The organism is Photobacterium sanctipauli, assembly GCF_003026495.1.
Lineage (GTDB): Bacteria > Pseudomonadota > Gammaproteobacteria > Enterobacterales > Vibrionaceae > Photobacterium > Photobacterium sanctipauli.
The window spans coordinates 1-44,480 of the sequence record NZ_PYMA01000029.1 but is presented as its reverse complement, the minus strand read 5'-3'; the positions used below and the strand labels follow the sequence as shown (position 1 = coordinate 44,480).

Here is a 44,480-nt window from a genome sequence, read left to right as displayed (position 1 = left end):
CTTTGAGTACATTGAGGTTGATTATAATCAGACGAGAAGGCACAGTGCTCTTGGGTACCTAAGCCCAGTTAACTTTGAAAAGCAAAATGTCGCTTAATGAAGTGTCCAGTCTGGCTGGAGCAGATCACCATGGCTAGGGACCTGATCTCCTGGACAATTTAATGCATTCCAATCACCACGCAATGGTGGAGAGACGACTATTGGTTCCATCCTAATTCCTGTTCATCAGGTAGTAAGTTGCATATCTCTAGATACATTACAAATATGAAGAGAGCTAAGTCAAACTGGGCTCTACCGGCTAGAAGTATAAATTGGTGAAAACACGAAAAGGGACAAATATAAGTTAAACCACCTCAAAGCCCACCACACTTACACCTAATTTAGAGCTATCACTAAAATATCCCTTTCGCCACCTTTTGGATCAATTGGCGCAACCAACGGTGGCTACTTTCGGAGGTACGGCTGGGATGCCAGATGGTGCAAAGTTCGCGGTGGGTTTCACCGGCTGGAAGCTCAAGACGTTTCACACCGTACATTTGCCCAAACTCCGTTAGGGTCGATTTAGGTAAGATCCCTATCATGTCGGAGCTTGAGATGATCGGTAGCATTTCCACCGCCCCTGCAGCGCGAACCACGATATTACGTTTTTCTAGCTGAGGAATATCGTCAGAATTCAGCAAGCTACGGCGGCTATGCCACCGGGAGACAACCACATGGTCTTCGGCTAGGAATTCGTCCCATGAAATTTGGTCGCCTATTCGCGGGTGGGATTGACTACACACGACATTAAGCGGCTCTGAATAAATGACTTCCGTCTTCAATAATGTTCGCCCTCTTGGCGCCATATCAATGATCAAATCATATCGCTGTAACCTGAGATCGGCTTCCATATCTTCAGTAAACAGCGGATGGACTTCCAAAGCGACATTCGGTGCTTCCTTCCTGATCAGATTGATCAATGCCGGTATCAATAAATAGCTAGCTACTGATACACAGGCAATTGAGAATATCCGCTGCGATGTTTTCGGATCGAACTCCCTTGAAGCTGACAATGTCGAGCTGAAGTTCTTCAATGCCGCCGCCATTGCCGGGTAAATATCACATGCAAAAGTCGTTGGCTCTACCCCGCTTGTCGTGCGGTGAAACAAGGGATCATCATAGATGTCGCGCATACGTTTGAGTGCCTTGCTCACCGCAGGCTGGCTGATGTCCATGCGCGCTGCGGCTCGTGATAAGTTTTGCTCTTCAAAAACGGCGACAAATATGGGAATAAGGTTTAATTCGGTACTCTTCATTATTCGGCTAATGGGTTAACTCGCGTAAAATAAAAAAATAAATTAATCATTGTTATAATTTGAGTGTAGAGAAGCGTCGGCCTTTGGGCGAATATTTTCTAACTCTGGCAATGCCTTAGGGATCGCAAATTTAAAATTTCTCTGTTGCTGTTCCGGTTTTCTGATCTGACGCCAAGCAGAGAAAAACAACTTTTGCAGACCCCATTTTTGCCTTGTACTGCCCTTTTTCTGTTTTGGGCTATTCTGCAAAGCATGACTTACTTTCTTCCACGTTTTGTTCTGATAAATAGCATTTTGGCTATATTGATTAAGCTCGATTAATCGAGTGTCACGTCTTAATTTTCGATACACCAATCCAGTCGCTTTTGGCCAGTGCTGCTTAACTACAGATTCAGCAAATTGCCCCCAAAGTGGTGTTGGCCTGTTTGCGTAGTATCTCGCGACAAACCCTATCGAAAGCCCAAGCCCCGCTATAATGGTAATGCCGGCGAGAACCCTGGCTCGGTATTCAGCAACAAATGATCCAAAGGTATGTTTTACGTTAAACGTCTTGCCCGTTAAGGTCATCACTTCAAGTTGATTGGTTGATGTATTCCACCAATACAACTCAGCAGGTGACAACGTCACCTCACCACCAGCTTGAACAACATAGGTCACCACCTCTTCTCTGCTAGAGATATAGTGACCTCGTGTTTGGGTATCTTCCAATTTGCTGGGCTGAGAATAGCAATGGTACTTCGATGATATTGTTACCTCATTGGAGCCTGAGCTTCCTTTATTGCCTTCAACAGGTGTATCAAGCAAAGGGGGGATCAGTACCGACAACGTATCATTCGCGGTCACTTTCACTGTTCGGGTAATCGTGTCTCCGACTTTCAGTGTCGACAGCTCGCCTGATTGGCTACCGTTACCAGAAGCCACTTGCCACGCCTGATCGATATTCACTTTGCTTGCCGAGAGCCACTTCTTATCTGTTAGCGTTTGTAGCTGCGATGGCACTGTCACCCTAAACTCATTCGGTGTCGTACTTAGAGTGGTTCTAACAGTTTTGCCATCCCTACCGGAGACCGATGTATCCACCTGAATAGGCGCTATTTGGTATTGGCCTGCTGCTTGAGGATATAGGGTGATTTCCCAAAGTTGCACCGACCAAGTCTGGCCATTTTCACGCTTGGTATAATTCGTCGCCAATGGATTGCGCTGTTTTACAATCACATTGGGGATTTCAATATCACCAATACGTGTACCACCTGTAAACCACCTTGGTGTCGACACTTCGATGTTCAGTATGAGCTGCTCATTGACCGCATAGGTTTGTGCCAGCTCTTTATCCGGATTGTCGACTCTCTCACCAAGCCATGATTCTATTTTGACTAACTCTGCATGCTCTCCTTGCGCATGAACATCAAAACTCACAACCAGACTTGCGCTAAATAGAATGAACAAGATCAGCATTAAGCTGCGCAGTGAGGGGTTCATTGGTAAGCGGGCAATGGCACAATTATTCAAACTCATCATGCTACTCTCCCCTATTCTTGCTTGAATTATTATGGATATTCTGGAGTTGAAACTTAGCTTGTAGAAAATACTTCGGATCGGCCTCGACACGACGCAACCACTTATCCGCTAACTCTTCACTGCCTAATATCTCATTGGCATTCAAGGTTTTACGCACCATCATTGAGGCATCAACTTGCTCCTCGGCCCCCTCTGCTGTTCGAGGCTGATCATCGCCGAGTTCAAACGACTCTTCAGGGCCATCTGTTGTTCCTGACTGGCTTTCACTCACGCGGTTTATTTCATCAACGATGCCTTTAAGTACATCATAGTTATGCTTTGCTTCAGCACGAATCGCATCTGATTTTGCTTGTTCAGCCAACTGAAAATATAAATCCCTTGCCGCTAAATATTCACGCTGGCGAGCCAGGGCATTACCCGCGTAGAGCAACCCCTGCTCTGTTTCAGCCTGAACAAATGCAGAATAAGCCAGCTTATAATTCGCTGCGTAATAGTAAGCCATCCCTCTATATAGCGGGTTAGCATAGTGCTGTGCAGCTTTGTCATATTCCTTTTGATTAAAATAATACTGGCCTTGCTGATCAGGTGTTAACCATAAATCCATCCACATCTGCCCCACTCGCTCGGTCAAGGTGATTTCACGAACTTGTGCAGTTTCATTAGCCATCACATGAACTGTTTTTGCCTCAACGCCAGGAGCAAATATCAAAGGCAGGGATACAACACCCACAACGCACCATTGCACCAGCCACCCTTTTCTAAACCAGAGCAACATAATCAACAAAATGGGTATCAAGAGGTAATAGCCCATGTCTTTCCAAGGCATGGTCGACTCGTTATTGAACTGCATATGTCGCTCAACATAACGATTTAGCTGCTTTACATCGCTCTCATCGACTGTGGCGCTAACAAACTTTCCTTTCGTCTTACTTGCTAATGTTTTCAGCCCTCTAACATCGTAAGGATACTGGCTCACGACATCAGCATTCCCCACCCCCAATACCAACAATTGATGAGGACTAGCCGAAAAATAATGCTCAAACTCTTGGATTGCCTTTGGGGTCACCCCGTCCGTGACGAGTAGCACCGAGCTGGGCTTATCATCATCCAGTTGCTCTGAGATTAAAGGCAATATTGACTGAGCCGACTTACCAGCCACCGGCATAATGCTTGGCTCAACCGCAGCTAAAAAAGGATTAAAAACAGCCGTATCTTGGGTTGGCGGCATCGCAACATGGGCACTGCCACTGTAAACTGTTAAACCAGTTGAACCACCTTGACGTAAATCCAGCAGGTCTTGAATTTTCTGTTTAGCCCGCGCTAAACGACTCGGGGCTAAATCGGTATCTAGCATCGATTCACTCACATCCAACACCACCAGCATCGCCGCTTTATCTTCACCAAAAGGCGAAGACTCTCGCTGCCAACTCGGCCCTGCGCATGTAATGATCGCCAGGCTCATCACCATAGTTAGCACTTTCAAGGGTAACTGGTGCTTCCAGCCACTATCCCCCACGGTGAGTGCCTTTCTTAGATGATCAGGTAAAACACGCTGCCACTGGTTTTCATCATCTTGCCGCCAACGGGCACGTACGATTATGACTAGAGGAATAAATGCCAATAACCATAATGGACGCAAGAAGTGAAAACTGGTCCAAAGCTGCTGCCAAAATAGAGAATCAAACATGCTGCTCTCCTTGGCTGACCGTAGAACCATTTACCGAGCTAGCTTTCGCTGCCAACCTTGATGCTATGAGTTTTTGTACACTCACTACGGTAAACGCCAATAAATACAGTGCCACCACAATGGCGACCAAATAATGATGAATAGTTTGTTTTGGCCGATAGGTGGTACTTTCATACAACTGAGGTTCAAGTTGACCAATGTTGTCGTAGGCCAACTCAAGCTCAGTTTGGTTTAATGCTTGAAATGATTCCCCGCCAGTAATCGTTGCCACCCGCTCTATGGTCTTCATATCAAGCGCTTGCTCACCAACGGTTGTTGGATCGCCCATGGCAATCATGTGGATCCTGACGCCCTTGGCATTGGCGACTTTCGCGGCGTCAATAGGCTCCACAAAGCTGCCGGTATCATTGCCATCGGTTAACACAATCGCCACTTTCTCACGTGGGTGATCGATTGGACCACTGCCTTGCTTATGGCCTTGCTCAAACGGCTTTGCATCAAACACTTTGACAGCCAGGCCAATAGCATCACCGAGGTGGGTACTTTGTCCTGCCATGGCAACATCCGTTTGTTCAAGCAAGCCCAGCCAAACTTGTAAATCCGCAGTAAACGGTGTTTGGATAAACGCCGCATCGCCAAACAATATCAAGCCAAGTCGATCGCCTTTGCGTGTCTCAGCGAAGTTACTCAATACTTGTTGCGCAGCATCAAGCCGAGATACGCGCTGTTTTTTTCCATCATCATTGGTAAGAACAAAATCGGTCTCAGCCATTGACCCCGATAAATCCAATACCACCATCACATCACGCCCCATTTGTTCACGCACTTGAGGGTCACCCAGTACCAAGGGCTTCGCCAGCGCAATCACCAACAATGCCCAAGACAAAACCAAAATGATCCGCTGCCACCACCGTGGCGATAGTTGGCTTGCCCCCTCAGATGGTGTTTCTCCTAACACGTCTAGAATGGTGTTAAAAAACGGCACCTTAATAGCGACTTTCTTTGTTCTGTAAGCGGGAATAAGCCAATAAACGGCAACGGGCAAAGGTAATAAAAGCAAAGCCAAGGGGTGGGCAAACTCTAACGCCAGCCCTGAAATATTAATCACGCTGATCTCCAACACGGTGGTTAGCTAACCATTCCTTTGAGTGGGCAAACAGGGCGTCCAGTTCTGCACGGTTAATTTGCTGCTGAGAAGTGAGTAACGATGCTTGCCAGCAACGTCCAATTTCGCCGGAAAAATGGAAATGGCTGTGGGGGTATAACCGATCGAGTTCGGCTAGAAGTTGCTCTCCAAATAATGAGCCATGTCGAGGGTCGAGGTAGGTCAACACCGCTTTTATTACCGTCATCAGTTCACTTGCAGCATGTTGCGGCACTGCAAGATCAATGCATTCCAAAGCTTTGATCGCTTCTTGCCTATACCGGTTATGCCACCAATGCCTGCACCATCGATACAAACCCAATAAGCACAGTAAAACCAGCACGGCTGCGAGTATTTTCCAACCTAGGGTTTGCGGCCACCACGACACATTTTCAGGCACGGCAACATCGACGATATTGCGCAATATATAGGTGCTAGGCGGTGTATGTTCACTCATACCAAGCCTCCAACCATACCCTTGAATTTGGCTAGATGATCCCCGCCAGTCCCTAACTCGATCATGGGGAGATGCTGAATAGTCATCAGCTTGAGCAGCTGCTGCTTTTTTAACTGGTAATGGTGCGCTAACCCTGCACTGGCTTTATCCACTTGCGGCTTACGGTGAAGGTTTAGTTGGTAGTCCCCATCAGCAACGACCCAAGGGACAAACCCCTGGGTGCCATTCGTTGATTCTGTTAATAAGGATGTTTCTAACGGATCGGTGATCAGTACACCCAATACATTGTTATGCTTCTGAAGGTATTTCAGGTGATGGATGCCATCATCGGTTACCCCGCTCCAATCACTTAAAATAATGATGGTGGTATTGCGGCACTTAAGCTGATTGAGCAAAGCAATAAGCCGATCGAAACCTACCTCGCTACTATCACGACTTATTGCCGACAACCGTTGGTTTGCTTGCGCCAGCTGGCTGAGCTGGAGCAACGTATCACGCTGCGAACGTTTTGGTGTACTCCATACCAATTCATCGGTTGTACTTATGACAAAACCAACCCTGTCGCTGTCTTTGAGCACACGCCACGCCGTTAGCGCCGCCACTTCAGCGGCAACAACGGCTTTCATCACAGCAACGGAAGAAAAAAACATGCTGCTACGCTGATCAACACAAATCATCACGTTACGATCTTTTTCTTCGGTATAACTGCGAATGTGCGGTTTGCCCGTGCGTAGCGTGACTTTCCAATCGAGATTGCGAATATCATCACCGTGCTGATAGTGGCGCAACTCTTCAAAGTTCAACCCACGGCCACGGAACGCAGAATGGTGCCGACCCACTAACGCGCTTCCAGCACACAACCGGGGTAACAACTTGAAACCATCCGCATGTGCCTGCAGTTTTACCAAGTTTGCATAATCGCAATAAAGACGATGGTCGAGCCTATTAGGCTGCTTACCGTTAACTACCATGCGCCCTCCTAACCAATCACAACATGGTCGAGCAACTCGTTGATAACATCCTGACGAGAAATACCATCGGCCAATGCGTCATAGCTCAAGGTAAACCGATGGCCGAGGACATTTGAGAGCACAGATCTTACGTCATCGGGCTCAACAAAAGCTTTTCCGTGCAGCCATGCTTGCGCCCTTGCGCATTTATCTAACGCGATAGAGGCTCGCGGGCTAGCTCCCACATCAATCCAGCGGGCAAGTTGTGATTCTGGATAGCGCTCTGGATGTCGGGTCGCCATCACAAGGCCTACGATATAGCGCTCTACCAGTTCCGATACCTCGATGGCTGGTAGCTCTTGGCGCGCTTGTAAGATCATTGCCGGATCGACCGTGATTTGCTCTTCGTGCTGTTGGACTACGTCGCCGGAGCTATCGAGCTGAACATGATCCAATTCTTCACTACGAACCAAACGAATGATGTCCAGTTCGGCGTCATCGTCTGGGTAGTCAACGGTGACTTTCATAATAAAGCGATCCATTTGTGCTTCGGGTAATGGGTAGGTGCCCTCTTGTTCAACCGGATTTTGGGTTGCCAGCACCATGAAAACGTCATGCAGTTGGTGGGTTTTATCGCCAACCGTGATCGTACTTTCTGCCATCGCTTCTAGTAATGCGGCTTGCACTTTGGCGGGTGCTCGGTTGATTTCATCAGCTAGCACAATGCTATTGAAAATAGGGCCTGGCTGAAAATGCAGCGTTGGGGTGCCGTTATGGTCTTGGTATATCTCTGTCCCCGTTACATCGGAGGGCAACAAGTCAGGGGTAAATTGAATTCGACCAAAGCTAGTATTTAACGCCGTTGCCAATGCCTTTACCGAGCGGGTTTTGGCCGTACCGGGTAAGCCTTCTAGCAATACATGCCCATTGGTTAATAAACCGATCACTAATGATCGAACCACATGCTGTTGTCCGATTACAGATTGCTCGACTGATTGAATAATGGATGAAATAGCCTGCTGGGTTGAGCTCATATCGCCTCCGATAACAATAACCTTCAGAACCGATATTTTATTAAATCCCCTCATAACCTGAGGTTATAGTGACTATAAAGCGACACCGCCGCCGCGCCAGATTAAGTTATTCCCAATTCAATTTACTTCAACAAACTGGATTAACTTTATGGCGAACCAACTAAGCAAGGTCGCAGTGGGCGTTAGCCTATTAGCCACCACAGGTACAGCAGCGGCAGCCGATCAGCCAAACATCTTGGCCATTTTTGGTGATGATGTCGGTTACTGGAATATCAGTGCCTATAACCAAGGCATGATGGGTTACGAAACCCCGAATATCGACCGTATTGCGAATGAAGGTGCTCTATTTACCGATCACTATGGCCAACAATCGTGTACTGCGGGTCGTGCCGCATTTATTACCGGCCAAGAACCTTTCCGTACCGGTCTTCTTACCATCGGTATGCCAGGTTCAACCCACGGTATTCCTGACTGGGCACCGACGCTGGCTGATCTTCTGAAAGAGCAAGGCTATATGACAGCTCAGTTCGGTAAAAACCACCTAGGTGACCAAGACCAACACCTGCCTACCAATCATGGTTTTGATGAGTTTTTCGGTAACCTATACCACCTCAATGCCGAAGAAGAGCCAGAAACCTACTACTACCCGAAAGATCCTGAGTTTCGTAAGAACTATGGCCCGCGCGGTGTGATCAAATCCTATGCCGATGGCAAGATTGAAGATACCGGCCCAATGACCCGTAAGCGTATGGAACATGCTGACGAAGAGTTCTTAGAAACATCGTTGGCGTTCATGGAAAAAGCAGTAAAAGCCGACAAGCCTTTCTTTATTTGGCACAACACAACCCGTATGCACGTATGGACTCGTCTACAGGAAAAATACCAAGGTAAATCGGGCATCAGTATCTATGCTGACGGCATGCTAGAACACGATGATCAAGTGGGTGTGCTGCTCGACAAACTCGATGAGCTAGGCGTTGCTGATAACACCATTGTTATCTACTCCACCGACAACGGTGCTGAAACCGTGACTTGGCCTGATGGCGGTGCGACCCCATTCCATGGTGAAAAAGGCACAACATGGGAAGGCGGTATGCGTGTACCTCAGCTAGTACGCTGGCCGGGGGTCATTGAGCCAGGCTCAAAGATCAATGAAATGATGGCACACCAAGACTGGCTACCAACCCTTATGGCAGCCGCTGGCGTCGATAACGTTAAGGAAAAACTGGCTGAAGGCTACAATGCCAACGGCAAGGAATGGAAAGTTCATATCGACGGTTACGACTTCAAGCCTTACTTTGAAGGTAAAGAAGAGCAAGGCCCTCGTGAGTCACTCATGTACTTCTCGGCCAACGGTGAGCTAAACGCAGTGCGCTGGAACGACTGGAAGCTTAACTTCGCGGTAATGGAAGGCAATATTGCGGATGCGGTTCGCTTTGAACAAAACTGGCCGCAGATCATCCACCTTCGTGCCGACCCATTCGAGAAAGCACCGCATGAATCTGCGATGTACCTTCGCTGGATGGCCGACAACATGTGGTTGTTCGTTCCTATTCAAGATGTGATTGGCGGCTTCTTCCAAACACTACCAGATTACCCAATGCAATCAGGTACTGTTTTAAACCCGGCAAGAATTAGCTCTGACTCACTCAAACTGCAATCGAAGCTAAAGCAGATTGATGAATTGCAAAAGCAAGTTGAAAGCATGAAATAACACTTCGTGCCCGCAACACTAAACAAAGCCTAGCAATCGCTAGGCTTTGTTTTTGGGGCAGTCGTCTTTGGTCTACAAGGCTTTATTCTTCCCTTTTGAAGGGAGGCGGGAGAGATGATCCACCAATCTTCACCACATACGCTCACACCAATTTCCAGCACCTTGAAGCATCATCGCAACAACCCCATCTAACTTCCCCTTGTTTCAGCAACTTCGATCTCATGACCAAAGGTATCAAGGGGAAGAACAGGTTTACTACTAGCTGTAACTACACCACACAATAAATAGAAAGTGCTTTGCCTACCTATCTTTATTCTCAACTCCTTGTTTCAACTACTTCGATCTCATAACCAAAGGTGTCAAGGGGAAGAACTGGTTTACTACTATCTGTAACTACACCACACAATAAATAGACAGTACTTTGCCTACCTATCTTTATTCTCCACTCCTTGTTTAAGCAACTTCGATCTCATAACCAAAGGTATCAAGGGGAAGAACTGGTTTACTACTAGTTGTAACTACACCACACAATAAATAGACAGTGCTTTGCCTACCTATCTTTATCCTCAACTCCTTGTTTCAGCACCTTCAATCTCATAACCAAAGGTGTCAAGGGGAATAACGGGTATACCGCTGGTTGTAACAATCTGGTTCGGTACGAAAAAAAGCCCCTTGCGGGGCGAACAGAGGTACTACAAACGTTATTGTTTTATATCGAATATAGAGGTCAGTGACTTCATTCACTTAGTGCTGTTACAGCGACATCATCATATCGACTAGCTCATCTAGCTTTTGGCAAAAAAAACGCTTACCGCAATAGGTTCTGATCACGGCATTGAGGGATTCGGACGTGAGGTTAGTACTGTCCATAAATGACAACACGCGCTCTACGGCATGGAAGTTATAGACTTTCTCATTGAAGTAAATCGAACATGACATTAACTGCACACTATCACCTTTGAAGACAAAAAATGGATCCCAAGCTGACTCGACTAGCTAAGCCACTCGGGTGTTCATGTCTTCATTATGCTTATTGATAAGCCAAACACTTACCAAAACGTGCCAGCCAGAAAAGAAATACCCTATGACACTACAAGCATCATGGGGTACTGAGCGATCCGGTTTTTACTCGTGTTTAGTCCGAGCCTAACAGAATAAAGCAGCGGTTATGCTAGCGCCCTACGCTAGCAAGCTGAGGTTTTGGCGCGACTGGAATCAAACTTACTTTTCGAGCAAACTGGTTTCCTAGAATGCCACCAGCAATGATCGTGGCAAAGAAAATCCAGCCAGACAGCGAGAAATTCGCAATCGGGGTGTACAGCGCACCCACATTACAGCCGTTGGCAAAACGCGTACCTAATCCCATTAGCACCCCACCAAGCGCAAACAGCATGTATTGCTTGAACGAGTAGTTCGTTTTGCAAGGTGAACTAAATTTACCTATCCATAGCACCGCAACTAGGGTGCCCAACAGAATACCTGCATTTTGAACCGAGACACCATGCTCAAAAAATGGCGTTGTAAATACCTGCTCAGGACGGCCGGTGAAGGAGGTAATTGTTTCAAGCTCAATGCCAAAGGTCAGCAGTAATTTGCCAAACCAGAAGCCAAACGGTGACGATGCTCCCCATCCGTTCGCCGTTGTCGCCATCATGACACCGAAGGTAATAGCAATAACCAAAGCGGCGGTGTTCATGGTCCATAAACCACTTAGCCATGCAAATCGCGATGGGGCTTGGTTTGCCAATGCTTTTGCCTCACGGTTAGCTTCTGCATCTACCCCAAGGTAAGTGCCATCTTGCTTACGTTTTTGTTCATATTTTTTCGCTAGCTTGATCGTTAATACCGCAAAACCAATCGTAACCAGAATTGACATCAGATAGCCGTTTAATGGACCCCACGCAAATAAATCGGGTAGGAATACCCCTTGCCCTTCATAGCTAGCCGTTGAGAACAAGGTCTCGGTGACAAGGGGTGAGCTTGACTGGATAGGAAAGCCAATAAAGACACCAAACCCGAAAGCAACAAGCGTGGTTAATGCTCTAGGCACATCGCTCACCATTTCCACCATCACACCGGACGCACAGCAGCTTGATAGCGTCATACCGAACCCGAACATCAAACCGCCGACAATCAAACCTATGTTGATTGGGTTAACCCACAAGTTATAAGTGCCAGCCTCGGCGCCGTATAACAAGCCTGCATTAATCACAGCGGTGACGACAAACAAAATCATCAGTGTTTGCAAGAGTTGAGTAGAACCACGACGGTAGGCTCGGTTAATACTCCCAGCAAAACCAATCGCCCCCTTGGTTAAAGCAATACCTAACGCTAAACCTAAGATCAGCCTTAAATAGATACCTTCCCCAAGCAGTAATGCCCCTACCAATAAAATAGATACTAATAAAGCTGCGCCCATATACAGCTGACGTGTTGCGGTCATTGCTTCGTCCTTGAACTCTTTCTCTGGTTTATTTACAAAAGGATGTCGAAGCGACCATTCTAGAGCGCCATTCCGGCTAATGATAAAACTATTAATTCATATATCATGCACCGATTGATATAAGCAAAAGTATGCCACCAACAAATTAACAAAGTTAATGCCTTGGTACGATCTACTTTCATTACAATAAAAGATGCGTACAATGCGAACCCCATATCCAACAAAGCGTTACAATCGTTTTCAACGCCCACTCATTAAGTGTTTTTTATGTCCCTGCTTTCTCGTATTGCGCTACCTTCAGTGCTATCTGGTATAGTCTTTTCGGCGTCAATTCACGCACAATCCGCGAATATTTTGCTATATCACCACATTGCTGACGATACGCCTCACTCAACATCAACCACCACTGCGCAATTTGCTGAGCAATTGGATCACTTTGAGGAGCAAGGTTACAAAATCATTGGCCTTGAAGAGATGGTTCACCGTATTCAGACTGGTGAAGCGCTAAATGAAAAAAGCTTGGCACTCACTTTTGACGATGGTTTTGTGTCTGTGTGCGAAAATGCCTACCCAGAGCTGAAACGCCGAGGGCTTCCATTTACCGTTTTTGTCAGCACAGCCCCTGTTGATAAGGGCTACACCGGCTACTGTAACTGGCAGCAACTCAAAGAAATGTCGAAAAATGGGGCCACCATCGCCAACCACACAACCGATCATGGCTACCTTGTACGAAGCAGTTTGAACGATGCCCACTGGCTACAAAACGCCAAAGACAGCATCAATAAAGCCCAGCAGAGAATAAAAGAAGAAATTGGAACAGCACCCATGCTGTTTGCCTACCCTTATGGCGAATATAACAATGAGCTCAAACACTGGGTAAGCGAACAAGGCTACATTGCTTTCGGTCAGCAATCTGGCTCTATTGGTTTGAATAGCGATTGGCAAGCCCTGCCTCGCTATAACGCCGCAGGCAACTATGGCTCAGTCAACTCACTACGCCACAAGATCAACGCACACCCGCTTCCACTGAACTATAGCGAACTACCTGATCCGGTAACCCAGCAGCGCCAACCTACAATGACGGTTAATCTGCTGCCCTCCAAGGACGCTTACTACCCACACCTGCGCTGCTACATTAATGGGCAAGCACTTGAGCCCAACTGGTTATCCGATACCTCGTTTTCAGTTATCCCACAACAGCCACTGGGTAATGGCCGGCATCGCGTTAACTGCACCGCGCCACACCGAAACGGCTCGCCATTTTATTGGCTTTCACAGCAGTGGCTAGTTATGGCTGAGTAGCTACCCCTCGATAAGAAAAACGCCAGCAATCAGTCTGCTGGCTTTTTGCGTTTGAACTGATCCAAGATTTACAAAAATCAAAAGCAGTACAGCGATCATTTTACACCAAAAGAATTAACAAGCAGCAACGGCAATCGATCGTAAAAGAAACAATAACAACAAATTCGCAACACTAATTCCGTGTCACAGCGTTCAAAAATAGATAAGTTAATTTCACGCCATTTCACCCACAAACAAAGAAACCAATAAGAAACAAATAGATCAAATTTGCAACCAAAATAATAAAAAGATCACACAACTGAAACTTAATTCGATTTACCGTGTTAAAGACCGTAAAAAAATACTAAAAAACATGATCTCAAGCGCGAAAAACAGTGGGTTTCCCTTTGAAATATAAGCAATGTAGATCTACGATAATTGCCTACATGAAAAACAGCGATGCTTTTCTCCTCTTGGCTACCACAGAAACAGAGTCTATTGCATGAACAACAATAAACGTCCTCTCTATATTCCCTACGCTGGACCTGCGTTATTAGAAACTCCCCTACTAAACAAAGGTAGTGCATTCTCTGTCGAAGAACGCATGTTCTTCAACCTGGAAGGCTTACTTCCAGAAGCAATCGAGACGATTGAAGAACAAACAGAACGTGCTTATCAACAGTACCAAAAGTTTGATAACGATATGGATAAGCACATTTACCTGCGCAATATCCAAGATACCAACGAGACCCTTTTCTACCGTCTTGTTGAAAGCCACATCTCTGAAATGATGCCAATCATCTACACCCCAACTGTAGGTGCGGCGTGTGAAGATTTCTCTAACATCTACCGTCGTGGTCGTGGTCTATTTATCTCTTACCCGAACCGTGACCGTATCGAAGACATGCTAAACAACGCATCTCGCCACAACGTAAAAGTTATCGTTGTGACTGACGGCGAGCGTATTCTTGGTCTTGGCGACCAGGGTATCGGCGGCATGGGTATTCCAATTGGTAAGCTATCTCTATATACCGCTTGTGGTGGTATCAGCCCAGCTTACACTCTTCCTGTTGTTCTGGATGTAGGTACTAACAACCCGCAGCGACTGTCAGACCCAATGTACATGGGTTGGCGTCACCCTCGTATTTCTGGTCAGGAATACGAAAACTTTGTTGATGAATTTATCCAAGCAGTAAAAGAGCGTTGGCCTGATGCGCTAATTCAGTTCGAAGATTTCGCACAGAAAAACGCAATGCCACTGCTTGAGCGCTATAAAGATAAAGTATGTTGTTTTAACGATGACATCCAAGGCACCGCAGCTGTGACCGTAGGTTCCCTACTAGCAGCTTGTAAAGCAGCAGGCAGCAAGCTGTCTGAGCAGCGTATCACCTTCCTAGGCGCGGGCTCTGCTGGTTGTGGTATCGCTGAAGCGATCATCGCTCAGATGGTTTCTGAAGGGATCAGTGAAGATCAAGCACGTAGCCAGGTTTACATGGTTGACCGCTGGGGTCTGCTAGTTGACGACATGCCGAACCTCATCAACTTCCAGAAGAAGTTGGTTCAGACACGTAGCAAAATCAATGAGTGGGATACCGAAGACAACAATATCTCACTGCTTGACGTCATGCGTAATGCTAAACCAACCGTACTGATTGGTGTATCTGGCGTACCGGGCCTATTCAGTGAAGAAGTGATCCGTGAAATGCATGCAAATTGCGATCGCCCGATCATCTTCCCACTTTCAAACCCAACTAGCCGAGTTGAAGCAACGCCAGCTGATCTGATCCGCTGGACTGACGGTAACGCACTAGTGGCAACGGGTTCACCATTTGAGCCAGTGGTATACAACGGTAAAACTTACCCAATCGCACAGTGTAATAACAGCTACATCTTCCCTGGCATTGGCCTAGGCGTATTGGCTGTGGGTGCACGTCGTGTTACTGACGAAATGCTGATGGAAAGTAGCCGTGCCCTAGCTGAGTGTTCTCCGCTGGCAATTAACGGTCAAGGTGCACTTCTTCCACCATTGGAAGAAATCCAAAGCGTTTCACGTCACATTGCTTTCGCCGTAGCTAAAAAAGCGGTTGAGCAGAAGAAAGCACCGAAAAATACTGACGAGCGTATTAAAGAGAAGATCGACGATAACTTCTGGAAGTCAGAATACCGTCGCTACAAGCGTACTTCATTCTAAGTACAGCTTAGTTGCTATTAAGTACGACTCAGTTAATTTAATGAAAACCCGCCTCGTGCGGGTTTTCTTTTAGTAGAACTCTCCTATCGCCCTACTTTTATAGCCTACAACTCAGCATCCACTGCGACTTCGGCTACAAACCGACCAACAATACGAATACCGTTATGCCTATACCATTACGCGATAAAATTCAAACCTGTATGCTGGCAAATTTCCAAACTTAGCGATCAATCCAATAAAATCAACGCGCTGATTTCCTGTCATATTAACTACCACTATGATGGTAATTATTATACTAATAAGGAGTGGCGTATGCCGAGTCAACCCAAGTGCTGTAAATGCGGTCAAGATGAAGAATTTTTAGTTTCTGGTGATAACCGTTACCTGTGTATCTGCGGCCACCAATTTACGGTTTCAGCCCAAGGTTCATCCGAAAACAATCACGTTCAAGCCCCGAACAAAGAAGAAGATGGCCATTATGTCTATGATGCTGCCTCTCTAACCCTTCATTAATATTCACTTTTTATTCAAGCCCGATTCAGAGCCGCATACAAGTTTGCGGCTTTGCCGTTACATGCAAACACAAAACAAACAACAACTTCGACCAATACACGTTACCAATTAATTCAAATGTTAATGAAAACCAGCACAATTGAATGACTTTAAAGTTAAAAATGCCAGCGAATCTTGTTAATAAAGAGTAAAATTCGAATATATTATCAATTGAACACTGTATATTTAGAAAGTTAATTACACTAGTTATAAACAAACTAAAACACTGAAATAAAACAACTTATTTAATAACACATCATACTGCAACCTTCTTTTGCAGTAAAATCATTCATAAAACGTGATATAGATCTCACTGTTACTTCCAAATTATGTGCTAACTTACAGCCCCGTCTACAGATGAAACAACTGATTCAATGTTTCATAATTGTAACTTCCACTAGTTACAAATAAATGCTCAATGACGAGTAATAACAAATATAAATTCAGAATCATATTCATGAACTGACATATAAATGGACGTTCCAGTTAGCCCAGCGAGCGTCTTTGCTGGGCGTCATTTACAGGAAAATACTATGAGTGTTACTAACGAATCTTGGCTAACGTCGCTGAATGATGGTCTGATGACTGTGATCGGCGCTGTTAACGGTGTTCTATGGGGCCAACTCCTTGTTTACTTACTGGTTGCAGTAGGTGTCTACTTCACTTTACGTTTAGGCTTCATTCAAATTCGTCAATTCAAACACGCAGTTGCCGTACTAAAAAGCGGCAAAGATGTAGATAATGGCATTAGCTCTTATCAAGTGTTCTGCACCTCAATGGCTGCACGTGTAGGTACAGGTAACATGGCCGGTGTTGCAGTTGCGCTTACTGTTGGCGGTCCAGGTGCTATCTTCTGGATGTGGGTCATTGCCCTATTCGGTATGTCGACTGCATTTATCGAGTCAACACTAGCCCAAATTTACAAAACCAAAGATGTTGATGGTCAGTACCGCGGTGGTCCTGCTTATTACATGGAAAAAGGCCTAGGCATGCGCTGGATGGGCAGCCTGTTCTCTGTATTCCTAATCATCGCTTTCGGTCTTGTGTTCAACGCAGTTCAGGCAAACACCATTACTGATGCACTAAGCCACTCATTTGGTTTTAACCAAACCATCATGGGTGTGGTTATTGTTGCTTTCTCAGCGTTCTTCATCATGGGCGGCCTTCGTAAGATTGCTGCAGCATCAGCACGCATCGTACCGGTAATGGCTATCGGCTACCTTGCTATTGCGCTGGTCATCGTATTGATGAACATCACTGAGCTACCAGCAGTCATCTCACTGATCGTTAAGCACGCATTCGGCTGGCAAGAAGCCGCTGCGGGTGGTGTGGCTTACACCATTGCTCAAGCAATGCAAAGCGGTATCGCACGTGGTTTGTTCTCGAACGAAGCTGGTATGGGTTCTGCGGCAAACGTTGCTGCAAGTGCGACACCAAACCCGAACCACCCTGCTTCTCAAGGTTTTGTTCAGATGCTAGGCGTATTTGTTGATACCATCGTTATCTGTACAGCGTCTGCGGCAATGATCATGCTAACAGGCGTGATGGATCAGCCAGATGCGGCGTCAGGTATCGGCCTGCTTCAGCAAGCGCTAACAAGCGAGCTTGGTGGCTGGACGACTTACTTCATGGCGGCTGCAATCCTACTGTTCTGTTTCTCATCTATCATTGCGAACTACAGCTATGCAGAAACTAACATCATGTTCCTAAACGGCAACACCAAGAAAGGTCTGTTTGCATTCCGCCTATGTGTGCTTGCGATGGTGATGTTCGGCTCTGTGGCTTCTCTACCTGTGGTATGGAACCTAGCTGATGCGTCAATGGGTATGATGGCACTGATCAACATTGTTGCGCTTGTGCTGCTATCTAAACTGGCTATCAAAGTTATCAAAGACTACGAAGTTCAGCTTAAGCAAGGCAAGACACCTGAGTTCGACCGCTCTAAGTTCCCTGAGCTAGACGAGCTAGATGGTGCATGGCATCCAGAAGATGCGAAGCCAGCAGCTGCAACCAAATAATTAAGACCTAGATCAAGCTAAGATTTAGATAAAGCAAAGGCCGCAAACGTAAGTTTGCGGCCTTTTTCAATTTTGGCAGGGTAAATTTAACTGACGAGTCTTATTTCGCTCTTTCAGCCGTAATGCAGATAACATCCACGACGACATTACTTGCCGCTTCTAATGACGGGACAGGCAAGTACTCATAGATAGAGTGGAAATTATGGGCACCCGTAAAAATGTTCGGGCAAGGTAGTCCTTTTTGCGACAACACTGCCCCATCATAGCCACCACGCATCGGAATCGCTTTCATCTCGATACCATTACGCTTATACGCTTCCTTGGCAATATCAATCGGGAATGCCGCGTCGCCTTGTAGGCTATTGGCTACATTTTCGTAACGGTAGGAAAGATCGATATCAATTGAACCTTCCCCCCACAAGCCTTCACAGCTATCGGCCAGTTGTTGTAAGAATGCCATGCGTTTGGCATAGCCTTGCTGGCAAAAATCACGAATATCCATTTTAAGCACGGTCTTGGCACTGTTACCCGCCAGCTCTTTGACCCAGTAGTAACCTTCTGTACCGTCGGTATACTCCGGCGCCTCGCCGCCAGGCAGCATCGCTATGAACTTATGCGCCATAAGCAATGAGTTTTTCAGCTTACCTTTCGCAGACATCGGGTGTGCCGATTGGCCGTTGAAAGTGATCACGGCATTACCCGCATTCCAGTTTTCATGGACAAACTCACCAATGCCACAGCAATCGAGTGTATAGCCGAAGTCAGCACCGAACGCCTCAACATCAAATGCCTTCGCGCCGCGCAAGCCTTGCTCTTCGTCTGGCACAAAAGCCACTTTCACTTCACCATGCTCAATTTCAGGGTTCACTTGTAATACCTGCAATGCATTCAGGATGGCAGCAATCGCCGCCTTATCATCCGCTCCCAACAAGCTGGTACCGTCAGTCACGATAATATCCTGCCCTTGGTATGCTGCTACCTCTGGAAACTTGGCTTGCTTTAGTACGATATCAAGAGAAGGATTAAGAACAATGTCGCCCCCGTCATAACGCACAACTTGGGCTTTGGTATCGTTTGTTTGCTCTGCACTGGTATCGAGATGGGCAAAAAACGATACCGTTGGAATGATTTTATCGGTATTGGCAGGTAACGTTGCAGTCAAAATAGCCGTATCACGAAGATCGATGTCAACCAAGCCTAATGCTTGAAGTTCATTGGCCAACAATTGCGCCAGCTCCATCTGCCCCGGTGAGGAAGGCATAATACCTGCCGCACCCTTTTCCCTGTTTGTCGTGGTATTAATGCGAGTGTAATTCAGAAAACGATCAACAATGTTCATGATCTCTCCACAATCTATTCAAAATTCAAAGCAGCGAGCCCACCAAGGGGCTCGCTTATAATCACTATGACGCTATTGCTGTCCTAGGCTATACCAAAACCTGCGAACAGATCATGACGGTAAGCAAACCACCTATCATTGGAATAGCGGTACGCTTCGCCAATTCAATCGGTGATACGTTTGCCACAGCAGCACATGCAATCACAACACCCGCAACCGGCGAAGCCGAGCGCATCAAGCCCGAAGCCAGCTGCATAGGCAGTGCCACATGGGCCGTCGCTGTACCCACCTGCGCAGCCACATCTGGGGCTAGGTTTGAGAAACTAAAGAATGCAGCATTTCCTGAGCCAGATAGCATGGTGATCATGACAATGATTGAAACCAGAACAACAACCATTGCCGAGTAACCCAAGCCCATATTGGCTGCAGAGTTCAGTAGTAAATCGATAAAGCCAATCGCCTGTAGGCCAGTTACAAAGACTTGAGCTGCGATGATTAGCGTTACCACGCCAGCAAACACATTACCCATACCTTCAAGGTAAACTTTCAGTGAGGCTGCAACGCTTTTACCGTCTCGGGTATAGATAAAATCACACACCATAGAAACAAACAGCGCGATAAACATAGCTGTTACTACATCCATTTTTACTGTTGTGATGGCAAACTTACTGAAAGTAAGCAGTAGCATCAGCGGCAGCACCGGCAAAATCGCGAACCACTTAGGTGCCTTGCGCTGCTCTTTCATCTCTAGGTTGAATTCGTGCTCAACACCGTTTTCTTCGTCTTTGCGGTCAAAGTAGCGCTGGCAAACAAAGTGCAATGCCGCCACCACGATCATGGCAGCAATCGCCACCGGAAGCTGGTAGCTCGCAAAGTAAGTCGCCACATCGATATTCGATACCTCTGCGGCCTTGTTCGCTGCTGAAGACGCAGGGCCTAAATCCAGGCAACCTGTAGTGGCAACCACGGCAGCTGCTGCAGCCGGGTTACAACCCACGCCCACCAGCACAGGGTACATAGCCACCAAAAGCAGCAGTGCCAAGCCCGTCGCACTCGGAATAAAGATGTTGATCAGTTGCCCAATCACATACGCCAGCGCCAATACCAAATACGGGTTCTTTACCACCGACAATGGTTTTGTTGCCATCTGTACCATCGCATTGGCGGCACCAATATGGCCCATGTATTTAGAGAAGCCTCCTACTGCCATGATGATCAACCCCAGTTTTGCCAAGGTAGTAGAAGACAGCACTTTTATCACTTCAAAGAAGTCGACAATAATTGATCCAGTATGCGTGCCGCCTTTTGGTAAAAAGTCTGGGTTGCCATTAATAACCCCCAGCGCAATCATCAAAAGACCAGCAAGAAATAATACCGCCTGAGTATTATATTTTTTGACAATAAAATACCCGACACCAAATATTGATGGCACAGCCAAATAGGTGATCATAATAACCTCATCGTTACTGATAAATTTAAATTGAAATGAAATTTAAGACGCAACTGTCCAGCCAATGGCTTTCACCTTGGATTAAACAGTGCTTAACTTTATTTTTTAGCTTTTGAAAACCCTAAAATCGTCGAATAACCCTTCAATACGATCAAAACGATTATCTTTTTTCTGCTGTTGAGATAACCCTTTGATGAAAGCCTCAATTAATGAAAACCCGGCGGTTCGATTATTAAAGAACCCTTCCCCGGCACTTTCGACGGTAAATTGTACTTCGCAGTAAGGCACAAATGGATTTACGGCCTGATCGGTGATCAATATCGCCTTTCCGCCGCACTCATGAAACCAACGCACCAATTTAACGGTGATATTCGAATAACGGTGGTATGAGATAGCCAAGAGCACATCGTCACTTTGCACATCAACAAGCTGATGCGGTAGCGTTGAGATATCGGCGTTTAGTAGCACAACGTCACGGCGCAGGTAGCGAGCGAGCAGGTAGAAATAATTGGCCAGTGCCTCTGATGACGCGCTCCCCATCACGTACAACTTACCTTTTGACGAGCGCATCAACTTAACCGCTTTGTCAAAGTCTGCTTCTGACAATGCTTGGAATGACTTTTCCATGTTAACCATCACTTCTTGGTAATGGTTGGCTAATAAGCTTTTGCTGTCTTTTTCTGGCTTGGAGTTAGTATGGTGCTCATAACGCTCTATTGGTGTGGTCAGCGTTTGAGTTAAGTCGTTAGTCACTTCTTTTTTAAACTCAATAAAACCACTAAACCCAATACGCTGCAAAAAACGACCTAGCGTAGCCTTTCCCACGCCGATTTGTTTGCACAAATCATCTATTTTCGCGAATGGTAGAACGGTGTAATTCTCCATGAAATAATGCGCAATACGCTTCTCGGCATCGGTATGCGTTTCAAACATATTAACTGCACTAATAAAGTCTTGTTTATTCATGGGGATTTGTTTCCCGTCATTTCATCAATATGGGAAATTTTTCCATTTACCCTCAATTCAGGCAAGGGAATAGAAAATTCCCATTACCGTTTTGTGATCGCTCACCGATACAAACATGGGAAAAATAATTCATTAAACTCGGTGCTATTATTAATTCACAGTAAAATAACAAAGCAATAATTTACTGGTGCATATTTGAGCAATTTAACACGTATATATTAAATGGTATTTTTAATGCCATTTAATAATTCATCTTGTTCGTGAGTTTCACTCTTGCTCATGGTGTATTCACTTTCTGACAAGATTTATGCTTGGGACTTTTTTCCCACCACGGTGCCAATCGATAAAAATCTCTGGTTGAGGCCATGACCAATCACACCAACCACATGAAGATCCAGATAATTTATTTACACAACTTATAGCTTGGGTGTGATGCAAAGTTAACGATTTTTATTGAAAAATCGCCTCATGCCATCGTTTGCTCAACGATTAACCGTTCAAACATTATCGTGATCCCAATATCACTTTTTTGAAATTGCTCGATGCATTCATCTCGGATATAGTGCGCGCGGTAAATATTTGCAGCTTATTAGCCCCAACTCTAGCCAGGTATTCACTTGGGGCTAACTTAGATAAACGATAAAAGGTAGTTAAATGACGTTTTCAAAACCACTTGTTGCGCTGTCAGTGACTGTTGCACTAGCTGGATGCTCGCTATCACCTTCAGAGCCAGCTGATTCATTCTCGCTAACCGTTGCCCATATCAACGACACCCATTCAAACTTCGATCCGGTTAAATCGAGCTTTAAAGCAAACGATACCCTTGTTTACAACGAGTTCGGTGGCTACCCTCGTCTACAAACAATGGCTGAGGAATACAGAAAAGCCGCTGAAGATCAGAACAAGAGCTTCCTATTCCTGCACGGTGGTGACGCATGGCAAGGTAGCGCCTACTTCAAGCTAAACGAAGGCGCAATGAATGCCGAGCTATTGAGCCGCATGGGCCTAGATGCAATGGCACTGGGTAACCACGAGTTCGATCTGAACAATGCGAAGCTAAACGACTTCATCGAAAACCTTAACTTCCCAATGCTTGCGGCCAACATTGACGCGAGCAAAGACGCCGATCTTAAAGATCAAACAAACCTGAAGCCATACACGCTGTTCGCTTTCGACGGTAACGAGAAAACCGTTGTTGAAGACATCAACAACCTGCCAGCAGGCAAAGACATTGTAGCGGTATTCGGTATTGTGCTTGACGACATGCCAAACCTATCGCCAAACACAGGTGATGTTCAGTTCTTTGACATGGTTGAGTCTGCACAAGCAACGGTCGACATGTTCAAAGCGAAAGGCATCAACAACATTGTTGCCCTAACACACATCGGTAATGCGGTCGACGTTGAAGTGGCTTCTAATGTAGATGGCATCGACCTTATCGTGGGTGGTCACTCTCACACCCTGCTTGGCGACTTCACCAACATTGGCCATGCCAACGACGGTGTTTACGCGCAAATGGTCACAAACCCGAATGGCATGAACCAAACATGTGTGGTTCAAGCGGGTGAATATGCTCAAGCCATTGGTCAGCTTGAAATCACCTTTAATGCAAATGGTGATGTTAGCTCTTGTGCCGGCTTGAATACCCTACTGAGCAACGACGAATACTTCCACTCGCCACTGCGTGAAGCTGAAAGCAAATTCAACGCTGAAGAGAACGCTAAAGTCGTTAACTTTATCGAAGGTGAAGACAACATCACCATCACAGATGAAGAAGCTACGATGCGTCAGCTTATCGATACCAAATACAAGCCGGCTGTTGACGAAGCTTACGGTCAAGTGATCGCGCAAGTACCAGTAGAGATTAACCACGAGCGTCGTCCGGGCGACCGCGGTACCGACAAGCACGGCTCTGATGTTGCCCCTATCCTGGCTGCTGGCCAGTACTACTGGGCAAACTCACCAGAAGTTGTAGAAGTCACAGGTATGAAAGTCGACTTCTCGCTGATTGGTGCTGGCGGTATCCGTACCAACATTGAAGCCGGTGAATACCGTGAAGGTAACATCTCACTAGAACTACTGCCTTTCTCGAACTTCATGTCTGTAGTTCCTGTTAAAGGTAAAGTGATTAAAGAGCTTATCGAAGGTACAGTAGCAGCAACGCTACCTGAAGGCTCTCACGCTGGTAAGTTCCCTTACGGCGGCCACATCCGCTACCAGTACACTGAAACGACCCCTTACCAAACGGGTAAGCTAGATTTCGTTGAAGTCATGACTGGCACTGCAGAAAACCCAACTTGGACCGCGCTAGAAGACAACAAAACCTACAATGTTGCTGTTAACAACTACAACGCAACAGGTAACGATGGTTGGACACCGCTATTTACTGCACAGCAGAAAAGCTCTGACCGTGTCGACCTAGCTTATGTAGACGGCAAACTGACTGCATTTAATGTGAAGAACATTAAAGAAGTAAACGGTAAGTTCAAGGTTCAATATGAAGGTGCCGCGCCTAACTGTAAGGCTGAAAACACCCGTTGTAACACCGATGCACAAGCCGTGATCGACTACATCGCCCAAGAAATGCCAGTACTTAAACCGCTGAACTACGAAGTGGTGACTTTCAACCGCGCAAACTAATTCTGTTTGTTATTGAAAGATAAAGACAAAGAAGGGCCTATTGGCCCTTCTTTTTGCTTTTATTTATTGATTAATTTTCCAACTACTGCGCATATTGTTCATGATAAGCCTTTATGTGACTGCCCTACTCGATTACTATGCCCGTCGTTGAAACTATGTAGCACGACGTCAAAGGACACTTCTCCAATGCAACAACAAGTGAACATTATTCCGAACCCTCAAATCGCCATCATCTTTAAAGGCTGGGCAGAAGACTGGGCCAAAGAAAGCCAAGGTGATCAAAAAGACATGGCAACCAAGTTCCATACGGTTTATCGCATTGCTGCTGAAGCCTTCATTAAAGGCGGTGAAGTTGACCTGCAGTTTCTAAACGCGCTGTTTGAAGACTGCAAACAAAAGCTTGAAAATGCCCAAGCCATGAACGAGAAGATTAAGTTGGCGCTGAAAGACGATGACGAACGCGCACAGGCTATCATTGCAAAGGTAAACACCACAGCCCAAGATGCAGCTCATGTTGTTCGCTACCTTGGCCAGCTGCTGATGCCAGCTAAGTAAATTCCATAAAACTAAAGCAGGCCATGCCTGCTTTAGTTTTATTCACACCCAGCAGTCATTGACTGTATTTAGTCTTCCACCTTGACAGACTCCCCGATATCACAAATCGTCGCCAGTAACGCAATACCATATCGGTCAAGCAGCGCGTTGTATCGGCCATCTTGGCACATGCGATCTAATCGATAATTAAAGTAATCTCTTACTTCTTCATCTTTAAAGCTGGCCTTGAAGTGCGTAACCGGTGAGAACAAGGCGTGTAATATCACCTCGTCCATCGTTTTGCCCATCGCTCGGCTAAAGTGACTGAAAATACTGCGGTCAATGACAGCGATATCACCATTTTGCTGCCAGAACTGCTTTACCTGCTCCGCCTGATCCGCAAATTCAATGTAGTTTTCCCGCTGAGGCGAGTCAGGACCAAACAAAACACCAAACTCAGGCCCAAGCTCTAAGTAAGCGTTTTGCCACGTGAGCACTCGGTGATCTTTTAAATCGGGTACCGAGTCAATCTTAATACCATCCGCTTTCTTACTGATCGCATAATTGGCAAAGGTAATATAGTGGTTGGAATAAAATACATTGGTATCATCGAGCAATACACTCAGCGCAGCATCAGCCTTCCCTTGCTGTACTGCCGTTTGCAAATCAGCAATCGGCATCTGAACAAATTGTACCGAATGTTCATTCAGCGCTTCGTTGATAATGTCTATCTGTAATCCTTTGGTTGCTCCATCCATCACGTATGGCGGCATATCCGTCGAAATAGCAACGGTCAAGCTGGGCTTCTCTGCATAGGCATATGTACTTAAAACAACGAGAAATGTCGCTAATATACTCAACGCCGAACGGTAATATAAAGATAAGTAACGATAAGCAAATATTAGAATTTTCATACTTAGCCAACCTCTAGCACACTGCTTATTGGTATGAATAAGTGTACACCCAAATCATTTCTACGCTCTTCTCTCATCACAATCACCACAAAATTATATGCAAACTTTTTTATAAATCGTGACACATATCACCAGTTACATTTTGAAACATCAACATAAGTCACTTTATGCATATTAAAAATCAGATTAAATCACCACCTCGAATCACAACCAATAGAGGTTATAACTAAAATGACAACAAAGGTTAGTATCTTTGACCAACCAAAGCCGTTTAAGATGATATTTTTTATCGAATTATGGGAGCGTTTTGGCTATTACGGACTGCAAGGTATTCTGGCAGTCTACTTCGTAGAGCAATTGGGCTTTACGCAGCAGGACTCTTTCGTCACATTCGGCGCATTCGCAGCTTTGGTTTATGGCTTGGTGTCCGTGGGTGGCTATGTTGGCGACCATGTCTTAGGTACTAAACGAACAATGGTATTCGGTACCATCGTGCTGGCTGCGGGTTACTTCCTGATGGGCTTCTCGATCCTTGAGCCTTCGTTTATCTTCTACGCACTCGGCGCCATCGCGGTGGGTAACGGTCTTTTCAAGGCCAACCCTTCAAGCCTACTGGCGAAATGTTATGAAGAAGGTGATAACCGCCTTGATGGCGCATTCACCCTTTACTACATGTCCATCAACATTGGCTCACTGATCTCACTGTCGCTCAGCCCTGTGATTGCCGCTAACTTTGGCTATGCAACCGCTTTTGTTATTTGTGGCCTTGGCCTTATTGCTAGCCTGCTTAGCTACATTATGTTCCGCCGCACAGTTGAAGGGATTGGTTCAACGCCTGATGCCAAGCCTGTCGATATGACTCGCCTTGCTGCTGTTATTGCCGCGACGGTTGCCTCAATTGTGGTGTGTGCATGGCTACTGCAAAACATCTTCATGGCGAACCTGGTACTTGGCCTGATCGGCGTTGGGGTGGTGACTATCTTCATGAAAGAAACCTTTAAGGTTACTGGCGCTGCCCGTAAGAAAATGATGGTGGCATTTATACTGATGCTACAAGCCATTGTGTTCTATGTGCTTTATGCCCAGATGCCAACCTCACTTAACTTTTTCGCCATCTATAACGTACGCACCGAGTTCCTAGGCTTTGACATCAACCCAGTAAGCCTTCAGGCCCTAAACCCATTTTGGGTTGTGCTTTGCAGCCCTATTCTGGCCTACCTATACACCTACTACGGTAGCCGTGGTCGCGACTTGTCGATGCCGGGTAAATTTACCGTGGGCATGTTCATGTGTGCATTTGGCTTCTTGTCAGTAGCCGCAGCGGGCCTATGGTTTGCCGATCAATCCGGTATGGTCTCGGCTTGGTGGATGGTCTTGGTTTACCTATTCCAAAGCCTGGGTGAGTTGTTGATCAGTGGTTTGGGCCTTGCCATGGTGGCGAGCTTAGTGCCACAGCGTTTGATGGGCTTTACTATGGGTGCATGGTTCCTGACCCAAGCGGCTTCATTCATCATTGGTGGTTATGTTGCAACCCTAAGTGCTGCGCCTGAAAACGTGACTGATCCATTGCTAACATTGCCACTATACACCGAGGTGTTCCAAAACATTGGCTTGGTAACGCTCGCTGTCGCGGTGCTTATGGCGGTCAGCTCTCCAATGTTAACCCGTATGATGACAGCAAAAGACGAGACCGAAGCGGTAAATGCAGAACTAGCAGTTAACTAAGTTTGGTGCTTGATCTTCGGATGATTTAATTCATCGATAAAAAACGCCCCGCATATCCTTGCGGGGCGTAACTATTTAGAACATTGAACAATTGATGCCTAGTGCATAATTATTACTTTGTCGAAGACTCAACCAATTTGATTGCGTTACCCAATACGTGCAAGCAAGTCAGACGTCCAACACCGCCTGGAACAGGCGTAATTGCGGCGGGTGAAAGGATACCATCGTGGTGTTTGATATCACCCACCAGCTTACCGTCAACACGGTTGATACCCACATCGATGATCAGCTGACCTTCAATGAATTGGCTGTTATCAAGAATACCGTGTGAGCCAGTGGCAACAACGATAACGTCAAACTGCGCCCAACTTACCGCTGCTAAGTCTGAGCGGCTGTTAAAGCTAGAGACTGTACTTTGGCGATTAATCAGCTCAATAGCCAATGGTTTACCAACGATATTACTGCGCCCTACTACAGCAACCTTCAGGCCGGCAAAGTTAAACTCACCACAATGGGCAGAGATAATGTCGATCGTTGCCTGAACAGTACAAGGAAGAATGGCATTCTGGCCAAGAACCAGCTGACCCAGTGTTTCTGAGCCAAAACCATCCACATCGATTGCAGCGGGTAGATCTGGCGCAACCAAACCGTTTGGCAAAGGAAGCTGGAACAAGATTGGGTGATCGGCATTATCAGCCAAAGTATCAAGATCGGTTTGGGTGGTGCCTGCTTCGTCCAATGTCAGGTGGTTACACTCCAAGCCCAACTCATCAAACAAGCGAATTTTATTACGAACATATACCTTGCTCGCTGGATCATCACCCACAGTGACGATAGTCAGCCTAACCGGTGTACCTAGTGTGGTGACTTTCTCTTTCAACTCAGCCAACTTGGCTTCGTAAATAGTGTTAATTACTGATTTCATTGCGTCTAATCCGGTTGTGGCTGATAACCCCTTATAGCCAAGGGAATTTAGCAGAACTTTGCGCTAGAGCAAGAAAATTGTGCCGTAGCTCACATTTCACTCAAACAACATCTATGAGAAAGAATAAAGCTGCACTATTTGCAAAATTTTATGCAACCAATCTGACCATAGCAAAGCAAGATTTTACAAAGAATTGTCATTATGCTAAAGAAACTGGTCCAAACAGCTGCTTTAATACCTACCAGGCATAACATAACCAAGGTCAATATTATGGATCAGGCAAACAGCTTACGTCACATCTTTCAAAACCGACAGCATATCGAGCGTGTAAAGCAGTACCAAGCGCAAATTCGCACCGCGATCATGGAAGGCGACTACCCGGTTGTTTCTACGTTGCTAGAGCAACTAGAAGTAGCACAACTTCAGCTTGAACAAGCATTTGCTGCTCCCCAAGTATCGAAGTAATTACCTGGGCGCACAATGAGAATTTTGTGCTACGCCTCAACATTATAATTAACAAGATGCATTATCATTTATTCTCTTTCATACAAACAGAGAATATAAGATGGATCTCTTACTACTGAGCAACGGTAAAGTTGCAGGCAACACCAAAGTCATGGAGTTCGCTCTACCGGCGATTACTGAAGTATTTAATCGCAAAAAAGTGAAGAATGTTGTGGTTATTCCGTATGCGGTGATCCGCAGTAGCCATGATGATCGTACTGCGATGGTTGCAGACAGCTTGAGCCACCTCGATGTATCGGTGACAGGACTACACACAGCCGACGATCCAGTTAAAGCGATCCGCGACGCCGACGCCATTGTGGTTAGCGGTGGTAACACATGGGTGTTGAACAAAACCCTGCATGATCTTGGCTTAATTGGCCCGATCCAGCACGCAGTAGCTAAGCTTGGCGTTCCTTACATCGGCTGGAGCGCAGGTACCGTGATTAGCGCACCTACCATCCGCACGACTAACGATATGTGCATTGTGAGCGCGGCCATTACCCCATCACTCAGCTTTGTCCCTTTCCAGATCAACGCTCACTACATTGATGCCACCATTGAAGGCCACATGGGTGAAACCCGCGATGAGCGTATCGAAGAGTTCTTGATTGTTAACCCACACCAGTCGGTTCTTGGAATTCCTGAAGGCTCATGGTTAGCCGTTTCTGGCGACAAGATGACTTACCAAGCAGCTAACGACAAGCCAATGCACTGGTTCAAGCTCAACCAAGAACGTAAAATCATTGAAGCCGGTTCTGACGTGACTGAACTGCTGTCGCTAGATTGCTAATAACAACTCGATGTTGATGTAATCGCGTAAAAAATACAGCACGCATTCGAGCGTATAGACATTGCGTGCTGTTAATTCTTAATAGATTTAACGACCTAAACCCCAGCGCAGGTATCCTGCTCTATATCCCCAGTACACTCGGCTTTGATACATCGACCAAGTAGTTGCACGCTAAGATATTTCGCCCAACCAGAAGCTTGTCTGCCATGAGGCTACGATCTTTCAAGTTTGTTTCCACCACATGCTCCTGACCGTCCAGATGAAAGTCCATTTCAATGCTATATCGAAGCTCGGCCCCCAAAGAGTTTTGAATTTGACGAACATGGGTGATTCTTGAGCGCATATGCACCGTTTCCCCTTGCTCATTGGCGGTAATGAAATTAACCATCTTGCCAACGTTTTCATCTGGCTCGGGCGAGAAGTCTTCAATTTCAATATTGATAGCGTGAAGGGATGTCCGGGTGGCACCGGTATCAATGCGGGAGCGGAAACTGAGGTTGGCCTTGTTTGAATAGAACTGCTCCTTCTGCCCTATAACTGCCTTTACGGCACTATCATCACAGGCATAACCAAACTCACTCGATACTGCGGAAGTTGAGAACAATAATGCGGTAATACCAATTAGAGAGGCGGTAAAACATCCATGCTTCAGGTTCATGACTACTCCTTGTTCTTAATGCAATTAATCCATTTATATTGCTAACATTCAAAAACACTGAGTCTTATTGATACCCTAAATCCTTCTATCGAATCACCCCCATTTTTGTAAGCAGATAAGTCATTTATACCCAAGCTATTTCAAGGTAGACATCACCACTCATTAACCAATAACCGGCTCTTAACCCCTTTCACTTGAAGCCCCATAGCTTCAAAGACGTCATCAAAGTTACGGCACTGCGGAGGCAAATTCGGCAATGATAGTACCGCCTCATCAAAGAAACGGGTTTGCTCAACATCAGATTGCCAAGCAAGTTTCCACCATTCAATAATGCGATCACGCGAGTCAACGAGCCTTTGGGTTTTAGGTAACCGATCTTTCTTATTCAGATTTTCTTTTGCTGTGGTGGGCAATAGGTTCCAACGATCATTGTTAGGCCAATAGGCAAACGGCAAGCAGTGATCAACATGGAACTGATCACGGAGCTTCGCCCCACTCCAGACACTATGAATTTCAGTACCGCATTGGCGCATTGCTTCCACCTTCTTACGAACTTCTCGAGTATCATGATCTTTATCGATCCAAATGAGGCAATCGTGATAGGTTTGCAATCCAATATTACGCTGTCGGTTAGTTTCGAATCGTTGCATCTCGAGTACCCACTGGTTCACCACCAATGGTTCAATCCAACTGCTATATAAGCGTAGGCAGTCCCATAAACTTTCATCTAAAACGAAAGTACCGAAGCTGCTCAAAAATTCGCTATCAATAAACAACGATTCGCATTGGGCTCGTCTTTTGGTAGGCGGATACATTGCAAAAAGCTTGTTATCTTTATTACCTTGATAAATAAAAGTTACAGGCCCTTGCTTGATCGTAGTAAGTGTATCTTTTATGGTTTTTTGCAACGCCTTCGCTTCATCCCCACTAAAGAATGAGCCAATCGCTAAATCATCAGCCGAAAGGTGAACAAGCTTTCGCCAACCATCATCTTTAACAAACCCCAGCCCTTTACTGGTATTGCTGTTTTGCTGAATACCAAAAGTACCATCAATTTCTATATCGATGAGGCGCTTAAATTGTCGAACCCAATAAAGTGCAACCAAGCCTTGAGGTAAAGCAACCTTGCCATCGGCTCTATCGAGAACTGCGCCTGGGTGTGCATCGGCAACTCTCAGCAATGTTCTGAGTAGCGCGAGTTTATAGGTCGCTGACTTACTATCGTTAACAATGATATGGCGAACTTTTGTCAGGTCACCAGTTCCATCATCAGGCAAGTTAAGCACAACGGTTTGCCACTTAACTTCGTCTCGCCCCATTTCATCATTATCAAGATCCGTTTTTAAACACACTTGAAGGGCATGATCTTTAGCTAATTGCTCGAGCTCTTCTACAGAGACATCATGAGCAATGCGTTTATCATGAAAACAACCGTGCCTTAGAGAAATAACCAACTTTCCATTTGGCGATAACAAGTTCGCCAACTTACGAAAAGCGCGCTTACGTTCTGACGGGGGGATGTGCATCCAAACAGCAGATACCAGAATAAGGTCAAAGCGAATGCCAAGACTCACCACCTTTTTTAACTCAGGTAGCGTATCTTCTAGCCAAGTCGCATGTGGAAGATGCTGCTTTCCTAACTCGCGCAACGCATCAGCCGGTTCTATTGCATAAACCTCACAGCCTTGCTGATGAAACCATTTAGCATCACGGCCGCTACCAGCACCTATATCAAGTACCTGCGCCTGCTCGCCTTCAGTGGCTACAGGCCAATAGGCTTTCCAGCTAGCATGAACATGCTCAAAAGACAGGGAAAGGTAGCTATCAGCCATTTGCTGCGCGTTATCATTATAGAATTGAATGGATTGGCTCATGGCATGTTCATCGTGTTATGGATAAACAACATTATATCCTATTACGACGGAATCTGTTCACTAACTTGCTGTAGTTATTGACTTTATACGCTTTGATATAAAGAAAAACAATCAAGCCGCCCCCAGCAGCTTCTCCGAGCAGCACTCGCAAACATTATCTTTATCAAGGTAGTTGCTTGGCCTAACTTCATCACACATCACGCAAGGTGCGAAGTAGTCAGGGTTGTTCAGCAGGTCAATAAGGGCATGAATGGCTTCGATAATATCTTCGGCGCGGAAGTTTTGTAGGTTGTGCCAGTCGTATTGAATACAGTTGTGCTCGTCGAAGCTTACACTGCACACTTTCAGCGAGATAGGCTTGAAGGATTCGTCACGGCAAGGGCGACAATTATTTGGGTTTTCGTTCAGGCCAAAGAAGTCGATTGGCAGGATGGAGCTCATTCGAACATAAGGGAATTGGCAAGTAAGATCCTCGATATCAAGGTAGCGATCGCGCTCGATCCCTTGGCCGATCAGCAAGCCTTCAATATACACGAGTACGCCTTGTCGTAGATGTTCATCCAGACATACCGTACCTTGAGACAATGCAGCAAATGCTTGTTTTAATTTTTTATTATTCATCATCACTGGTAAATCCATTCCACTTACTAATCATCGCCACCAAAACATTCGCACAACTTTATAAATGTGTCGAAGTATTAATAGAAGCTATATTTTGCATATCTAGCTCAAAATTTCACTAGTAATTTTTTGCTCTCTTTGATGGTTTATCATCCGGCTCAGCGGCAACCCTTTTGAGTATTCGGTTTCACTCCACACCACATAGACTTCAAACCAACCACTCAACATTTCATAAGCACTCAACCGATCCACATCATAAACATCAATCAATATACTCATAAAGAGTAGAATTATGATATCTACTCTTTATGATTACGTAAACCTGTTAATTTAATCAGTATTAGATTTGATTTAGCGTAATATCAATAGATCGATATTGCTTACCCTTTGATGCCAAATGAATAACTTGCATCTACTGATTATCGGTATATAGTAGTAGCCAACAGATATACTGGATAAATAACCATGACTCTACACCACGATGATCATGCATCTGCCCTTTCGGCAGAGGTTAAGCAAAAGTTGGATGCTATTGGCTCGGCGCAGCGCGAACGCCTGGCTTTCATTGATTTCGCCCTGTATTTTTTTGGCGAGCTAACTCGAAAGGATTTGATCGATCGTTTTGCTGTCGGTCATGCAGCCACTACCCGAGATCTTGCGCTTTATAAAGAGCTCGCGCCTGACAACCTCAAGTTAGATATGCGCTCAAAGAAGTACTATAAGCAGCCTGGCTTTTCCCCGCTGTTCACGCTTGATCTGAAGAAAACCCTTGCTACTATTTCGCTGGGTTACGGTGACGGATTTGCCGGACACCATGACTTCCCAATTAACTGTGAGTCGCCAGATTCGTTAACCGTGCCTAAAACGCCAATTATGGCGGTGCTTTGCGAAGCGATTTACCGCAACAAGTTGATTGAAATCGAATATGTCTCGACATCAAGCGGTAAAGGAAAACGTGTTATAGCGCCTCACAGCCTTGTCGATTCAGGTAACCGCTGGCATGTACGCTCATTCGATCGCAAAAATAACCAGTTCATGGATGTGGTGTGTAACCGTATCGAGTCTGCGGTATTGCTTGAAGATGATGTGCTGTCTAACCATGAAAGCATCGAGGCCGATCGCCAGTGGCAAAAATACATTGAGCTTGAGCTCATCCCCCACCCTAAGCAAGAAAACCCAAAGGCTATCGAACTCGATTACGAGATGAAAAATGGCATGGTTGCAGTGGAAGTACGTGCGGCGCTTGCTGGCTACTTACTGAGAAAGTGGGAAGTGGACTGCAGTGAAGACGGTAAGCTTCATGAGTATGTTGGCTATCAGCTGGCGCTTGGCAACCCACAAGCCTTGTACCAAGTAACCAGCGCCATGCTTGCGCCTGGCTATAAGGCCCCTTAACGGCGACGGCACGAAAGAAACTTGTACATGAAGGAGTGCCTTGCGCACTCCTTCATTTTATCTTTCTAACATAAATTCAATTGCTGTTGGCTTTAGCTTCTATTTTGGAATATTGAAGTTCCTATCGCCTTCGCAGGTAAAGGTGAAGTAGCGGCTACGCTCATGAAATGCGGAAAAACCCTTCCCTTTACAATATGCACCGTTAAGTTCGTGCATATAGGCCAATGACGCCTGATCTTTCACCAGAAAGTAGCTATCGTTTTCACACAAGATACGGATCTTGCCGTCATCCCCTTGAGAGTATGACTGCACTTTGGAGCCACATAGGGTAAAGCTGGCCTCGGTATATTCATCGGCGCGTTCATCAACCGATTTTGAGCAACCTGTTGTTATCACTGCCGTTGTGATCAGCATTAGAATATTTCTTATCATCGGCTTCCTCCGAGACTATTCATACACGGTTTAGATAGCTTATTACTAAGAAAGTGTAGCGCGATTCAGGCAGGTAATAAGAAAGTACCAATGAGAATGGCACTTTTTAACCATTCATTTGCTTCTTTTTACCTTTTTTCTCATCTATGCGTCGGCGATGCCAAATTGAATAGTGTCGCAAGCCAGCTGGCCCATGCGCTATCACTACCGACATCAGCAACACGGTAATAAATAACGCGGGTTTGTGCTGGGGAATGAAAAAGAAGCTGCTAATCAGGCCAAGCTTGACCATGGTTAACACCCCTTTAAGCTGGATTAGCCACAGCTTCGATTGCTTTATTTCTAGCACCGTCATGATCACCCCGGTCACCATGGCTAATACCCACCAATGTAGCCACAGTTCCCGCTCAATCCCATAAAAAATACCACCAGCACTGCCCGCAATACCAAGAATATGCAGCGCACGAATGGCTGTTTTACTTAGGCGTTGGATCCAAAAGCGGGTCTCAGACATACCAAACTCTTCATTGGCGTGTTTGGCGTGATTGCCTTGTTTAGGCTTATGTTCGGCATGAGATGAAAGATGGGGTGATTTTTTCATGGGATATCAGGGTATTCATATAATGCGGTGAAGAATACCCCTTATACCATGAGCAGTAAACCTACTTAAGTTAAGGCTATTTGTTTTTGGCATTATAAACGACCACAATAGGCCAACTAAGCCTTATACAATCCTTCCAGCTCACCATCAATCACCATGATGCAGTCCATACCAGCCGCCAACGCTGCTGTTTTTCCGAGCTCGGTATCTTCAAATACAATGCAATCTTTTGGCTCAATACCAATGCGCTTGGCTGCTTCAAGGAAGGTGTCTGGGTTAGGCTTATGGTTAACGACATCATCCGCTGTCACTAGGGCATCTAGCATAGGTAGAATACCGGTGTCGGTCAGCAATGGTTCTGCATTAAATCGGCGGCAACCCGTGCCAACCGCAATTTTCTTGTCTACTTTGTGTGCTAGCAATACGTTATAGCTCGATTCAATAATCTCGCCTTTAAACTCAATCTCGTCGAAAAACTTACACTTGGTCTCTGCCAAGCGATTAACGTCAAAGTTCTGCTTAAAACGTCGGTTAATTTCCTGAGCGGTTTTAACTGTCGGCATACCGCCCAAGCTGTAGAACCACGTTTCATCGAACGGGATTTCATGAATTGCGCATGTTTGTTCCCATGCTTTCAGGTGGGCCGGCATCGAGTCAACCAGCGTGCCGTCCATGTCAAAGATAATGCCTTTGTACGCGTCTAAGTTCATGTTTCTCCTTATTCATTTAATACTTATTCCACAAGCTAGCTTTGACTTATCCAAGCTAGCTACGAAATAGATATATCTCTGTTATATGGCGGATTTATGTCAATCGCAATAGTTTTTATCCTCCAGCTAATTGATTAACACAGTATTCACTTTCCAAATCAATCCTCTAGTTAAACCGGTCATGATTTGAACAATCAATTTACTTATCGTCATATTGCCAGAGAAAATGGTCATACATAGGTATACATTCAGAATAATTAAATATATATTCAGTTAAAACACATTTTCAATCACAGCATCTTTATTGCTCTAAGACGTACAGTAAAGGATTTATTATGGATCAACCCGATATTACCGCGCTCATCCCCATTATTATTACGCTAGCCCTATCCCTTACGACTCGAAACGTTGTGATTGGCTTATTTGGCGGGGTATTCAGTGGCGTTATCATGCTTAATGGTATCGCTCCGCTAGATACTTTCGGTACGCTGGTTAAAGATTACCTCGTCCCTCAGTTAACCGACAGCTACAACGCTGGTGTCATTGTTCTTCTGGTATTTATCGGTGGCTTTGTGGCGTTGATGGAGCAATCTGGCGGTGGTCAAGCCTTTGCCCAGAAAGTCACCCACTGGGTCAGCACCAAATGTAGGGCACAACTATCCTCTTGGTTTGGCGGTATTTTTATCTTCTTCTCAGACCTTGGCACACCGCTAATCGTCGGCCCTGTTTTCCGCCCATTATTTGATAAGCTAAAACTGTCTCGTCAAAAGCTGGCGTTTATTATTGACTCAACATCTTCCCCCGTTGCCATCTTAATCCCTTTCATTGGCTGGGGCGTGTACATCATGGGGCTGTTGCAAAAAGAGTTTACCGCATTGGATGTCGGTATCAGTGATTGGGAAGCATTTGTTAAAGCCATTCCTTTCCAATTCTATGCATTCTTGGCTATTTTCATTGTCCCGCTAGTGGCAATTAAGAAATTGGATTTCGGCCCAATGGCGGAAGCAGAAGCCAAAGCAAAACAAGGGATCATTGCAGCAAATACGCAAGACACCCTGAAAACCTTTACGCATAAAAATGCAAGAGCCTCATTCGTGTTCGCACCGCTTATCGTGATGGCAACGGTATTAGTGGCGATGCTGGCGCCCCTTGGCTTCCCGTTTGAAAAGGTGTCAGGCTCGGTATTTCGTGCAGCCCTTTCTACCGCTTATTTCTGCGCAGCGGTTACTCTTATCTCATTAATGGCGTTTTACGGGGTACGTAAGCTCAATGATGGTATTGGCGTGTACCTAAAAGGCATGGGCAATATGATGCAAGTCGCGATTGTATTGATCCTGGCTTGGACGCTTAGTTCTGTGGGCAAAGAGTTGGGTACTGCGGCCTATATTGCAGAGCAGGCACAAGCAGGCTTTCCATACTGGTTAGTGCCTGCCGTGGCATTCTTATTGTCAGCGATTATTTCATTCGCAACGGGATCGTCGTGGGGAACATTCGCCATCATGCTGCCGCTGGTTATCCCAACAGCCATTGCTATCGATGCGCCACTGTATGCTTGTATTGGTGCGGTATTGTCTGGCGGTTTGTTTGGTGACCACTGCTCGCCAATTTCTGAAACCACTATTCTGTCATCGACTGGCTCAGGGTGTGATCAATTCGAGCACTTCCGTACGCAGCTGCCTTACGCACTGCTCAACGGCAGTATTGCACTGGCCAGCTTTATTGTTGCCGGCATCATGCAAAGTGCGCTGGTATTGGTTGCCGCTCTTATCAGCCAAATCTGTTTGGTGTACTTACTTGCCAAATGGCATCACCGTACGCAGCCAGCAAGCGAGTTAGAAGCGCAGCAATAAGCAAAGCATAAGAGAAACACAACACGCAATGGGCTGCTATCGGTTAACTGATAGCAGCCTATTTTATTTCAAGCTTCACCAAGCCCCACTTTCTAGCAATGCGATCAAAAAAGCCTTGGGTTTTCTTCAACTCGATCCAATGGTTGACGTAATTGATCCAGACCTGATCTTCTTTGGGTAACAACATGGCAATGGGGGTCGGACGACGCATATCATCTACCTTGGCAATGGCCAATTGTGGGTATCGGCGCACTAAGGTTGCCGCTTCAATGTTTGAGGTAATAATGGCAGTGGTTTTGTTATCGAGCAGGTATTGATGCACACGCTCTGGTCCATTAATGCTGTTTTGTCGTGCATTAGGCAGCAAGTCTTTAACAATTTGCTGTTGTACCGTGCCCTTGGTCGACGTGATAACAACAGACGAGTTATTAAAATCACTCCAACGGCGGAATCGGTTAGCGTTATTTTTTTGAACAACTGGCACAAAGGCGAGGTAGAAATAGGTATCGCTGTAGCCTGCAAGCCTTGCACGATGCATATTGAGCGATGCGCTTCCCGACATATCATACTTGTCGGTCACAACACCGTTGACCAAGTTTTTCCATGTCGTTGGCACGTATTCAACAGTAACGCCAAGATCTTTGGCAAGCTCGGTGGTAATGTCGATATCAAAACCGCGATAGAAATTGGTGGCCGGATCCCGTGTTGTCATCGGGCTCCAATCCCCGGTTGTGCCTACCCGTAAGGTTCCCCTATTTACAATCTCTGTTAACCGGCTTGATGCCGCATAGCATGCAGTAGTAAACAATGACATCAATACAATAGTGCAAATCACGTAGCGCGTAATGAATTGCGGTGCCGTCATACTCACCCCTACTATCTCAGTAATATGTTCTCCCTCAGCACAAGATAATTATTAGTGTAAAGGTGCGAGGGTATCCCCAAACATCATGGGTATTACTAAAAGATAGCAGTTATTTGTCTAAAGCATTTTTAACTTTTTTAACATAAAGCCTTATTTAGCTTGGTAGCCGCGCAAAAACATATCCACGCAAGCCTTGAGGTATTGTTGCCTTTCTTGCTCCGACTCCCCACTATCTTGGCCTAAGTAAGTCCAATACACCGCGCGACCATGGCACATCAACAACAGCTGCATGGCTGCATCACGTACATTGAGATCACGGATAAGCTTGCCCTGCTCTACGAGCTTGGCCAAATACTCCGCCAACATATCCGTGGTATTTTTAGGCCCAGCATTAAGGAAGACTTTCGCAAGTTCAGGGTGACTATCACTTTGACTAACTGCTGTCTTGTACGTTGATTTCGCTTCATCAGACATCAACATGTTTTGAAATCGCCAACCGAACTCATACAAAACCTCATCGGCTGGACGGTGATCATCAATGAGGCTGACATCAAGCTGGCTTGAAATGCACTTCTTACGGATGCAAGTATCAAACAAATCGTCTTTAGTTTTGAAATGCGAGTAAACCGTTTGCTTAGATACCTGCGCCCTAAGGGCAATGGCATCCATACTGATGGCATAGCCCTGCTCACTAAACAGTTCCGTTGCGGCTTTCATTATCTGCTCACGCTTCTGAGCACTTCTTGCTGTTAGCACTTCTCTACCTCATCCATCTAAAAGCATTACACGCTAGTTTTTTAATCTCGAAATATTAAACAGACCCAATACACCAATTAATAACGTATTAATCAACACCACACGAACAACAATAACAAAATTCATACAATTACACTGGACAGTCTAGTACATTTGGATTATTTTTTAAACATATGGACTGGACAGTCTAGTTTGGAAGCATACCAAAAGTCATTGGTATAACGAAAAGGCGACAAAAGATGCGAAGGATGACCAAGATCAGCTTACTGATCACAGCCGCCCTGTTAGTCGGTTGTAACAGTGCAAGTAATGATAGTGAACAACAGGCACAAACCCAGCAGATCCTGAGAGTGAATACCCATACTCTAGCGCCTACCGATCACTTTACTGTCGAACGCGAATACGTTGGTATGATCCAGGCAGGCCAGCAAGCTAACCTCGGGGTTGAGCTTGGCGGTAAGATCTCGCAGATCCTTGTGGATGTTGGTGACAACGTCAAAGCCGGCGAGCCTTTGCTGGTACTTGATACCGATTTACTGAAAACTCAGGCCGATGAACTTCGCGCCCAACAGGCTCAAATCACCGCCCAACTTGATTTAATTGAAGCCAACTTGAAGCGCCAACAAGCCTTGAAGAAAAAAGGCTTTAGCGCCGATTCAGACATTGATGATTTGAACAGCCAGCGCAACGCACTAAGGGCAAACTACCGCCAACTAGGGGCTTCTATTGCCGCTAACCAGTTGCAACAAGACAAGTCCACTGTCTACGCCCCTTATGACGGCATGATTAGCGCACGCTTTATTTCCAAGGGCGATGTAATTAATGTGGGCTCACCTACCCTCACCTTACTGGCAACCACCAGCAAAGAAGCCCATATCGGTGTGCCCGCCAAGCAACTCAGTAAGCTGCTCAACCACGCTGATTGGCAACTTCGTGTGAGTCAAAATAGTTACCCCGTCACCTTGATGAACCCTGGTGCACGAGTCGATATTGGTACCCGTACGGTGAAACTTCGCTTTGCCTTACCTGAAACCGCAGATGTCATTGATGGGGAGCTGGCTTATCTCCAGTACGAAGACAAACACCAGCAACCGGGTTATTGGATTCCGCTTTCCTCAATGACCGATGGCATCCGTGGGGTGTGGAATGTGTTCGCCCTACATGATGAAGACGGTAAGCTAAATGTTGAGCGCCGCACCATTGAGGTGTTGTACGCCACCAACGAGTACGCCTTTGTCGATGGCGCGATACAGCCCGGCGAACGTATCGTTGCCGATGGCCTTCACCGGTTGGTGCCCGGACAAGCTGTCTTACCGGTAAAAAAGCTCCCGCTGCCTCTGCCCTCGTCTCTCAATAACGATCAGCAAGAGGCAGCACTATGAACATCAACGCCGTGATCAATAATACCCGACTGCTAATACTGGCTGTTGCTTTGGTTGTGGTGGCGGGCTTCTCTGCGATGAGTACCCTGCCTCGCGCTGAAGATCCGGTGATCCATAACAGAAATGCCAGTGTAATCACCCACTTTCCCGGTGCCACTGCTGAACGTGTGGAAGCCTTAGTTACAGAGCAAATAGAAACCCATCTTCGCCAACTAGAAGAAATTAAAGAGCTATCTTCAACATCTCGCCCCGGTATATCCGTGGTTCGCATAGAGCTCAAAGATAGCGTCACCGATTCAGAGCCGGTCTGGTCACGTGCCCGAGACAAACTTTCAGATGTACAACCTTTGCTCCCCCAGGGTACCAGTGCACCAGAGCTCGATGATGACCATGGCTACGCCTTTACTGTACTGACGTCACTGACCTGGCAGGGCGACACCCAACCAAACCTGCTCACATTGCGTCGTTACGCCATTGAGCTAAGCAACCGCCTCCGCGTGTTAAGCGGTACCGAGTTTGTCGATGTGTATGGCCTACCCGATGAGGAAATTCTGGTCACGCTTGATCCAAGTGCTGCCAGTGCACTGGGCCGCTCTGCGATTTCATTATCACAAGCTATTGGTCAAGCCGATGCCAAGAACTCCGCAGGTGAGCTCGTCAATGGCAGCAACCGTTTTGCCCTAGAAGTCTCAGACTCGCTAGATTCGCTTGATCGAGTTCGCCGTGTACCTGTAGCCATCGACGATAACGGCTACATGATCCGGATTGAAGATATTGCCGAAGTTGAGCGCAGCGCTGCCTCTCCGCCCGCAGAATTAGCCTATGTCGCAGGTAAGCCCGCCATTATTGTTGCTACCCGAATGCAACCGAGCCTTCGGGTCGACCAATGGACTGAACGGGTGAAAACACTGCTAGATAATTATCAACATGAAGTCCCGAGCAATATCGGTGTCGATATTATCTTTGAGCAGCAAAGCTATACCGAAAACCGCTTAAACGAGCTGAACGGCAGTTTGTTGATGGGCTTTTCTATCATCTTGGTTGTGCTGCTACTGACGCTGGGCTTCCGCTCTGCCATCATTGTGGCGCTCTCGTTGCCGCTTACCAGCTTACTAACGCTAACCATGATGAAGTTTACCGGGCTGCCAATTAACCAAATGTCTGTAACGGGTTTGATAGTGGCGTTAGGGATCATGGTGGATAACGCAATTGTGATGGTCGACACCATCCAGTACCACCGCCATAAAGGCGCGGCGAAAATTGAGTCGGCCATTAAAGCCGTCAAACACCTTTGGGTACCGCTACTGGGTTCAACCCTCACTACGGTTCTCGCCTTTGCACCTATCTTCTTGATGCCTGGCCCCGCGGGTGAATTTGTGGGTGCTATTGCGATTACCGTGTGCTTCTCATTAATTGGTTCTTACCTTATTTCGCATACCATTGTTGCAGGCTTTGCCTCGCGTTGGTTGCCTGCCAGCAAGAGCCAAAACCATTGGTACCACACCGGTATTGCGATTCCAGCATTGAGCAAGCAATTCAAACGATCTATCCAGCTTGCGTTAAAGCGCCCGCTAATCACAACAGGTATCGTCTGCATCCTGCCCTTTACTGGATTTTGGGGCGCGGGCCAACTAACAGAGCAGTTTTTCCCGCCATCAGATAGGGATATGTTCGAGATCCAGGTCTACCTCCCACCACAAGCCAGCATTTATGCCACCACGCACACTACCAAGCAAGTGGATAAGATCATGGCTGAATATGAAGAGGTCGAGCTAGTCAGCTGGGTGGCGGGCGCAAACTATCCGTCTTTCTATTACAACATGGTAGGAGGACAAAACGGTGCGCCTTTCTTTGCCCAAGCTATGGTGAAAGTCTCTGACTTCAAAGCGGCGAACCGGCTGATCCCTGAACTGCAGAAAGCGTTTGATGAGCAACTGCCACAAGCTCAGATTTTAGTCCGCAAGCTAGAGCAAGGCCCTCCGTTCAATGCGCCACTGGAAGTGAGGCTCTATGGCCCTAATTTGGACAGGCTCAAATCTATTGGTGAAGATATTCGCTTGATCATGGCTCAAACGCCAGATGTCACACACACAAGGGAAACCTTGCAACCAGGCACACCGAAAGTTTGGGTTAATGTGAATGAAGAAGCCAGCCAGTTGAGCGGCCTGTCGCTCAGTGGGTTTGCCGATATCCTGCAAGCTTCTTTCACCGGGCGTCTAAGTGGCAACATTATCGAAGCGACTGAGTCGATACCGGTTCGGGTGAGAGTGGATGATGCCAGCCGCGAGAACATGAGCCAACTGAGTAGCCTGCCTTTGCCTGTGCAAAACGATCCTTCATTGATCGGCTTGCCTGTGTTCGCCTTGGCAGAGCTGGAGCTGAATCCGAGCCGTGGTTCTATCCCCCGTCGCGATGGGCAGCGTGTCAATGTTATCGAGGGCTACTTACGCGCAGGCGTACTGCCGCAAACCGCACTGGATCATTTTCAGGAAAACCTTCAGTCATACCAACAAACGCTACCCATCGGTTACACCATCGAGTTTGGTGGCGAATCCGCTGAACGTGATGAATCGGTAGGTAACCTGATGGCCAACCTCACCATGGTTATGACGCTATTGGTATTGGTGGTGGTGATCTCGTTTAACTCATTCCGCCTCAGCCAAATTATCTTCTTGGTCGGATTCCTTGCCTCAGGGTTGGGATTGTTGTCAGTGTGGTTCTTCAATTACCCCTTTGGCTTTACCGTAATTATCGGCTTGCTTGGCCTTGTCGGCCTCGCCATCAATGCCGCTATTGTCATTCTGGCTGAGCTAAAATCCAGCCCAGAAGCCTGTAAGGGTAACGAAAATGCCATTATTGAAGCGGTAATGAACTGTACCCGCCATATTACCTCTACCACCATCACTACCATCGGTGGCTTTATGCCGCTGATCTTGGCGGGCGGCGGATTCTGGCCACCATTTGCGGTAGCCATTGCGGGCGGTACATTGCTGACTACCTTGATTTCGTTCTACTTTGTCCCAGCAGCCTTTAGGCTATCTGTGAAATTCAAGCCATTAAGTCACTCACCAGCAGCTGAAGCCGCAACTGCCTAATGCGTTATAAATGGACAAGCTCTTGCTCCTCCCCTTTTCTAGGGGAGATACCATCTTTTTGTATCTTGTCTAGCCTTAAGCTATTTAAATGCTTTGAGGCTGGTATTCGATCTGATGTTTGATAACACCAAAGCAAATCTGAGTCAGCTTTCTCATTGCAGCCCCCA

The 44,480-nt window shown here is 46.2% G+C and carries 37 protein-coding genes; 15 read left to right on the top strand and 22 right to left on the bottom strand.

Going from position 1 to position 44,480, the window contains the following annotated elements; genetic code table 11:
* On the top strand, positions 1–97 hold a 97-nt coding region (locus C9I98_RS25590; protein ID WP_146153873.1), incomplete at its 5' end, for an IS3 family transposase.
* A 295-nt stretch (positions 98–392) separates the two neighbouring features.
* Here C9I98_RS25590 and C9I98_RS25585 read toward each other — a convergent pair.
* Genes C9I98_RS25585 through C9I98_RS25555 form a run of 7 tightly spaced genes read right to left on the bottom strand, consistent with a single transcriptional unit; the run spans position 393 to position 8,085 of the window.
* Complete coding sequence (locus tag C9I98_RS25585) at positions 393–1,295, bottom strand: LysR family transcriptional regulator (RefSeq protein WP_036817858.1); 903 nt, start codon at positions 1,293–1,295, stop codon at positions 393–395.
* Positions 1,296–1,337: 42 nt separating this feature from the next.
* The gene (locus C9I98_RS25580; RefSeq protein WP_051901924.1) at positions 1,338–2,813 is read right to left on the bottom strand and encodes a BatD family protein; all 1,476 of its coding nucleotides are present in this window, start codon (positions 2,811–2,813) and stop codon (positions 1,338–1,340) included.
* A 1-nt stretch (position 2,814) separates the two neighbouring features.
* Positions 2,815–4,500 carry a VWA domain-containing protein gene (locus C9I98_RS25575; protein ID WP_036817856.1) on the bottom strand — a complete coding sequence of 562 codons (1,686 nt, stop codon included), beginning with the start codon at positions 4,498–4,500 and terminating at the stop codon, positions 2,815–2,817.
* Positions 4,493–5,608, bottom strand: a complete 1,116-nt coding sequence (locus C9I98_RS25570; protein WP_036817853.1) for a vWA domain-containing protein — start codon at positions 5,606–5,608, stop codon at positions 4,493–4,495. The genes C9I98_RS25575 and C9I98_RS25570 overlap by 8 nt, the downstream gene beginning before the upstream one ends.
* Positions 5,601–6,101: a DUF4381 domain-containing protein gene (locus tag C9I98_RS25565; RefSeq protein ID WP_107272646.1), complete on the bottom strand. Its 501-nt coding sequence runs from the start codon at positions 6,099–6,101 to the stop codon at positions 5,601–5,603. Before C9I98_RS25565 ends, C9I98_RS25570 begins: the two co-directional genes overlap by 8 nt.
* Entirely contained in the window at positions 6,098–7,072 is a 975-nt protein-coding gene (locus C9I98_RS25560) for a DUF58 domain-containing protein (RefSeq protein ID WP_107272645.1), read from the bottom strand. Before C9I98_RS25560 ends, C9I98_RS25565 begins: the two co-directional genes overlap by 4 nt.
* 8 nt (positions 7,073–7,080) lie before the next feature.
* Complete coding sequence (locus tag C9I98_RS25555) at positions 7,081–8,085, bottom strand: AAA family ATPase (RefSeq protein WP_036819080.1); 1,005 nt, start codon at positions 8,083–8,085, stop codon at positions 7,081–7,083.
* Positions 8,086–8,233: 148 nt separating this feature from the next.
* On the opposite strand from C9I98_RS25555, the gene C9I98_RS25550 reads away from it, so the two are divergent.
* A complete protein-coding gene (locus C9I98_RS25550) occupies positions 8,234–9,799 on the top strand; it encodes an arylsulfatase (protein WP_036819077.1) in 1,566 nt (521 codons plus the stop codon).
* Between the two features lie 753 nt (positions 9,800–10,552).
* Here C9I98_RS25550 and C9I98_RS25545 read toward each other — a convergent pair.
* Both C9I98_RS25545 and C9I98_RS25540 read right to left on the bottom strand, forming a co-directional pair.
* On the bottom strand, positions 10,553–10,747 hold the full coding sequence (locus tag C9I98_RS25545) for a hypothetical protein (protein ID WP_146153907.1): 195 nt from the start codon (positions 10,745–10,747) through the stop codon (positions 10,553–10,555).
* 223 nt (positions 10,748–10,970) lie between these two features.
* Positions 10,971–12,242 carry a YeeE/YedE family protein gene (locus C9I98_RS25540; protein WP_051901910.1) on the bottom strand — a complete coding sequence of 424 codons (1,272 nt, stop codon included), beginning with the start codon at positions 12,240–12,242 and terminating at the stop codon, positions 10,971–10,973.
* A 267-nt stretch (positions 12,243–12,509) separates the two neighbouring features.
* Between C9I98_RS25540 and C9I98_RS25535 the strand changes: the two genes are divergently transcribed.
* From C9I98_RS25535 to C9I98_RS25520, 4 genes are all read left to right on the top strand, one after another.
* A complete protein-coding gene (locus C9I98_RS25535) occupies positions 12,510–13,544 on the top strand; it encodes a polysaccharide deacetylase family protein (protein ID WP_051901912.1) in 1,035 nt (344 codons plus the stop codon).
* A 481-nt stretch (positions 13,545–14,025) separates the two neighbouring features.
* Positions 14,026–15,714 carry an NAD-dependent malic enzyme gene (locus C9I98_RS25530; RefSeq protein ID WP_036817671.1) on the top strand — a complete coding sequence of 563 codons (1,689 nt, stop codon included), beginning with the start codon at positions 14,026–14,028 and terminating at the stop codon, positions 15,712–15,714.
* Positions 15,715–16,026: 312 nt separating this feature from the next.
* A complete protein-coding gene (locus tag C9I98_RS25525; RefSeq protein WP_036817674.1) occupies positions 16,027–16,227 on the top strand; it encodes a hypothetical protein in 201 nt (66 codons plus the stop codon).
* Positions 16,228–16,799: 572 nt separating this feature from the next.
* Entirely contained in the window at positions 16,800–18,284 is a 1,485-nt protein-coding gene (locus tag C9I98_RS25520) for an alanine/glycine:cation symporter family protein (protein ID WP_036823844.1), read from the top strand.
* A gap of 100 nt (positions 18,285–18,384) precedes the next feature.
* Here C9I98_RS25520 and pepT read toward each other — a convergent pair whose 3' ends face one another.
* The 3 genes from pepT to C9I98_RS25505 form a co-directional block, all read right to left on the bottom strand.
* The gene (gene pepT / locus C9I98_RS25515) at positions 18,385–19,623 is read right to left on the bottom strand and encodes a peptidase T (protein ID WP_036823843.1); all 1,239 of its coding nucleotides are present in this window, start codon (positions 19,621–19,623) and stop codon (positions 18,385–18,387) included.
* 88 nt (positions 19,624–19,711) lie between these two features.
* Positions 19,712–21,073 (bottom strand): C4-dicarboxylate transporter DcuC, encoded by a 1,362-nt coding sequence (gene dcuC / locus C9I98_RS25510; protein WP_107272643.1) that lies wholly within the window; start codon positions 21,071–21,073, stop codon positions 19,712–19,714.
* 105 nt (positions 21,074–21,178) lie between these two features.
* Positions 21,179–22,039, bottom strand: a complete 861-nt coding sequence (locus tag C9I98_RS25505) for a MurR/RpiR family transcriptional regulator (protein WP_036826812.1) — start codon at positions 22,037–22,039, stop codon at positions 21,179–21,181.
* A 654-nt stretch (positions 22,040–22,693) separates the two neighbouring features.
* On the opposite strand from C9I98_RS25505, the gene C9I98_RS25500 reads away from it, so the two are divergent.
* The gene (locus C9I98_RS25500; protein ID WP_036819470.1) at positions 22,694–24,679 is read left to right on the top strand and encodes a bifunctional metallophosphatase/5'-nucleotidase; all 1,986 of its coding nucleotides are present in this window, start codon (positions 22,694–22,696) and stop codon (positions 24,677–24,679) included.
* Positions 24,680–24,865: 186 nt separating this feature from the next.
* Positions 24,866–25,234: a hypothetical protein gene (locus C9I98_RS25495; RefSeq protein ID WP_036819468.1), complete on the top strand. Its 369-nt coding sequence runs from the start codon at positions 24,866–24,868 to the stop codon at positions 25,232–25,234.
* A gap of 68 nt (positions 25,235–25,302) precedes the next feature.
* Here the strand turns inward: C9I98_RS25495 and C9I98_RS25490 are convergent, their stop codons facing one another.
* Entirely contained in the window at positions 25,303–26,127 is an 825-nt protein-coding gene (locus C9I98_RS25490) for a substrate-binding periplasmic protein (RefSeq protein WP_107272642.1), read from the bottom strand.
* A gap of 231 nt (positions 26,128–26,358) precedes the next feature.
* Between C9I98_RS25490 and C9I98_RS25485 the strand changes: the two genes are divergently transcribed.
* The gene (locus C9I98_RS25485) at positions 26,359–27,852 is read left to right on the top strand and encodes an oligopeptide:H+ symporter (protein ID WP_036824879.1); all 1,494 of its coding nucleotides are present in this window, start codon (positions 26,359–26,361) and stop codon (positions 27,850–27,852) included.
* Positions 27,853–27,964: 112 nt separating this feature from the next.
* Here the strand turns inward: C9I98_RS25485 and C9I98_RS25480 are convergent, their stop codons facing one another.
* Positions 27,965–28,777, bottom strand: coding sequence for a bifunctional 5,10-methylenetetrahydrofolate dehydrogenase/5,10-methenyltetrahydrofolate cyclohydrolase (locus C9I98_RS25480; RefSeq protein WP_036824891.1), 813 nt, complete (start codon positions 28,775–28,777; stop codon positions 27,965–27,967).
* 270 nt (positions 28,778–29,047) lie between these two features.
* Between C9I98_RS25480 and C9I98_RS25475 the strand changes: the two genes are divergently transcribed.
* Both C9I98_RS25475 and pepE read left to right on the top strand, forming a co-directional pair.
* On the top strand, positions 29,048–29,242 hold the full coding sequence (locus tag C9I98_RS25475; protein WP_146153906.1) for a hypothetical protein: 195 nt from the start codon (positions 29,048–29,050) through the stop codon (positions 29,240–29,242).
* 100 nt (positions 29,243–29,342) lie between these two features.
* Positions 29,343–30,074 (top strand): dipeptidase PepE, encoded by a 732-nt coding sequence (gene pepE / locus C9I98_RS25470; RefSeq protein WP_036824895.1) that lies wholly within the window; start codon positions 29,343–29,345, stop codon positions 30,072–30,074.
* 121 nt (positions 30,075–30,195) lie between these two features.
* Here the strand turns inward: pepE and C9I98_RS25465 are convergent, their stop codons facing one another.
* The 3 genes from C9I98_RS25465 to C9I98_RS25455 all read right to left on the bottom strand — a co-directional run bounded on the left by C9I98_RS25465 (position 30,196) and on the right by C9I98_RS25455 (position 33,230).
* Entirely contained in the window at positions 30,196–30,732 is a 537-nt protein-coding gene (locus C9I98_RS25465; protein ID WP_107272641.1) for a putative ATP-dependent zinc protease, read from the bottom strand.
* A gap of 152 nt (positions 30,733–30,884) precedes the next feature.
* Entirely contained in the window at positions 30,885–32,606 is a 1,722-nt protein-coding gene (locus tag C9I98_RS25460; RefSeq protein ID WP_036825102.1) for a class I SAM-dependent methyltransferase, read from the bottom strand.
* 111 nt (positions 32,607–32,717) lie between these two features.
* Positions 32,718–33,230, bottom strand: a complete 513-nt coding sequence (locus C9I98_RS25455) for a hypothetical protein (RefSeq protein WP_051902356.1) — start codon at positions 33,228–33,230, stop codon at positions 32,718–32,720.
* Between the two features lie 462 nt (positions 33,231–33,692).
* On the opposite strand from C9I98_RS25455, the gene C9I98_RS25450 reads away from it, so the two are divergent.
* Entirely contained in the window at positions 33,693–34,622 is a 930-nt protein-coding gene (locus C9I98_RS25450; protein ID WP_036823135.1) for a WYL domain-containing protein, read from the top strand.
* A gap of 99 nt (positions 34,623–34,721) precedes the next feature.
* Here the strand turns inward: C9I98_RS25450 and C9I98_RS25445 are convergent, their stop codons facing one another.
* The 3 genes from C9I98_RS25445 to C9I98_RS25435 form a co-directional block, all read right to left on the bottom strand.
* The gene (locus C9I98_RS25445; RefSeq protein ID WP_245907252.1) at positions 34,722–35,054 is read right to left on the bottom strand and encodes a hypothetical protein; all 333 of its coding nucleotides are present in this window, start codon (positions 35,052–35,054) and stop codon (positions 34,722–34,724) included.
* 106 nt (positions 35,055–35,160) lie between these two features.
* Positions 35,161–35,655: a hypothetical protein gene (locus C9I98_RS25440; RefSeq protein ID WP_211318347.1), complete on the bottom strand. Its 495-nt coding sequence runs from the start codon at positions 35,653–35,655 to the stop codon at positions 35,161–35,163.
* Positions 35,656–35,771: 116 nt separating this feature from the next.
* Positions 35,772–36,365 carry a beta-phosphoglucomutase family hydrolase gene (locus C9I98_RS25435; protein WP_036823138.1) on the bottom strand — a complete coding sequence of 198 codons (594 nt, stop codon included), beginning with the start codon at positions 36,363–36,365 and terminating at the stop codon, positions 35,772–35,774.
* A 335-nt stretch (positions 36,366–36,700) separates the two neighbouring features.
* Between C9I98_RS25435 and C9I98_RS25430 the strand changes: the two genes are divergently transcribed.
* Positions 36,701–38,215: a Na+/H+ antiporter NhaC family protein gene (locus C9I98_RS25430; RefSeq protein ID WP_036817915.1), complete on the top strand. Its 1,515-nt coding sequence runs from the start codon at positions 36,701–36,703 to the stop codon at positions 38,213–38,215.
* A 58-nt stretch (positions 38,216–38,273) separates the two neighbouring features.
* Here the strand turns inward: C9I98_RS25430 and C9I98_RS25425 are convergent, their stop codons facing one another.
* Both C9I98_RS25425 and C9I98_RS25420 read right to left on the bottom strand, forming a co-directional pair.
* On the bottom strand, positions 38,274–39,029 hold the full coding sequence (locus C9I98_RS25425) for a transporter substrate-binding domain-containing protein (RefSeq protein WP_245907253.1): 756 nt from the start codon (positions 39,027–39,029) through the stop codon (positions 38,274–38,276).
* Positions 39,030–39,230: 201 nt separating this feature from the next.
* Positions 39,231–39,797, bottom strand: coding sequence for a TetR/AcrR family transcriptional regulator (locus C9I98_RS25420; protein ID WP_051901928.1), 567 nt, complete (start codon positions 39,795–39,797; stop codon positions 39,231–39,233).
* Between the two features lie 278 nt (positions 39,798–40,075).
* Between C9I98_RS25420 and C9I98_RS25415 the strand changes: the two genes are divergently transcribed.
* Positions 40,076–41,218: an efflux RND transporter periplasmic adaptor subunit gene (locus C9I98_RS25415; RefSeq protein ID WP_036817911.1), complete on the top strand. Its 1,143-nt coding sequence runs from the start codon at positions 40,076–40,078 to the stop codon at positions 41,216–41,218.
* Positions 41,215–44,313, top strand: coding sequence for an efflux RND transporter permease subunit (locus tag C9I98_RS25410; protein WP_107272640.1), 3,099 nt, complete (start codon positions 41,215–41,217; stop codon positions 44,311–44,313). Before C9I98_RS25415 ends, C9I98_RS25410 begins: the two co-directional genes overlap by 4 nt.
* Positions 44,314–44,480 lie beyond the last annotated feature (167 nt).

Bases quoted from the DNA above. Each gene is read 5' to 3' on its own strand.
- C9I98_RS25550 (WP_036819077.1), top strand. From the start codon at position 8,234: ATGGCGAACCAACTAAGCAAGGTCGCAGTGGGCGTTAGCCTATTAGCC.
- C9I98_RS25495 (WP_036819468.1), top strand. From the start codon at position 24,866: ATGCAACAACAAGTGAACATTATTCCGAACCCTCAAATCGCCATCATC.
- C9I98_RS25450 (WP_036823135.1), top strand. From the start codon at position 33,693: ATGACTCTACACCACGATGATCATGCATCTGCCCTTTCGGCAGAGGTT.
- C9I98_RS25420 (WP_051901928.1), bottom strand. From the start codon at position 39,797: ATGAAAGCCGCAACGGAACTGTTTAGTGAGCAGGGCTATGCCATCAGT.
- pepE (WP_036824895.1), top strand. From the start codon at position 29,343: ATGGATCTCTTACTACTGAGCAACGGTAAAGTTGCAGGCAACACCAAA.
- C9I98_RS25525 (WP_036817674.1), top strand. From the start codon at position 16,027: ATGCCGAGTCAACCCAAGTGCTGTAAATGCGGTCAAGATGAAGAATTT.
- C9I98_RS25540 (WP_051901910.1), bottom strand. From the start codon at position 12,242: ATGACCGCAACACGTCAGCTGTATATGGGCGCAGCTTTATTAGTATCT.
- C9I98_RS25480 (WP_036824891.1), bottom strand. From the start codon at position 28,777: ATGAAATCAGTAATTAACACTATTTACGAAGCCAAGTTGGCTGAGTTG.
- C9I98_RS25565 (WP_107272646.1), bottom strand. From the start codon at position 6,101: ATGAGTGAACATACACCGCCTAGCACCTATATATTGCGCAATATCGTC.
- C9I98_RS25555 (WP_036819080.1), bottom strand. From the start codon at position 8,085: ATGAGCTCAACCCAGCAGGCTATTTCATCCATTATTCAATCAGTCGAG.
- C9I98_RS25560 (WP_107272645.1), bottom strand. From the start codon at position 7,072: ATGGTAGTTAACGGTAAGCAGCCTAATAGGCTCGACCATCGTCTTTAT.
- C9I98_RS25465 (WP_107272641.1), bottom strand. From the start codon at position 30,732: ATGAACCTGAAGCATGGATGTTTTACCGCCTCTCTAATTGGTATTACC.
- C9I98_RS25435 (WP_036823138.1), bottom strand. From the start codon at position 36,365: ATGAACTTAGACGCGTACAAAGGCATTATCTTTGACATGGACGGCACG.
- C9I98_RS25490 (WP_107272642.1), bottom strand. From the start codon at position 26,127: ATGAAAATTCTAATATTTGCTTATCGTTACTTATCTTTATATTACCGT.
- C9I98_RS25430 (WP_036817915.1), top strand. From the start codon at position 36,701: ATGGATCAACCCGATATTACCGCGCTCATCCCCATTATTATTACGCTA.
- C9I98_RS25530 (WP_036817671.1), top strand. From the start codon at position 14,026: ATGAACAACAATAAACGTCCTCTCTATATTCCCTACGCTGGACCTGCG.
- C9I98_RS25520 (WP_036823844.1), top strand. From the start codon at position 16,800: ATGAGTGTTACTAACGAATCTTGGCTAACGTCGCTGAATGATGGTCTG.
- C9I98_RS25410 (WP_107272640.1), top strand. From the start codon at position 41,215: ATGAACATCAACGCCGTGATCAATAATACCCGACTGCTAATACTGGCT.
- C9I98_RS25500 (WP_036819470.1), top strand. From the start codon at position 22,694: ATGACGTTTTCAAAACCACTTGTTGCGCTGTCAGTGACTGTTGCACTA.
- pepT (WP_036823843.1), bottom strand. From the start codon at position 19,623: ATGAACATTGTTGATCGTTTTCTGAATTACACTCGCATTAATACCACG.
- C9I98_RS25425 (WP_245907253.1), bottom strand. From the start codon at position 39,029: ATGTCATTGTTTACTACTGCATGCTATGCGGCATCAAGCCGGTTAACA.
- C9I98_RS25460 (WP_036825102.1), bottom strand. From the start codon at position 32,606: ATGAGCCAATCCATTCAATTCTATAATGATAACGCGCAGCAAATGGCT.
- C9I98_RS25575 (WP_036817856.1), bottom strand. From the start codon at position 4,500: ATGTTTGATTCTCTATTTTGGCAGCAGCTTTGGACCAGTTTTCACTTC.
- C9I98_RS25580 (WP_051901924.1), bottom strand. From the start codon at position 2,813: ATGATGAGTTTGAATAATTGTGCCATTGCCCGCTTACCAATGAACCCC.
- C9I98_RS25455 (WP_051902356.1), bottom strand. From the start codon at position 33,230: ATGATGAATAATAAAAAATTAAAACAAGCATTTGCTGCATTGTCTCAA.
- C9I98_RS25505 (WP_036826812.1), bottom strand. From the start codon at position 22,039: ATGAATAAACAAGACTTTATTAGTGCAGTTAATATGTTTGAAACGCAT.
- C9I98_RS25485 (WP_036824879.1), top strand. From the start codon at position 26,359: ATGACAACAAAGGTTAGTATCTTTGACCAACCAAAGCCGTTTAAGATG.
- dcuC (WP_107272643.1), bottom strand. From the start codon at position 21,073: ATGATCACCTATTTGGCTGTGCCATCAATATTTGGTGTCGGGTATTTT.
- C9I98_RS25585 (WP_036817858.1), bottom strand. From the start codon at position 1,295: ATGAAGAGTACCGAATTAAACCTTATTCCCATATTTGTCGCCGTTTTT.
- C9I98_RS25415 (WP_036817911.1), top strand. From the start codon at position 40,076: ATGCGAAGGATGACCAAGATCAGCTTACTGATCACAGCCGCCCTGTTA.
- C9I98_RS25445 (WP_245907252.1), bottom strand. From the start codon at position 35,054: ATGATAAGAAATATTCTAATGCTGATCACAACGGCAGTGATAACAACA.
- C9I98_RS25535 (WP_051901912.1), top strand. From the start codon at position 12,510: ATGTCCCTGCTTTCTCGTATTGCGCTACCTTCAGTGCTATCTGGTATA.
- C9I98_RS25440 (WP_211318347.1), bottom strand. From the start codon at position 35,655: ATGAAAAAATCACCCCATCTTTCATCTCATGCCGAACATAAGCCTAAA.
- C9I98_RS25475 (WP_146153906.1), top strand. From the start codon at position 29,048: ATGGATCAGGCAAACAGCTTACGTCACATCTTTCAAAACCGACAGCAT.